At 61.6% G+C, this 52,877-nt stretch carries 63 protein-coding genes and 1 riboswitch (2 of these 64 only partly in view); of the genes, 22 read left to right on the forward strand and 41 right to left on the reverse strand.

Annotated elements, in window-relative coordinates; genetic code table 11:
- Positions 1-635 carry the 5' portion of a cytochrome c oxidase subunit II gene (coxB, locus tag G6K99_RS08265; protein ID WP_371816179.1) on the reverse strand. The gene continues 106 nt to the left of window position 1, outside the view, so 635 of the gene's 741 nt are visible here — the first part of the coding sequence; it begins with the start codon at positions 633-635; the stop codon falls past the left edge of the window.
- On the opposite strand from coxB, the gene G6K99_RS08270 reads away from it, so the two are divergent.
- Positions 624-1,124, forward strand: coding sequence for a DUF2231 domain-containing protein (locus G6K99_RS08270; RefSeq protein WP_174196264.1), 501 nt, complete (start codon positions 624-626; stop codon positions 1,122-1,124). The two genes, coxB and G6K99_RS08270, sit on opposite strands and share 12 nt — an antisense overlap.
- Here G6K99_RS08270 and G6K99_RS08275 read toward each other — a convergent pair.
- Entirely contained in the window at positions 1,102-1,605 is a 504-nt protein-coding gene (locus tag G6K99_RS08275) for a CopD family protein (protein ID WP_180215467.1), read from the reverse strand. The genes G6K99_RS08270 and G6K99_RS08275 overlap by 23 nt on opposite strands.
- Positions 1,606-1,736: 131 nt before the next feature.
- Entirely contained in the window at positions 1,737-2,372 is a 636-nt protein-coding gene (locus G6K99_RS08280) for a hypothetical protein (protein ID WP_174196265.1), read from the reverse strand.
- A gap of 334 nt (positions 2,373-2,706) precedes the next feature.
- Between G6K99_RS08280 and G6K99_RS08285 the strand changes: the two genes are divergently transcribed.
- Complete coding sequence (locus G6K99_RS08285) at positions 2,707-2,883, forward strand: hypothetical protein (RefSeq protein ID WP_174196266.1); 177 nt, start codon at positions 2,707-2,709, stop codon at positions 2,881-2,883.
- A 264-nt stretch (positions 2,884-3,147) separates the two neighbouring features.
- A complete protein-coding gene (locus G6K99_RS08290) occupies positions 3,148-3,945 on the forward strand; it encodes an alpha/beta hydrolase (protein ID WP_244631413.1) in 798 nt (265 codons plus the stop codon).
- A gap of 27 nt (positions 3,946-3,972) precedes the next feature.
- Here G6K99_RS08290 and G6K99_RS08295 read toward each other — a convergent pair whose 3' ends face one another.
- On the reverse strand, positions 3,973-4,350 hold the full coding sequence (locus tag G6K99_RS08295) for a GFA family protein (RefSeq protein ID WP_062457783.1): 378 nt from the start codon (positions 4,348-4,350) through the stop codon (positions 3,973-3,975).
- An 89-nt stretch (positions 4,351-4,439) separates the two neighbouring features.
- On the opposite strand from G6K99_RS08295, the gene G6K99_RS08300 reads away from it, so the two are divergent.
- Positions 4,440-4,856 carry a nuclear transport factor 2 family protein gene (locus G6K99_RS08300; protein ID WP_174196267.1) on the forward strand — a complete coding sequence of 139 codons (417 nt, stop codon included), beginning with the start codon at positions 4,440-4,442 and terminating at the stop codon, positions 4,854-4,856.
- Between the two features lie 50 nt (positions 4,857-4,906).
- On the opposite strand, the gene G6K99_RS08305 is transcribed toward G6K99_RS08300, so the two are convergent.
- The 7 genes from G6K99_RS08305 to G6K99_RS08335 form a co-directional block, all read right to left on the reverse strand.
- Positions 4,907-5,998, reverse strand: a complete 1,092-nt coding sequence (locus G6K99_RS08305; protein WP_244631414.1) for a sensor histidine kinase — start codon at positions 5,996-5,998, stop codon at positions 4,907-4,909.
- 41 nt (positions 5,999-6,039) lie between these two features.
- On the reverse strand, positions 6,040-6,411 hold the full coding sequence (locus G6K99_RS08310) for a response regulator (protein WP_062455024.1): 372 nt from the start codon (positions 6,409-6,411) through the stop codon (positions 6,040-6,042).
- A complete protein-coding gene (locus G6K99_RS08315; RefSeq protein ID WP_174196268.1) occupies positions 6,411-7,784 on the reverse strand; it encodes a PAS domain-containing protein in 1,374 nt (457 codons plus the stop codon). Before G6K99_RS08315 ends, G6K99_RS08310 begins: the two co-directional genes overlap by 1 nt.
- Positions 7,785-8,054: 270 nt before the next feature.
- Entirely contained in the window at positions 8,055-8,456 is a 402-nt protein-coding gene (locus G6K99_RS08320; RefSeq protein WP_092659988.1) for a DUF2177 family protein, read from the reverse strand.
- 111 nt (positions 8,457-8,567) lie between these two features.
- Positions 8,568-9,092 carry a GXWXG domain-containing protein gene (locus G6K99_RS08325; protein WP_174196269.1) on the reverse strand — a complete coding sequence of 175 codons (525 nt, stop codon included), beginning with the start codon at positions 9,090-9,092 and terminating at the stop codon, positions 8,568-8,570.
- A gap of 15 nt (positions 9,093-9,107) precedes the next feature.
- A complete protein-coding gene (locus tag G6K99_RS08330; RefSeq protein WP_062582515.1) occupies positions 9,108-9,290 on the reverse strand; it encodes a hypothetical protein in 183 nt (60 codons plus the stop codon).
- Between the two features lie 117 nt (positions 9,291-9,407).
- Positions 9,408-10,568, reverse strand: a complete 1,161-nt coding sequence (locus tag G6K99_RS08335; protein WP_174196270.1) for an NAD(P)/FAD-dependent oxidoreductase — start codon at positions 10,566-10,568, stop codon at positions 9,408-9,410.
- Positions 10,569-10,710: 142 nt separating this feature from the next.
- Between G6K99_RS08335 and G6K99_RS08340 the strand changes: the two genes are divergently transcribed.
- Positions 10,711-11,751 carry a phosphatidylglycerol lysyltransferase domain-containing protein gene (locus tag G6K99_RS08340; RefSeq protein WP_062582519.1) on the forward strand — a complete coding sequence of 347 codons (1,041 nt, stop codon included), beginning with the start codon at positions 10,711-10,713 and terminating at the stop codon, positions 11,749-11,751.
- Between the two features lie 7 nt (positions 11,752-11,758).
- Here the strand turns inward: G6K99_RS08340 and G6K99_RS08345 are convergent, their stop codons facing one another.
- Positions 11,759-12,568, reverse strand: a complete 810-nt coding sequence (locus G6K99_RS08345; RefSeq protein WP_174196271.1) for a formate/nitrite transporter family protein — start codon at positions 12,566-12,568, stop codon at positions 11,759-11,761.
- A gap of 113 nt (positions 12,569-12,681) precedes the next feature.
- Positions 12,682-13,143 carry a MarR family winged helix-turn-helix transcriptional regulator gene (locus G6K99_RS08350; protein ID WP_092659993.1) on the reverse strand — a complete coding sequence of 154 codons (462 nt, stop codon included), beginning with the start codon at positions 13,141-13,143 and terminating at the stop codon, positions 12,682-12,684.
- A gap of 127 nt (positions 13,144-13,270) precedes the next feature.
- Between G6K99_RS08350 and G6K99_RS08355 the strand changes: the two genes are divergently transcribed.
- The 3 genes from G6K99_RS08355 (at position 13,271) to G6K99_RS08365 (ending at position 15,556) form a co-directional block, all read left to right on the forward strand.
- On the forward strand, positions 13,271-13,702 hold the full coding sequence (locus G6K99_RS08355; protein ID WP_062582523.1) for an organic hydroperoxide resistance protein: 432 nt from the start codon (positions 13,271-13,273) through the stop codon (positions 13,700-13,702).
- A gap of 262 nt (positions 13,703-13,964) precedes the next feature.
- Entirely contained in the window at positions 13,965-15,017 is a 1,053-nt protein-coding gene (locus tag G6K99_RS08360) for an alpha/beta hydrolase (RefSeq protein WP_202048826.1), read from the forward strand.
- An 11-nt stretch (positions 15,018-15,028) separates the two neighbouring features.
- Positions 15,029-15,556 carry a DUF4142 domain-containing protein gene (locus G6K99_RS08365; protein WP_062455045.1) on the forward strand — a complete coding sequence of 176 codons (528 nt, stop codon included), beginning with the start codon at positions 15,029-15,031 and terminating at the stop codon, positions 15,554-15,556.
- Positions 15,557-15,677: 121 nt separating this feature from the next.
- Here G6K99_RS08365 and G6K99_RS08370 read toward each other — a convergent pair whose 3' ends face one another.
- Together G6K99_RS08370 and G6K99_RS08375 are read right to left on the reverse strand one after the other, a co-directional pair.
- A complete protein-coding gene (locus G6K99_RS08370) occupies positions 15,678-17,060 on the reverse strand; it encodes a HAMP domain-containing sensor histidine kinase (protein WP_174196272.1) in 1,383 nt (460 codons plus the stop codon).
- Entirely contained in the window at positions 17,057-17,719 is a 663-nt protein-coding gene (locus G6K99_RS08375) for a response regulator transcription factor (RefSeq protein ID WP_174196273.1), read from the reverse strand. Before G6K99_RS08375 ends, G6K99_RS08370 begins: the two co-directional genes overlap by 4 nt.
- A 136-nt stretch (positions 17,720-17,855) precedes the next feature.
- Between G6K99_RS08375 and G6K99_RS08380 the strand changes: the two genes are divergently transcribed.
- From G6K99_RS08380 to G6K99_RS08390, 3 genes are all read left to right on the forward strand, one after another.
- Entirely contained in the window at positions 17,856-18,434 is a 579-nt protein-coding gene (locus G6K99_RS08380; RefSeq protein WP_174196274.1) for a hypothetical protein, read from the forward strand.
- A 157-nt stretch (positions 18,435-18,591) separates the two neighbouring features.
- Positions 18,592-19,851, forward strand: a complete 1,260-nt coding sequence (locus G6K99_RS08385) for an MFS transporter (protein WP_174196275.1) — start codon at positions 18,592-18,594, stop codon at positions 19,849-19,851.
- 20 nt (positions 19,852-19,871) lie between these two features.
- Entirely contained in the window at positions 19,872-21,128 is a 1,257-nt protein-coding gene (locus tag G6K99_RS08390) for an arsenic transporter (RefSeq protein WP_174196276.1), read from the forward strand.
- Positions 21,129-21,157: 29 nt separating this feature from the next.
- Here the strand turns inward: G6K99_RS08390 and G6K99_RS08395 are convergent, their stop codons facing one another.
- Entirely contained in the window at positions 21,158-22,042 is an 885-nt protein-coding gene (locus G6K99_RS08395; protein ID WP_174196277.1) for an SDR family oxidoreductase, read from the reverse strand.
- A 98-nt stretch (positions 22,043-22,140) separates the two neighbouring features.
- On the opposite strand from G6K99_RS08395, the gene G6K99_RS08400 reads away from it, so the two are divergent.
- Positions 22,141-22,980 (forward strand): helix-turn-helix transcriptional regulator, encoded by an 840-nt coding sequence (locus tag G6K99_RS08400; RefSeq protein ID WP_174196278.1) that lies wholly within the window; start codon positions 22,141-22,143, stop codon positions 22,978-22,980.
- Between the two features lie 10 nt (positions 22,981-22,990).
- Here the strand turns inward: G6K99_RS08400 and G6K99_RS08405 are convergent, their stop codons facing one another.
- Together G6K99_RS08405 and G6K99_RS08410 are read right to left on the reverse strand one after the other, a co-directional pair.
- The gene (locus tag G6K99_RS08405; RefSeq protein WP_244631415.1) at positions 22,991-23,707 is read right to left on the reverse strand and encodes an SDR family oxidoreductase; all 717 of its coding nucleotides are present in this window, start codon (positions 23,705-23,707) and stop codon (positions 22,991-22,993) included.
- A gap of 82 nt (positions 23,708-23,789) precedes the next feature.
- Complete coding sequence (locus tag G6K99_RS08410; RefSeq protein WP_062455061.1) at positions 23,790-24,008, reverse strand: hypothetical protein; 219 nt, start codon at positions 24,006-24,008, stop codon at positions 23,790-23,792.
- 216 nt (positions 24,009-24,224) lie between these two features.
- Here G6K99_RS08410 and G6K99_RS08415 point away from each other — a divergent pair, with 216 nt between their 5' ends.
- Positions 24,225-24,707, forward strand: a complete 483-nt coding sequence (locus tag G6K99_RS08415) for a pyridoxamine 5'-phosphate oxidase family protein (RefSeq protein ID WP_062455064.1) — start codon at positions 24,225-24,227, stop codon at positions 24,705-24,707.
- 63 nt (positions 24,708-24,770) lie between these two features.
- On the opposite strand, the gene G6K99_RS08420 is transcribed toward G6K99_RS08415, so the two are convergent.
- The 5 genes from G6K99_RS08420 to dinB form a co-directional block, all read right to left on the reverse strand.
- Entirely contained in the window at positions 24,771-25,013 is a 243-nt protein-coding gene (locus G6K99_RS08420) for a hypothetical protein (protein ID WP_113109838.1), read from the reverse strand.
- Positions 25,014-25,019: 6 nt separating this feature from the next.
- Positions 25,020-25,601: a 2'-5' RNA ligase family protein gene (locus G6K99_RS08425; protein WP_174196280.1), complete on the reverse strand. Its 582-nt coding sequence runs from the start codon at positions 25,599-25,601 to the stop codon at positions 25,020-25,022.
- Positions 25,602-25,674: 73 nt separating this feature from the next.
- Positions 25,675-25,992: a hypothetical protein gene (locus G6K99_RS08430; protein ID WP_113165524.1), complete on the reverse strand. Its 318-nt coding sequence runs from the start codon at positions 25,990-25,992 to the stop codon at positions 25,675-25,677.
- Positions 25,993-26,020: 28 nt separating this feature from the next.
- Positions 26,021-26,770, reverse strand: coding sequence for a DNA polymerase III subunit epsilon (locus G6K99_RS08435; RefSeq protein ID WP_174196281.1), 750 nt, complete (start codon positions 26,768-26,770; stop codon positions 26,021-26,023).
- A 39-nt stretch (positions 26,771-26,809) separates the two neighbouring features.
- Positions 26,810-27,904: a DNA polymerase IV gene (gene dinB / locus G6K99_RS08440; RefSeq protein WP_174196282.1), complete on the reverse strand. Its 1,095-nt coding sequence runs from the start codon at positions 27,902-27,904 to the stop codon at positions 26,810-26,812.
- 157 nt (positions 27,905-28,061) lie between these two features.
- On the opposite strand from dinB, the gene G6K99_RS08445 reads away from it, so the two are divergent.
- Positions 28,062-28,370 (forward strand): hypothetical protein, encoded by a 309-nt coding sequence (locus tag G6K99_RS08445; protein ID WP_062455075.1) that lies wholly within the window; start codon positions 28,062-28,064, stop codon positions 28,368-28,370.
- 51 nt (positions 28,371-28,421) lie between these two features.
- Here the strand turns inward: G6K99_RS08445 and G6K99_RS08450 are convergent, their stop codons facing one another.
- Positions 28,422-29,834: an FAD/NAD(P)-binding protein gene (locus tag G6K99_RS08450; protein WP_174196283.1), complete on the reverse strand. Its 1,413-nt coding sequence runs from the start codon at positions 29,832-29,834 to the stop codon at positions 28,422-28,424.
- A 54-nt stretch (positions 29,835-29,888) separates the two neighbouring features.
- On the opposite strand from G6K99_RS08450, the gene G6K99_RS08455 reads away from it, so the two are divergent.
- Entirely contained in the window at positions 29,889-30,266 is a 378-nt protein-coding gene (locus G6K99_RS08455) for a hypothetical protein (protein ID WP_174196284.1), read from the forward strand.
- Positions 30,267-30,390: 124 nt separating this feature from the next.
- Here G6K99_RS08455 and G6K99_RS08460 read toward each other — a convergent pair whose 3' ends face one another.
- Positions 30,391-30,867 (reverse strand): DUF3597 domain-containing protein, encoded by a 477-nt coding sequence (locus G6K99_RS08460; RefSeq protein WP_062455081.1) that lies wholly within the window; start codon positions 30,865-30,867, stop codon positions 30,391-30,393.
- Between the two features lie 62 nt (positions 30,868-30,929).
- A complete protein-coding gene (locus tag G6K99_RS08465) occupies positions 30,930-31,334 on the reverse strand; it encodes a hypothetical protein (protein WP_174196285.1) in 405 nt (134 codons plus the stop codon).
- A gap of 174 nt (positions 31,335-31,508) precedes the next feature.
- Here G6K99_RS08465 and G6K99_RS08470 point away from each other — a divergent pair, with 174 nt between their 5' ends.
- Entirely contained in the window at positions 31,509-34,070 is a 2,562-nt protein-coding gene (locus G6K99_RS08470; protein ID WP_174196286.1) for an FAD-dependent oxidoreductase, read from the forward strand.
- Positions 34,071-34,144: 74 nt separating this feature from the next.
- Here G6K99_RS08470 and ftsZ read toward each other — a convergent pair whose 3' ends face one another.
- The gene (gene ftsZ / locus G6K99_RS08475; RefSeq protein WP_062455086.1) at positions 34,145-35,140 is read right to left on the reverse strand and encodes a cell division protein FtsZ; all 996 of its coding nucleotides are present in this window, start codon (positions 35,138-35,140) and stop codon (positions 34,145-34,147) included.
- 293 nt (positions 35,141-35,433) lie between these two features.
- Positions 35,434-35,629, forward strand: a riboswitch (cobalamin riboswitch).
- Between the two features lie 129 nt (positions 35,630-35,758).
- On the opposite strand from ftsZ, the gene G6K99_RS08480 reads away from it, so the two are divergent.
- The 3 genes from G6K99_RS08480 to G6K99_RS08490 all read left to right on the forward strand — a co-directional run bounded on the left by G6K99_RS08480 (position 35,759) and on the right by G6K99_RS08490 (position 38,661).
- Positions 35,759-36,766 (forward strand): ABC transporter substrate-binding protein, encoded by a 1,008-nt coding sequence (locus tag G6K99_RS08480; protein WP_174196287.1) that lies wholly within the window; start codon positions 35,759-35,761, stop codon positions 36,764-36,766.
- An 81-nt stretch (positions 36,767-36,847) separates the two neighbouring features.
- Entirely contained in the window at positions 36,848-37,879 is a 1,032-nt protein-coding gene (locus G6K99_RS08485; RefSeq protein ID WP_174196288.1) for an iron chelate uptake ABC transporter family permease subunit, read from the forward strand.
- Complete coding sequence (locus tag G6K99_RS08490) at positions 37,876-38,661, forward strand: ABC transporter ATP-binding protein (protein WP_174196289.1); 786 nt, start codon at positions 37,876-37,878, stop codon at positions 38,659-38,661. Before G6K99_RS08485 ends, G6K99_RS08490 begins: the two co-directional genes overlap by 4 nt.
- A 6-nt stretch (positions 38,662-38,667) precedes the next feature.
- Here the strand turns inward: G6K99_RS08490 and G6K99_RS08495 are convergent, their stop codons facing one another.
- The 8 genes from G6K99_RS08495 to G6K99_RS08530 are packed head-to-tail and all read right to left on the reverse strand — an operon-like array spanning position 38,668 to position 46,541.
- Positions 38,668-39,528 (reverse strand): tetrahydrofolate dehydrogenase/cyclohydrolase catalytic domain-containing protein, encoded by an 861-nt coding sequence (locus tag G6K99_RS08495; RefSeq protein ID WP_202048827.1) that lies wholly within the window; start codon positions 39,526-39,528, stop codon positions 38,668-38,670.
- A gap of 2 nt (positions 39,529-39,530) precedes the next feature.
- Positions 39,531-40,703, reverse strand: coding sequence for a hypothetical protein (locus tag G6K99_RS08500; protein WP_174196291.1), 1,173 nt, complete (start codon positions 40,701-40,703; stop codon positions 39,531-39,533).
- Positions 40,704-40,750: 47 nt separating this feature from the next.
- Entirely contained in the window at positions 40,751-41,635 is an 885-nt protein-coding gene (locus G6K99_RS08505; RefSeq protein WP_062582561.1) for an ABC transporter permease, read from the reverse strand.
- A 5-nt stretch (positions 41,636-41,640) separates the two neighbouring features.
- Positions 41,641-42,441 (reverse strand): ABC transporter ATP-binding protein, encoded by an 801-nt coding sequence (locus G6K99_RS08510; protein WP_174196292.1) that lies wholly within the window; start codon positions 42,439-42,441, stop codon positions 41,641-41,643.
- Between the two features lie 21 nt (positions 42,442-42,462).
- Positions 42,463-43,044, reverse strand: coding sequence for an NAD(P)H-dependent oxidoreductase (locus G6K99_RS08515; RefSeq protein WP_062582563.1), 582 nt, complete (start codon positions 43,042-43,044; stop codon positions 42,463-42,465).
- 16 nt (positions 43,045-43,060) lie between these two features.
- Positions 43,061-44,452: an FAD-binding oxidoreductase gene (locus G6K99_RS08520; protein ID WP_371816146.1), complete on the reverse strand. Its 1,392-nt coding sequence runs from the start codon at positions 44,450-44,452 to the stop codon at positions 43,061-43,063.
- The gene (locus tag G6K99_RS08525; RefSeq protein ID WP_174196293.1) at positions 44,449-45,744 is read right to left on the reverse strand and encodes an amidohydrolase family protein; all 1,296 of its coding nucleotides are present in this window, start codon (positions 45,742-45,744) and stop codon (positions 44,449-44,451) included. Before G6K99_RS08525 ends, G6K99_RS08520 begins: the two co-directional genes overlap by 4 nt.
- The gene (locus G6K99_RS08530; protein WP_174196294.1) at positions 45,741-46,541 is read right to left on the reverse strand and encodes a creatininase family protein; all 801 of its coding nucleotides are present in this window, start codon (positions 46,539-46,541) and stop codon (positions 45,741-45,743) included. Before G6K99_RS08530 ends, G6K99_RS08525 begins: the two co-directional genes overlap by 4 nt.
- A 131-nt stretch (positions 46,542-46,672) precedes the next feature.
- On the opposite strand from G6K99_RS08530, the gene G6K99_RS08535 reads away from it, so the two are divergent.
- From G6K99_RS08535 to G6K99_RS08545, 3 genes are all read left to right on the forward strand, one after another.
- Positions 46,673-47,437: an IclR family transcriptional regulator gene (locus tag G6K99_RS08535; RefSeq protein ID WP_174196295.1), complete on the forward strand. Its 765-nt coding sequence runs from the start codon at positions 46,673-46,675 to the stop codon at positions 47,435-47,437.
- A gap of 9 nt (positions 47,438-47,446) precedes the next feature.
- A complete protein-coding gene (locus tag G6K99_RS08540) occupies positions 47,447-48,274 on the forward strand; it encodes a bifunctional 5,10-methylenetetrahydrofolate dehydrogenase/5,10-methenyltetrahydrofolate cyclohydrolase (RefSeq protein ID WP_174196296.1) in 828 nt (275 codons plus the stop codon).
- Positions 48,275-48,384: 110 nt separating this feature from the next.
- On the forward strand, positions 48,385-49,011 hold the full coding sequence (locus tag G6K99_RS08545) for a nuclear transport factor 2 family protein (RefSeq protein ID WP_180215468.1): 627 nt from the start codon (positions 48,385-48,387) through the stop codon (positions 49,009-49,011).
- 57 nt (positions 49,012-49,068) lie between these two features.
- Here the strand turns inward: G6K99_RS08545 and G6K99_RS08550 are convergent, their stop codons facing one another.
- The 6 genes from G6K99_RS08550 to G6K99_RS08575 all read right to left on the reverse strand — a co-directional run.
- Positions 49,069-49,836 carry a 2-keto-4-pentenoate hydratase gene (locus G6K99_RS08550; RefSeq protein WP_174196297.1) on the reverse strand — a complete coding sequence of 256 codons (768 nt, stop codon included), beginning with the start codon at positions 49,834-49,836 and terminating at the stop codon, positions 49,069-49,071.
- Between the two features lie 206 nt (positions 49,837-50,042).
- On the reverse strand, positions 50,043-50,372 hold the full coding sequence (locus G6K99_RS08555) for a hypothetical protein (protein ID WP_174196298.1): 330 nt from the start codon (positions 50,370-50,372) through the stop codon (positions 50,043-50,045).
- A gap of 9 nt (positions 50,373-50,381) precedes the next feature.
- Positions 50,382-51,089, reverse strand: a complete 708-nt coding sequence (locus tag G6K99_RS08560; protein WP_062455111.1) for a glycosyltransferase family 2 protein — start codon at positions 51,087-51,089, stop codon at positions 50,382-50,384.
- Positions 51,086-51,745: an HAD family phosphatase gene (locus G6K99_RS08565; RefSeq protein WP_174196299.1), complete on the reverse strand. Its 660-nt coding sequence runs from the start codon at positions 51,743-51,745 to the stop codon at positions 51,086-51,088. The genes G6K99_RS08560 and G6K99_RS08565 overlap by 4 nt, the downstream gene beginning before the upstream one ends.
- 25 nt (positions 51,746-51,770) lie before the next feature.
- Positions 51,771-52,427, reverse strand: coding sequence for a hypothetical protein (locus tag G6K99_RS08570; RefSeq protein ID WP_062455113.1), 657 nt, complete (start codon positions 52,425-52,427; stop codon positions 51,771-51,773).
- A protein-coding gene (locus G6K99_RS08575) for a glycosyltransferase family 2 protein (RefSeq protein ID WP_113165540.1) crosses the window boundary here: on the reverse strand, positions 52,424-52,877 show its 3' portion. The gene runs 308 nt beyond the window's last position; 454 of the gene's 762 nt are visible here — the last part of the coding sequence; the start codon falls outside the window, past its right edge — the gene reads right to left on this strand; its stop codon occupies positions 52,424-52,426. Before G6K99_RS08575 ends, G6K99_RS08570 begins: the two co-directional genes overlap by 4 nt.

Genomic DNA, 52,877 nt, shown 5'->3' on the forward strand with positions numbered 1-52,877 from the left:
ACGCCGCCATATCGTCCGGGTTGGTCGGCGCGGATGCGCAGCCGGTTGGCATGGCCGGGAACGGCATCAATCTTGCCCCCAAGGCGGGGAACCCAGAAACTGTGAATGACGTCCTCGCTTTCGGCGATGATTTCGATGGTTCTGCCCGCCGGGATATGCAGGAGGTCGGTTGCGGTCCGGCTGCCCGGCAGGGACGGGTAGGAGAACTGCCATTGCCACATGCTGCCGAAAGCCCTGACCTCCAGCACGTCCTCGGTCTTGTCGCTGCCGCCATTCAACAGAAATTCGCCTTGAGAAAACGCATAGAAGGTCAGTGCGGTGAGGACGGGCAGCGGAAGAACGAGGCCGCCCCATACAATCCAGCCGCTCTGGGAGAGGCCGCGTCCAAAGCGCGGGTGAAACAGGGTGGCGGCAAAGAGCCCGACGACGAGTGTAAAGAGGACGACAGACCCCCACAGCATCACCCACCACAGCTGGGCAATCGAACCCGCGGATGGTCCGGCGGGGTCGAGCGCCGAGAGGTCGCCGGTGCAACTGCTGAGCGCTGCAGAAACAGCAGCCAGCGCGAGGACGCGGAACCAAGTGCGGACCTGATGGATTTGCCCTGCGAACGGAGGGACGTAATGAAAGACGATACAGAAACGACGAACCCGGTCGTGGCCGATGTCAGGGACAAGGATGCCAGCTCGGCAATTGCCGTCGCCGGGCACCCGCTGCATGCGATGAGCGTGCACTTCCCGATCGCCCTTGCCTTCATAACGCTTGCGGTCGATGCGCTGTTCTGGTGGTCCGCCGATCCGTTCTGGCTGCGGGCCGGTCTCTGGAGTTCCGGTGGCGTCTTCTTCTTCGGTCTCGCAGCCGGTGCTGTCGGCACGATCGAGCTTTTGTCGGTGCCGGGCATTCGCGGCCGCGTCGCCAGCTGGGCACATGCGATCGCCGCGGTGACGCTGATCGCCTGCGCCGGCCTCAACTGGGGTCTGCGGGTCACTGACGCCGGCGACGTGTTGCCGCATGGAATCCTGGTGTCGCTGCTCACCTGCATCATGACGGGCATGGCTGGATGGCATGGCGGCAAGCTGATTTTCGATCATGGTGTCGGCCTCATGGTATCGGCCAAGGACTGATTCGCTCGGCAAGCGTGCGCAGGCCGCCCGGGCGCATGAATTCGCCGGGCAATTCCAGTCCGATAAACGGTTTGGCGAGTGCGACGAAAACGATTGCTCCGACGACCGCGGTGGTGACGATGGTTGCCGCAACAAAGCGCCAGACGGGATACGTCTCCCCCTCCTTGAAAAGCCGGATGATGATCAGGCCGGTCAGGACATGCAAGATGGCAAGCAGGCCAACGAACAGCAGCTTGATCGAAAACCAGCCAGCAAACGTCTGCTGTCCAAAAATCAGAGCCGTGCCGCTGGCCACCGCCACGAAAGCCGCGGGCGAAATGATCGCCACATAGGCGTAGCGTACGATCATCTGAAGACGGTAAAGCGCATCCTTATCCTTCACATGGGCACGTTGCACGTAAAGGCCCGGCAGGCTGATCAACCCGGCTGCCCAGATGGCAATCGTGGTGATGTGAACGAATTTCAGGAATGCGATGATCAATACCGGCCCAATGCATGACGGATGTGGTGCAAGCGTGCGTAAATGGAGCCGTGTACCCGTCTTTCCAGGACACGAATCTGTGAGGACCTCGTAGCGGCCGTCCGTGCGCGGGGAGATCGAAGGCTGTGGGACTATCCGAGCAACCCGTCGCGCCCGAATTCTTCCCAGCCCGACAGGCCCGCGCCCTCGTTGTCATCAGCCGTTTTTCCAGCCGTCGATTGGCGTTTGGCGGCGGTCTTCAGCGAGCGGGTCAGCTTCGTCTTGAGCGCGGCCCGCCGTCTGTTTTCCGCCGCCATCGCCTTGTCGTCCTCCCGCCACTCGTCGACGGTGCCACCGTCGAGCAGCTCTTCGACGAGGCGGGGATCGAAGACATGGAAGGTGATCTTCTTCGCGCGTCCCGCCAGCCGCACGGTGCGAGTTCCGGCGCTCGGCAAGCGGCCATCGGTGAGCCAACGAAGTCGCTCGGTCGGGGAGATCGTCAGGATATCCTGGATTTCGCGCGGTATCACGGCGAGGCTTTCGATGCCGACGAGCGCTTGGCTGACAACGCCCGACACAAAACGAAATTCGGTCTTCGACGTCTCGGGCATGGCAAGCACGAGGCTGCCTCCATCGAGATCCAGCAACTTGCGTGACGCCATCGGCAGGCGCGCGCGGATCTCCAGCAGGATCCCCTTGGCGCGGACCGCCGAACCGAGCGTTGCCTTGGGAGGCAGGGGCCACTGTTTAAACAGTTCCGGCCCCTCAGTCGTCTTTTGTTTTGGCATCAAGGATAAATGGTCCGCGGGGTCACTAGCGTCAATGCCGTTGTTGGCTGAGACTTGGCCGATGCTGTGCGTTGTACGAAACACAGACGAAACGCTCTCATTTGGCTGTGTCGGCAAAGACTGTGCCTCCAACTTTTTAGGAACACATTCTCATGACATGGTCTCTGCATCGGCATTGCTGATGAGCGTCGGGCTATTCGATGTTCGCAACTGCCGCTTTCGCTTCCTACCTTTGACCACGGATGTACTGGCACCGGTGAATGAAGCGACGATGAGGAAGGTCGGTGCAATTTTGCCCGGCCTTTTTTCATTCTAAACATACCGAAAGACAATCATGAAAAAGACCGATGCGGCGCTGCTTCTCAAGAAGGCTGAGCGACAGATTGCAAATACCAGCGGCGGTGGTCATCTCGGTGGCACAAATCACGGCCAAGGCTATGATGCCAAGACGACCGGCGCGCACAGCCAAGGCCGCAAGGCGTCGCCCCGCGGCGGCCCTGCCAAGAAGTAAGCGAGCTACCAAACCATTGATCAGACCCGTCGTTCACCACGGCGGGTTTTGTCGTTTTAGGGGTTGGGTATTCTCCCCCTCTATCGCTTCCCGTCTTGTTTTGACGCCACCTCAGGCGATGCGGGACGCGGTTCGCACCGGCTCTGGCCGAACCGCCGCCGGACTGCACACGAAAGTGTAATCGCCGAGGGGCAATCGTTGCCGCGGGTTTCCGGAACGATTTGGGATGGCTGTGGTTTCGGGGGGGATCAATCAGGAATACCCATGCCGCGCCTGAACTTCGCCGTCCCGTTCACATCTGCTTCCATCTTCTTGATGACGCTTCTGTCCAGCCCGGCTCATGCCGTGGATGCCTCGGGAACGCGCGCTGACCTGCGCGCGCCAAAACCGGTTGCAGGGCCGATCGAGGCGGGCGTCCCTCTTGTCGATCAGGCGAAAGGAGAAGTTGCCATCAAAACCTCTCAAACGAAACCGCGTCGTCTGGTGATTTTCCTGCACGGCATCAGAGGCTCCGGTTCGGTCATGGCGGCCATCGGCAATTCCTGGCAGTCAATCCTGATGGACACACGGTTCGTCGCGCCGGATGCGCCGTTTGCGCATCGATCCGGCGGTCGTCAGTGGTTTGCGGTCGACGATCAGGTGCTGCGGCCGGATCGTATCGAAGGTGCCAGAAAGGCTTTCGACAAGCTGATGGCCGGCATCGTCGAACGCGAAGGTTTCAAAAGTGATCTGGAAAGTGTCGCCTTTGTCGGCGTGTCTCAGGGTGCAATCATGGCGCTGGATGCCGTGTCCTCCGGGCGCTGGAAGGTCGGCGCAGTCGTCAGTATTGCCGGCCTGTTGCCGCTGCCGCCCAAGGCCTCGGCCTCGAAGATACCGGTTCTTCTGATGCATGGCGAGGCGGATCAGACGATCCCGTCCGTGGCATCCGTTGCCGCCGCCGGCCAGCTGCGGGGCGCGGGTTACGACGTTACTTTGAAACTCTATCCCCAGGTCGGGCACACGATCTCGTCCGAAGAGGCGAGGCAAGCCGTGCTTTTTCTGCGCGACCGGTTTGATCGCTAGCAACAAGCGCGGGGCACCGCCCGGGAGCTAAGGTCGGTCCTCGTCAAACTGCTCCGCGTCCGGCAGCGCGGCAAGCCATGGCTCCCGTCGTTTGATCCAGAGTTCGTAGGTCGGCACTATACCCGAAGGCGCGTCGCGCAGGCTTCCGAGCTTGACCTCGGCTTCGTGCTCGTCGCAGGCGAAAAGCCTTGAACCGCACGACGGACAGAAGCGCCGTCCCCCTTGTTCGGCCGTCGTTCCTTCACTCAAGAAAGCATGAGCAGGCCAGATGCCGAAATAGGTGAAAGCCGATCCGCTCTCCTGACGGCAGTCGGTACAGTGACAGAGCCCAACCCGCGTGGGTTCGCCCGCCACACTGAATGTCACCTTGCCGCAGAGGCAACCACCCATTCGCACGACCGTCATGACGACCTCCTCCGGAATGCGCTTCGTCTTTGTCCGGAACATCATCGTCCGGTGCTGGTTCCAATTGCAAGATCCAAGAAGGAACCGATATGACCCAACTGGCCGACAATTTCATCGCTGCCCTTCATCGTCTGGAAAAGTCCAGCGACGTCGATACTATCGCCCGCCTGTTCCGCGACGATGCTGTCCTGTCCAACCCGTTGTCGATCCATGATTCAGCCGAGTCGGGAGCCGCACAGACGTTCTGGACGGCCTATCGCGCCGCGTTTTCAACGATCGAGTCCGAATTCATCAACGTCGTCGAAACCGATGGCGTCGCGATACTCGAATGGCGCAGTGACGCGGTTGTCGAGGGGCAGTCCGTGGCCTATTCAGGCGTCAGCGTTCTCGAAAGCGATGGCGAAAAGATCAAGTCGTTCCGGGCCTATTTCGATCCTCGCGAGCTTGTCGCCAAAGTCGATACCCGTGCGGTGGATGCAACGCCGAGCGACGTTGAGCCCGCCTGACTTTATGTCGAGATCGTCATCGCGGCCAAATCCCGTCTGCCGAAGCCTCGTCAGACCAGGGCGGCAGCGTTCTCCCGGGCGCTGTTCAGGCGCCCGGTCTGGATCTTGCCATGAAGCTCGAACCGCACGCCGTCGAAGTTGTAGAGGGTCTTGCCTTCGCCTTCAAAATACGCGGGCACGATCTTGTTGGTCAGCCGTGATCCAAATCCCGTCCTGGCCGGAGCCATTACGGGTGGGCCCCCGGTTTCCTGCCAGACCAAATGGAACGTCCCATCCGCAGTCACTTCCCACGAAATTCCGATCCGCCCAGTCTCTGTGGATAAGGCGCCGTATTTCACGGCGTTTGTCGCAAGTTCGTAGACCGCGAGCGAGAGTCCGATCGCCTGCTGCGATGCCACGTAGAGGTCCGGCCCGGAGATCACCGCACGATCGGGTCGATCGAGATGCGCTGCGAGGGCTGCCTCGACAATTCCCCGGACGGGGGTGTTGTCGGCAGAATCGTGCAGAAGTTCCTGCGCGCTCCCAAGCGCGGCGATCCGGTCCGAGACGGTGGCCCTTGCCTGGTCGAGGCTGCTTGCCTGACGCAGCGTCGAGGAAACGACCGCGGCTGTTACCGCAAGCGTATTCTTGACGCGGTGTACCAGCTCGCGCTGCAATGCGCGCTGGTTCCTGCGGGCGAGCACTCCCGGCGTTGCGTCGAGGGCGATGTTGATCATGCCCTTGATCTCGCCCTTCTCGTAGAGCGGGCTGTAGGAAAAGGTCCAGAAGGTCTCTTCGTCGTATCCGTTGCGCCGCATCGTCAGAGGAAGTTCCTCGGCCCAGGTTCCATCTCCCGACAGCGCCTGGTTGACGAAAGGCTCGATATCCGGCCAGATTTCCGACCAGACCTGTTTGGCAGGCTGACCGAGGGCGCCGGCTTCCTTTGCGCCCAGAAGCGGTGCGTAGGCATCGTTATAGAGGATGTTGAGTTGCTCCCCCCAGAACACGCAGATCGCATGCTTTTGGCCCAGCATCATTTCGATGACAGAGGTCAGCGCTTCGGACCATGACGAAATCGGTCCCAGCGATGTTGGCGACCAGTCGTATTCAGCCGTCAGCCTCGCCATCCGGCCGTTGCCAATATTGGACAGAGGTCTTGTCATCTCGTGGTTCTTTCGCGGTGGGCGATCTCGATGTACCTCATTCAGATCGTTGAAGATAATCCCAATTCGAAGAGCGCGACGCTGAGCTGGCGTTCCGAGATCGGTTTCGACAGGAAGCGTGCTCCCTGCGGCAAACTACCCTGATCGGGCGAGAAACGTCCAGAGATGACGATGATTCTGCATTCCGGCCACCGCGAAGCCGTCAGGTTTGCGAGTTTGATGCCGTTCATCGATCCCGGCATGTCGATATCCGTCAGCATCGCCTTGACCGGAATGCCGGCCTCCAGAAGCGCAAGCGCCTGATCGGCATTGGCGGCTTCGACCACATCGAAGCCGCTGTCGCTGAGGACGTCCGCCAGATCCATGCGGATCAGACCGTCGTCTTCGACCACGAGGATGGGATGATGTTTCATCAATGTTCCTGCTGGAAACCCTGGAGGTCTGCGTCAATCCGGAAGGTGAGACCTGAAGGCTGGAATGTGAAGGCGACGGTACTGTCTGCGGTCCCGTTAAGCCCGGCATTGATCAGACGCAAACCGGAACCGGGGCTTTCGGGTTGTTGCACCGGCGGCCCGCCTGTCTCGGTCCAGATAAGTTCGAAGCGATCCGATTTCGGGCCGGCGATCTTCCACTGGATATTGACCCGCCCGTCCGGAAGCGAAAGGGCTCCGTATTTGACTGCATTCGTCGCCAGTTCGTGCAGGATCAACGAGAGAGAGAGGGAAGGGCGCGAGCCGACCTTGATATTCGTGCCTGTAACGGTGATGCGGGGATTTGCAGGGTCGTCGTGAAGGGACGTCATCTTGTCGACGAGCTGCGTGACAGTAGAGGCGCCCATACCGCCCAGCAGAATGGTATCGTGGGCGGCGCTGAGGACGGCGATCCGGTCCGAAAGGCGGACGCGGGCGCTGGCGAGGTCTGTCGAATTTCTAAGCGTCTGCGATGCGATCGCCTGCACCATTGCAAGCTGGTTTTTCAGGCGGTGCCCCAGTTCATGCGACAGCTGTGCCTGTTTTTCCTCCTCCGCTCGAAGCTCCGTGACATCGATTGCCTGAACGAGAATGCCGATGACCTTGCCGTCGTCCTCCACCATGGGCTGATAGGCGAGATCGATGACCCGGTCCTGCTTTTCGCCGGCGGTTCCTCTGTTCAATTCGATCCGAAGGTTTTTCGCAACGAAGGGTTCGCCCGTCTGGTAAACTCTGTCGAGGATGTCGATGTAACCCTGGCGGACCACTTCCGACACGGCCTCGGCGACCGTCTTTCCGATGATGTCGCGGCCGCTGCCGATCATCGAATAGTAGACTTCGTTGGCATATTCGAAGACGTGATTGGGTCCGGTCAGCATGGCGATACCGCCGGGGCTGAGCTCGAAGACCTGCTCGAAGCGCTCCCGCAGGGTCCGTTCGGCGTTTCGTGCCGCCACGGTCGATGTCTGCTCGGTGCAGGCGCAGAACATTCCCAGCACCGTTCCCCAGGGGTCTCGGACCGGCGTGTAGGAAAAGGCGAAATGCGTTTCTTCGGGAACGCCGTTGCGATGCATGACGAACTCGATATCGTCCATCGACGTACCTTGTCCGGCATAGGCTGCAGAAATGATCGGCTCCACCTGATCCCAGATGTCGTGCCACAGTTCGCCGAAGGGTTTTCCAAATGCGGCCGGGTGCCGCTTGCCGCACATTTCGGCGTAGCCGTCGTTGTAGAGCGTGGTCTGTGAAGGGCCCCACACGATCAGCATCGGTTGCAGCGACCCGAGCATGACGTTCACCAGAGTCCGCAACTCCACGGCCCAGCGATCCTTCGGGCCGATATCTGAGGATTCCCAGTCATATACGTCGAATAGATTTCGACACTCTGGATTGGTTTCCAGCGTCAATTCCTTACCGTCCTTCATCAGCGCGCGCACAGGAACGCGGTTACCGGTCGTTTGTTCCAGGTGCTAGAAGAGTCTTCTACGGCCGCTCATAAATCATAACTTTCCCCTGCTTCCAATGGCTGGGAAGCAGGGAGCAACGACGGAGCTGCTTCGTACGGGGGCGGACTGAGCGGATCAAGCTCAGCTCATGGAGCGGGCTGCGATGTAACCGCAGGCGCTGGCGATGCCCGTCAGGACTGTTCCCCAGATCATGTCGATGACGACAAGCGAGGCCGGCCAGTTTTTCAGCGTCGAGAGATTGGTGATGTCATAGGTGCCGTAGGCGGCCAGACCGAGCAATGCGCCACATCCGATCGCAACCCACAAGGACCCTCCATCGAGACCTGGTTTTACCGCCAGGATGACGATCGCAACCGCGAAGAAGAGGTAGAAGATCGCAGCGATCCCGAGATTGGGAGAGGGAAGCATGAGGTCGCCGAGTTTTTCCCGGTACATCTTGCCGGCAACAAGGCCGAGCCACACAGCGTCGATTGCGAGAAAGGAAACGAGAGTAGCCACATAGGCAATGGCGAGAGATTTCATGAGGCGTTCCACATCAGGGTTGAAGTGCAGAGATAACCCTGTGTTGTTCACCTTGTTCCGCCCGACCAATGTGGTTGTGATCGCAGGCGGCGAGGACCGTTTGCGCAGCGGTCAATCGGCGACTTTCTCGAGACGGAAATAATACCGGCGTGGGTCGCCTTCGACGATCATCTTGCCCGCGATCTCTGTATCGGAGATCCGCCGGAACATGTCGGTAATCGGTTGCTGGTCGTAGACCATCGCGGCAGTCAACACGTCGCGATCCATCCTGTTTTCCAGGGATGCGGTGGTGGATTTTGCGCGCACGCGCGGGCGTATGTGGGAAAAGAGGTTCACCGCGCTCGAGGTGCGGCCGAACCTTGCAAGCCGGATCGCCCACCGGATGGGAAACACTTTCGGGTCGACTGCAACCAGCCTGCCCGGTGCGCCCTCAAACAGCAGCGCATCAGCCCGCCCGTCCGGATGGAAGCGCTTTCCGAACCAGCGCAGGTTTTCAAGGACGCCATCGAGCGGATGGCCGGACGGGTGGCCGCGGCCTCTCCACAGGCCGACCATGTCCTGAGGCCTGACCGGCTCAAGGGACGCGAACCACTCGGCGCTTTCATCCTGCAATGCCTGCGCTGGGCTTTTTGTCATTATGTTCGCGGGTCCTCAGCCGCCGCCCGGCGAAACGCTCTCGTCATCCGTATCCGGCAACGAGCCCGTACCAGGCGTCTTGCTCTCATCCATCAATTCAGGCTTGGCGTGCGGACCGGCGGCAGGGCTATCCGATGTCGCCGGCGCTTTCTTGCCCGTTTCTTCGACGGCTTCCTGAGCGTTCTTGTTATCGTCCATGATGTCTCCCATTCGGCTGCTACAAGACTGTAGAGGCTCAGTCAGGAATGGGTGGGCACGGCAAAATGTTCCATGGGGGCCGTTGTCCGCCGCATCACCGGTTGGCAAAACTCTGTGTCAACGGCCTGAGCGCGCGTCCGTGTCCAGGCGCGATCGCATCGCGGCGGCCATCTCGACTGCTTCTTCTCTGGCATTGTGAAAATAGCTGATAAGGCCCGGCGTCATACCGATGAACCAGAGGCCTGGAATATCAGGGCCGCTCGGGGATGGGACGTGACCGTTCTCGATGGCCAGCTCGCCAAGAAGCGATTGATGGTGCGCGCCGTAACCGGTCGCGTAGATGATCACATCCGGGGCTGTCACCACGCCGTTCTTGTGCAGAACGGTGCCGGCTTGCGTGAATTCGACAACTTCGCCGACAACCTTGATGCGGCCTTCACGTACGGCCTTGATAGCGCCGTCATCCACCGGGATCGCCACATGATCGCGGGCAAGCCGCGTTGCGGCCTTGTGCGATGATCTGGGAAACCCGAGCTTGGTCAGATCCCCGAAGGCCAAGCGTTCCGTCAGCGAGATCGCGATATCGACCACAGGCGTGGGAAGACGTGCCAGCCATGGCGAGAATTTATGGACGGCCACGCCGAACAAACGCTTGGGAAGAACCGATGAACCGGTGCGAACGGAAAACCAGCAGTCGGCCAGACCGACCTTCGCCAGGTGATTGGCAATGTCGAACCCCGAATTGCCGGCGCCGACGATCAGCACCCGCTTTCCCCGGTACTGCTTCGCATCCCCGAAGTCGCAAGCGTGTATGCTTTGTCCGCCGAAGTTTTCCGCACCCTTGAACAGAGGCTGCCACGGATCGCCATCGCGTCCTGTGGCGACCACGACGTTGCGGCACAAAACCGGACCGGCGGATGTTGCAAGATGGAAGACGCCGTCGCGTCTGCTCAACGCCTCAACCGAAACGCCGTGTTCAATATCAAGGGCGTTGTCACGGGCAAACTGTGCCAGATGAGCGGCAACAACGTCCCGTTTGGGAAAAGCCGAGGTTCCGCTCGGGTATTGCAGCCCCGGCATGTGGGAAATGTCGCGATGTGTGTTGAGAGAGAGCTGCGGATGGCGCTTGCGCCAGGTCGATCCGACCTGCTCTTCACGGGCAATGATTCGGGCGCGGATGCCGCGCCTTCCCAGCTCACAGGCGGCGGTCATTCCAGAAAGCCCGGCACCAATGACCACGACATCTTCGATTTGGAGAGGCTCAGCGGGCAGATTCATGGCCAGACAATGCTGAAAAACATGCGCTGCTGCAACACCCAATCCTGAAACAGCGGGGAGATGCCCTCCCAGTTTAGAATATCTCTATGTACCGTAAGACGCGCGTGCCAAAAGTGCGGACATCGACTTTGAGGAAAATCGTATGGCAGGCCTCCGCGGGTACATCGACTCGGTTCTTGACCGTGGCCTTCCGCATCTCGCGTCCGCTCAGTTGTCAGATGAACGCAGGATGGAGCTTTGCCGGCAACACGGCGACTTCTCGCTGGCGTATTCGACGGCGGTTCAGAAGAACCTCAGCCACTTTGGCGACGACAAGGGATATATCGCCTACGCGACGAAGATGGGGCACATGTTTGCCTTGGGCGATCCTGTCGCCGACAAGGCCGATCGTGCCCGGTACGTGTCCGATTTCGTCGCAGCGGCCGAACGTCCCTGTTTCGTGCAGATCGGCCGGCAGACGGCAGAGACACTGTCTCGGCTCGGCTACCGGATCAATCAGATGGGCGTCGATACCCGTCTCGTGCTCAACGAGCATTCGTTTGCCGGAAAGAAGAACGAGACGGTCCGCTATTCCGAGCGGTGGCTGCTGAAGAACGGTTACCGGATTGTTGAGTGTGACGGCAGTCTGGCCAGGCCCGACCAGATCAAGGCCGTTTCCGAAGAATGGCGCGCTGGCCGCATCGTCCGTCGGCGGGAAATGTGTTTCCTGAACAGGCCGTTCAAAGCCGAGCTGTCGGCGCATATGCGCCGGTTCCTCATCCTCGATCCGCAAGGCGAAACCATCGCCGTGCTCGATTTCGATCCGATTTTCGATGCGGGGCAGGTGACGGGATACACGTCCACGTTCAAGCGGAAGAAGACGGGGACGACTCCGCATGCCGAGATCGGTCTGACGAAGTTCGCGACGGACCGCTTCAGGGAAGAGGGCAGGTCGCTGGTGACGCTTGGGCTTTCGCCCCTTGCGGCGATCACGACAAGCGGGTTTGCGGAAAGCGCGTTCTGGCGCGGCAGGTTCGAATATGCCTACAAGTCGCCGGCCATCAACAAGAGGATCTTCAACCTGCAGGGACAGGCGGCATTCAAGCGCCGGTTCCATGGCGCCGAAGAGCCGACCTACATCGCCTTCAAGCGTCGCAGCCCTCTGGAAATGCTTGCTCTTTTGAGACTGCTCAAGACCCTCTGAGCCGAGGTCACTTCTTAGCCGGCTTTCCGTAAGCCGCAGAATAGGCGAGGGCCACGAAGGCTCCGCCGATCACATTCCCGATCGTTGCCGGCAGCAAGTTGCCGAAGATGTCGCTGATGTCCAACAGCGCCGTCGAGGGTTCAAGCATGCCCTGGACGAGAGTGGCATAGGTCAGCAGATACATGTTGGCGATGGAGTGTTCGAAGCCTGCCGCGACAAATGCTGCGACCGGCAGAAGCAGACCGAAAATCTTCTGCGTGACCGTATGGCCCGCATAGGCCAGCCAGACACCGAGACAGACAAGCTTGTTGGCAAGGATGCCGCTTGCAAGCGTTGTTGCGAACCCCTTGGCAGTCTTCGTTTCAGCAAGCTCGAATGCCGCGCGACCGACCGCTCCGTCGCCGGCCTCATGCAAGCCGGCGAAAACCGCGACGACAGCGAGCGCAATCGAACCGGCGAAGTTGGCCAGATAGACAGTCGTCAACGCCCCCGCCGCCCGGCCAGCGGGGATCCGTCCGGCAACCACCGGACCGATCATCAGTGTGTTGCCGGTGAACAATTCTGCGCCGGCGACCATCACCAGTGCGAGACCGAGCGAAAACACCGTGCCGGCGAGGATCTGCGCGACGCCGAAGGGAAGGCTGTCGGCGCCAGCCAGTGCCACCGTCGCAAACAGTCCACCGAAGCCGATGTAAATGCCGGCAAGCATGCCGAGAATGATCATCTTACTGAGGGGAAGGCCGGCTTTGTCCTCGCAGGCAGAAAAGACCGTCTCGCAAAGGTCGGGCGGTGGCGGCAGTGAATTGGTGTCCGACATGACATCCTCCTGTCGATCGTGTCCGGCGAGGACGTAGATGAGACAGTTGACGGATCCGGGAAGGGCACGATCCCGTGAGCCTGTTTTGAGGAGGGTGTCGTGCGCCTGCGTCCTTAGAGGTCGGACGTGGTTCCACTCAGTTTCGCGCTGAGAGCGTTTATGGTCGCCAAGGTCGCGTTGACTTGAGGCTGATCCATGCCGACGGCATCAACGATGCACTTCGTCACGGCGTCCGACTTCTCCTGCAGGGCGCGGCCTTTTTCCGTCAGGTAGATATCGACGCGGCGCTCGTCGTCGTCCCTGCGCATCTTTGTCACGAGACCCATCAGCGAAAGCCGCTTGATCAATGGCGTGGTCGTGCCGGAATCGACGCCGAGCCTTTGCGAGATCTCGCCCACGGAAAGGCTGCCCTCGCTCCACAGAAGCTTCATCGTGAGAAACTGCGGATAGGTCAGCCCCGTCGGCGCCAGCGCAGTCCGGTAGACCCGGTTGAAGGCCTGTTCGGCTCTATAGACGGCGAAGCACAGCATTTGGTCGAGTTCAACCGATGCCGGTTTTTCAGGGATATCTGTCATTCGCGCAATCTATATTGTGCGCAAGGTAATTGCAAGCAATTGACAGGCGCTGCAGAGCGCGATATCAATGGCGTGCAATTGAGTTGCGAATTAAGAAAATTCATCCGCCCCAACCCAGGAGAAGACTATGTCTGTCGACGCGAAGTACAAGACCAGCGCAACTGCATCCGGCGGTGGCCGTGACGGCAAGACGGCGCTTTCCGACGGGACGCTGGAACTGCAGCTGGTCGTGCCGAAGGAACTCGGTGGCCCCGGCGGTGATGGCGCCAATCCGGAGAAGCTGTTTGCGCTTGGATATTCGGCCTGCTTCCTCGGCGCCCTGCGCGTCGGCGCTACGCAGCTGAAGACCAAGGTTCCGGATGGTTCGACCGTTGATGCAACCGTCGGCATTGGCCCGCGCTCGGAAGGCGGCTTTGGCATCACCGCTGCCCTGGATGTTTATCTGCCGGGTATGTCGGAAGCCGACGCACAGAAGCTCGTCGAAGTCACCCACGACATCTGCCCGTATTCCAACGCGATCAAGGCAAGCGTCGACGTCGATTTTACGATCCGCACCTGATCGAAAACGGAAGTCGTTCGATTGGGAACATCCGATGGATGGCTCTGGAATAACGCCGCCCACCAGTAATTCTATCTGACAACTATCGCAGGCGGCCGGCAACGGTCGCCTGTCGGTTTTGGCCGCTACTCGCCGTCGCTGCACCCGGCAAGCGGTGTCCGCCGAAAATCAGCATCTGTAGATTAGCATCTGAAAAAACAGCATTATCTGGAACATAAGGCCCTCGTCCCGGTTAGCTAGCCATCTAAACCGGAGACCCAACATGAAGTCCTCAATGTTTGCGAAAGCACTTCCTCTCGCACTGGTAATGGCCGCCCCGCTTGCCGCCCCGTCGTTTGCGCAGGAGATGGCAAAACCCACCACAGATATGCAGGCGGTGCTCGACAAGCTTGGTGCGCTAGACGCCAAGCCGTTCTCGAGCTTGAGCGTTCCGGAAGCCCGCACACAGGCAAGCCCTGCCGATGCTGCGAAGGCTGTCCAGTGGGAAAAGCGCCTGTCGTCCAATCCCGAAGCGCAGGCGACCACCAAGGACATCACCATTCCGACGGCTGAAGGCGGAATCGCCGCGCGCGTCTACATGCCGGCCGGCAAGGGTCCGTTCCCCGTCGTCGTCTACTATCACGGCGGTGGCTGGGTGGTTGCCGACATCAACGTCTATGACGGCGCACCGCGTGCCCTTTCGCTCGGCGCAAAAGCCATCGTGGTATCGGTTGAGTACCGTCATGCGCCGGAGCACAAGTTCCCGGCTGCTCATAACGATGCCTGGACGGCGTATAAGTGGGTTGTCGAGAACATTCACGACATGAACGGCAACTCCGACAAGATCGCGGTTGCGGGCGAAAGCGCCGGAGGCAACCTCGCGGCCAACGTCGCCCTGATGGCCAAGGAGATGAAGGCGAAGCAGCCGGTTCACCAGCTTCTCGTCTATCCGGTCGCCGGCAACGACATGGAAACGTCGTCCTACAAGGAAAATGCCAATGCCAAGCCGCTCGGCAAGGCCGATATGGAATGGTTCGTCAAGAACACGGTCACGTCCATGGATGAGACCAAGGACCCGCGCATTAACCTCAACGGTCGCTCGGACCTTGCAGGCGTTGCTCCGGCAACCGTGATCCTCGCCCAGATCGATCCGCTGCGGTCCGACGGTGAAACCTATGCGTCCAAGCTCAAGGACGCCGGCGTTCCGGTGAATACCAAGACCTATAACGGCGTGACACACGAGTTCTTCGGCATGGGCAAGGTCGTTCCGGAAGCCAAGCAGGCACTGGATCTCGCGGTCGCCGATCTCACCGCAGCCTTCGACAAAGCCAAGTAAGGAGAGCCCCTATGAACAAGATGATTTCAGCCTCGCTCGTATCGCTCTCGCTTTTGATGTCCTCGGCAAGCTTTGCGGCACAGCCCGCCAGCGCCGACAAAGCCGCTGCCGCGTTCAACGTCGACAAGGCTTCCTTCGTCAAAGCCGTCACCAGCTCCAACGCCTTCGAGATCGAGTCGAGCAAGCTCGCCGAACAAAAGGCCAAGGATGCCGACGTGAAGAAGTTCGCGTCAGAGATGATCAAGGATCATACGATGGCGGGCGAAGAACTCAAAAAGGCGGCCAAGCTCGGAGACGAGGCACCGGTTATGTCGCCAAAGCACGCGGCCATGCTTGAAATGCTGAAGGGTGCTTCTGACCAGGACTTCGAGCCGCTGTATATCGACATGCAGGCAACAGCGCATATGGAAGCGGTCAGCTTGTTTGCGACCTATGCCAAGGGCGGTGACGATGCAGCGGTCAAGGAGTTCGCGGCCAAGACTCTGCCGAAGCTTGAAATGCATAAGATGCACGTGACGAAGCTCGTCGCGGCTCACTGAGGCGGGCAGCATCTGGAGCCTGCGTCTCAGCAGGCCGGGTGAATGTCGAGACGTTTAAAACAATGGCCGCTCCGGAAACGGGGCGGCCATTGTTGTTCCAGGGGTCGGGGGAGAGGACGATTCAGGCTGGAACGGTTGACGTCCCGACAGCCGCTTTCGGCAATGTGATGGTTTGGCGCAATCCCTTACCGCCTTGATTGCGAAGCGCAATTTTTCCGCCATAGAGCCGTGCGAGTTCGTTGGCGATCGTCAGGCCGAACCCATCTCCAGCGACCGTCTCATCCATCCGCACACCCGGCAGAAATGCCTTCTCGATCGTATCGTCGGAGATGCCGGGGCCATCGTCTTCGAGCGTGATGACGATCGAGCGTCCGTCCGTGCGGGCATCGATCGCGACAAGGCTGCCAGCCCATTTGAACGCGTTGTCTAGGAGATTGCCGACGATCTCGTCGAAATCCTCGGCCGCACAGGCAACCGAAATTTGCGGCTCGATCGTGCATTGCACCGAGATGCCCCGGTCAGCGTGGATGCGCGACATGACGAGCACAAGATCGTCTATGCGGGGGTTCACTTGCGTTGCCGAAACGGTGCCGCTGGAGGCAGTCTTGCGGGCACGGGCGAGATGGTGGCGGATGCGCTGGTCGATCCTGTCGACCAGATCGCGCATCTCGTTGGTCGGATCGTTGGCGTCATCGAGGGCCAGTTGCAGGCTTGCGACTGGAGTCTTCAGGCCGTGCGCGAGGTTTGCGAAATGCAGGCGCGTTTCGGCGAGCCTCTCGGCATTCTTGTCCACGAGGCGGTTGATCTCGCGGGATGCGGGCTGCAACTCCTCGACGTCCTGATCCGGCAACCGCGGCAGCCCGCCAGCGGAAATGGATGCGATGTCTGACGTCAGTTGTCTCAGCGGTCGAAGCCCGTAGCGGACTTGCAGCAGGATGCCGCCGACGAGAACGCCACCCAAAAGAAGCATCGCAGGAACCAGCCAAAGCAATGCCCGTCGGGCGGGTGCGCTCAGGGCGGATTGCGGCGCCGATGCAATGATTTCGACCGTCCGATCTCCGACCATTGTTTCCAGCGTGCGCAGATACAGTGTCTCGTCGCGGAAGGCGACACGATCGGCCGGAAGTGGCTTGGGCTTCGCCGCGTGGCGCCAGTCGAAAGGGCGAGGCGGGCTTTCCAGGGTTTCCTCGGCCAGCGAGCGGGAGGTTATGCGGGTCCGATCGTCGAACACCTGCCAGTACCAACCGGAGCGCGGACGATCGAATGGCGGGCCGTCGAGGTCTGCAGAGAGGACGACGTCGCCGGCACTGTCGGTGGTCAGTGCATTTCGCAATCCCTCGATCTGGGTGTCGAGCCGCTGATCGATCTGCTCCCTCACCACGCCCGCCACGATCAGGTAGAGAATGACGGATGCGACGATCACCGTCGCCGTCACGAAGATGATGGAAAAGCCGGCGAGCCGCCGGGCGATCGACGCCTGGCCGGATAGGTTGAGCCCGCTCATGGCGCTGCCGTCAGCATGTAGCCGCGGCCGCGAACGGTTTCGATCAGTTCCGCGCCGATCTTGCGGCGCAGGCGCGCGACGATCACCTCTATCGAATTGGAATCGACCTCGGCATCGCCTTCGTAGACGCGCTCGATCAGCTCGCGCCGATCGACGATGACGTCCTTGCGCAGGATCAGGCAAGAGAGCACGCGCCATTCCAGCGCGGTCAGCTTCAGCGATAGGCCATTGAACTGGAAGGTGCCGAGCTGGGCGTCGAACTCCAGGGGACCGCAGAGGATTTTGGAGGATGCATGGCCCGTGGCGCGGCGGACGAGGGCGCGCATGCGCAGCACCAGTTCCTCGATCTTGAACGGCTTGGTGAGGAAATCGTCGGCGCCCGCCTTGAAGCTCTCGACCTTGTCCGGCCATCCGTCGCGCGCGGTCAGGATCAGGACGGGGAGGGTGCGGCCCGCGGCCCGCCACGATTTCAGAACCGACACGCCATCGATCTTCGGTAGGCCCAGATCGAGAATGGCAACGTCGTAGAGTTCGATCAGGCCTGCGTGCTCGGCATCCTCGCCGTTCTTTGCAATGTCCACGACAAAACTTTCGGCCCGCAGGCTGGCTGCGATGCGTTTGGAAAGATCGGTGTCGTCTTCGACCAGAAGTACGCGCATGTGCAACCCGTTTGCCGTGGTGGAGAGACGCTGTCCTATGGCGGCAAGGCTTAACTCAAACTGAACCACAAGGTTCAGGCTGTTATCGGTCGTCGGCTGATAAATCTCTCCTGGCATACCAAAACAGGAGAAGACCATGTCAATTTCGGACAACAACACGACCGTCGATCAGAAGGATGGTTCGGCCGACAAGCCGCATGCACCCAAGCCCCCGCACAAGACCGGCAACCGGCGTATGGCAACCTTCGGCGTCACGGCCTTGGCGATCCTTGCCATCGGGGCCGCGGCCGGAGCCGGCGCAATGAAGCTGACCGGGCCGAGCGTCGAGCTTGCGCCCATGAACCCGGTCGCCATCTCCGCCGTCAAGGAGGACAGCCTGGTGACGGTTAAGGGGACGGTAGCCGAGGTATTCGGCAACAAGTTCGTCGTTCAGGACGACAGCGGACGGGCACTGGTTGAAACCGGGCCATCGGGTGACGACGGCAAGCTTGTCGATCTCAACGAAGACGTCAGTGTCCAGGGTCGCTTCGACAACGGCTTCCTGCACGCGACCTATATCGTTCGCCAGGACGGCAGCATGGAAGCGCTCGGCCCGGCCGGCGGCCCTCCGCGTCACGGACCGGCGGGCGGCCCTCCGCCTCATGGCCCGGCCGGCGACCCTCCGCATGACGGCCCGCGCGGTGATATGCCGACACCCCCTGCGCCAAAAGGGTAAAGCCCTGGTTGCAAAACCTGGTGGCGGAGCCCTGACGGCAGGGTTGTAACGGGAAAGCGTTGCCCGATCTTCTTTCGGGCACGCTGGAACCCCGCGTCCGCCACCGGCGTTGGACGCCACAATTTTCAAGCATGTAGCATGATGAAGCGAGGCTGGCATGCGATCCACCCTACAGACAGGCCCGACTGATCGATCCCTGGTGGCACTTGCCGTCCTCAACTTCTTTCTCGCCGACGCCCGCGACGGGCTTGGACCGTTTCTCGACGGGTTTCTCGCCACCCACGGGTGGTCGCCGATGACGCTCGGCTTCATCGCCACGCTTGGCGGTGTACTCGGAATGATCGCCACGCCGCTGTTCGGCGCATGGGTGGACGCCTCCAAGCGTAAACGCACGCTCATCATCATCCCGGTGATCCTGGTGACGGCGGCAGCCTTGTGGACGCTTGCCAGCCCCGGAAACGCATCGGTGTTCGGCGGTCAGTCGGCAACCGCCATCGTTGGCGCCGTCGTCGGTCCGGCGCTGATGGGGCTGACGCTTGGCCTCGTCGGCGAAAAGGCGTTTTCCCGTCAGGTGTCGCGAAACGAATTCTGGAACCATCTCGGCAACGTCGTCTCGCTCGCTGGCATCTATTTAGCGACGGTCTACTTCGGCGTCAGCGGTGTTATCGGATTGATGATCGTCACGGCGGTCGCCGCCATTCTGGCAGCGCTTGCGATCGACCCGGAGCGTATCAATCACAACGCGGCGCGCGGTCTGGCGCATGACGATGGAGCGCCGGGTCCCTCCGGCTATTCCGTCCTAGTGGGCAGCAAGGGGCTGATCCTGCTTGCCGTGACGCTGATGATCTTCCACTTCGGCAACGCGCCGATCAGCCGCCTCATTGCCCAGGACTTCTCGATCCATCTCGGGACGCCGTTTCAGACGACGGCGGTGACGACCGGCGTGTCGCAGCTGTCGATGATCGTCATGGCTTTAGCGGCGCCTTTCCTGATCCGGCGGTTCGGGCTGGCGACGGTCTTCCTCATCGCGCTGCTTGCACTGCCGATCCGCGGTGCGATCGCAGGCTCCTTCAGCAATTTCGCTGTGATCTATCCGGTGCAGATCCTCGATGGAGTTGGCGCAGGCCTGATCGGTATCGCAACCCCGATTGCTGCGGAACGGATCCTTACGGGAACCGGTCGTTTCAATGTCGGATTGGCTGCGGTCATGACCGTTCAGGGCATCGGCGCATCGCTGAGCAACGTGGTGGCGGGCTGGCTGACGGATGTCGGCGGCTATGCGCTTGCCTACTGGGTGCATGGCGGCGTTGCAGCGCTTGCCGTTGCCGCCTTTCTCGCCGGGCGCAAGAGCATTGCCCCTTCCCAAAAAGGTGCGAACAAGGCAGGAGACGATCGCGAGATCCCTGTCGCACCATAATCGTTTCGGTTGGACCATCCATGAACGCATTGACCATGACCTGGAGCATCGCCGGCCTGACAGCGCTCGGCGTCATTACCCGGCCGTTTGCCTGGCCGGAAGCGATATGGGCCGTGCTTGGCGCATCGCTGCTTCTGGCGTTGGGCCTGATCGCCCCCTGGGATGCCTGGGCCGGCGTCGCCAAGGGTCTCGACGTCTACTTGTTCCTGATCGGCATGATGCTCTTATCGGAACTTGCCAGACGGGAAGGGCTGTTCGACTGGCTGGCATCGATTGCGACCGCCTATGCAAAAGGCTCGCCGAAGCGATTGTTCGTCCTGATCTATGGGGTCGGCATCGTCGTCACCGCGTTCCTTTCGAACGATGCGACCGCGGTCGTGCTGACGCCTGCCGTTTATGCGGCGTGCCGCACGGCAAAGGTGAAGGATCCGATGCCCTATCTTCTCATCTGCGCCTTCATCGCCAATGCCGCAAGCTTCGTGCTGCCCATCTCCAACCCGGCCAATCTGGTGATCTTCGGCGGCGGAACGATGCCGCCTCTGTCGCGCTGGCTCGCCACGTTCGGTCTTCCCTCAATCGTCTCAATCGTCGTGACGTTTATCGCGCTTTATTGGACGCAGCGCTCGACCATCGCGGCCGACAGCGTGTCCCCCGTGGTTGAAAGCGTGCCGCTGTCGCATAGCGCAAGGCTGACGGGGATTGCCTTGTGCGCGACGGCGGTCCTGCTGCTCGGAGCATCGGCGCTGCATTTCGATCTCGGGTTGCCCACCTTTGTGGCCGGCTGCATCGCGACGGCGGCTGTTCTCGCGATCACCCGGCAGGGCCCTGTCGAAACGCTGAAGGGCGTGTCCTGGAGCGTGCTGCCGTTGGTGGCCGGCCTGTTCGTCGTGGTCGAGGCCCTGAACCGGACGGGCCTGATCGATGCATTGGCGCATCAGCTGACCCAGAATGCCTCGCTTTATCCCGCCCAGACGGCAGCGATCGCCGGTACGGTCGTGGCGCTCGGCTCCAACCTCGTCAACAACCTGCCGGCCGGCCTCGTTGCGGGAAGCGCCGTGGAACTGGCGCATGTGTCCGACAAGATTGCCGGCGCCGTTCTGATTGGCGTCGATCTCGGCCCCAACCTCTCGGTCACCGGGTCGCTCGCGACCATTCTGTGGCTGACGGCGCTAAAGCGCGAAGGGTTGCACATCGGCGCCCTGAGCTTTCTCAAGCTGGGCGCCGTCGTCATGCTTCCGGCGCTCGCCCTGTCGCTTGCGGTCCTCCTCATCCAGTGAGGCGCCGGCGCGCATTGCTCGCTAGCCCATCAATAGACCATCGCATCGAGGTCGGAGATCAGCGTCGGGCCGGTCGGGTGCCAGTCGAGCTTTGCTTGTGTCTTCGCGCTCGACGCCCTCATGTCCAGACCGACGAACCGTGCCATCGCGCCAAAATGCTCCGAAGCCTCGTCGGCTGAGATGGAAACAACAGGGGCATTCAAGCCGCGACCCAGCGCTTCGGCGATGAGGCGCATCTCCACGCCTTCATCTCCGACCGCGTGATAGCGCGCACCTGGTTCCGCTTTCTCGATGGCAAGGCGGTAGAGGCGCGCAACATCGCCAAGGTGACCGGCCGACCAGCGGTTCGTTCCGTCCCCCACGTAAGCTGAAACGCCTTTTGCTCTGGCAATGTCGAGGAGCGGCGAGATGAGGCCCTGCTTGAACGTGTTGTGCACCTGCGGCAGACGGAGCACGGAGACGTTGATCCCTCCGTCCAGAAGCCGGTTTCCAGCGCGCTCAGAAGCAATGCGCGGGTTTGGGTGATCCGTATCGAAGACGTCTTCGACAGCGAGCTCGCCTTTGCCGCGCGCGCCCATCGCGATGCTCGAGGTGATCAGCAGCGGGCGTTCGGAACCGGCAAGGGCTGATCCCAGCGCTTCGATGACCCGCCGGTCCTTTTCGCAATTCTCGGCGAACCGTTCGAAATTGTGGTCGAACGCCGTATGGATGACGGCATCCGCATTCCGGGCGCCGCGTTCTATGCTTTCGAGGTCTTCGAGCGTCGCCAGATGTGGCTCGACCCCTGATGCGATCAGCTTTTCGACGCCTGCCTGCGAGCGGGTCATGCCGATGACTTCGTGGCCCGCGTCGAGAAGTTCAGGAACCAGTGCCGAGCCGATGAAGCCCGTGGCTCCGGTGAGAAACACACGCATTGTCATTCTCCAGTTGCTTTCACACCGGGACTATCTGCGCTCTTGTTATTCCGTTAAAGTAGTGACCGTATCAGGGTATAATTGCTAACAGGGTATCGATGCCGGACATCACGCCGAATTCATTGGCAGCGTTTCTGAAAGATCGCCGCACGAGGCTCGACCCTGCTGCCTTCGGGTTTTCGGGAAGACGGCGGACGCCGGGTCTGCGCCGCGAAGAGGTCGCTCAACGCGCCAATATCAGTCCCACCTGGTACACGTGGCTCGAGCAGGGCCGCGGCGGCGCGCCCTCGGCGGACGTCCTGAACCGGATCGCTTCTGGGTTGATGCTGACGGAGCCGGAACGCGAACACCTTTTCATGCTCGGTCTCGGACGGCCGCCGGAGGTTCGCTACAAGTCTACGGACGGGATTACGCCACGGCTCCAGCGTTTGCTCGATACGCTCGATGCGAGCCCCGCTTTCGTCAAGACCGCGACATGGGACGTGGTGGCGTGGAATGCGGCGGCGGCCGTGGTTCTGACCGACTACGGGAAACTGCCCGAAGGCCAGCGAAACCTCCTGCGACAGATTTTCTCGAGCCCGTCGCTCCGCGCCAAGCAACATGACTGGGAAGGGCTCGCCCGGTTTGTCGTCGGCGCCTTTCGCGCCGATGCCGCGCGGGCCGGCGCAATGTCGGAGGTTTCGGATCTCGTCGACGAGCTCTCGAAGTCCAGTCCGGAATTTGCGGCATTCTGGGGTGAAAACGACGTGAGGCTTCAAAGCGATGGCCTGAAGCGGATCGAACATCCGGATCTCGGCACGGTCGAGCTGGAATATTCCGCATTCTCCGTCGACGGTCGGCCGGATCTCGGCATGATGGTCTACAACCCGGTCGATCCGGCGATGGCCGCGAGAATCCGGCAGCGCGTCGCGGAGCGCGCGGCATCAGCTAAACCCTGACCGCTCTATCTTACCAGGGAATACTGCTTCCATCATAGGCGACGAAGGAGCCGGAATTTTCCGGGGCGAGACTGTTGAGCGTTGAGAGGATCGACGCTGCCGCCTGTTCCGGGTTGACCGTGTTGTGACCGCGTGAATAGGGGTCTGAGAGACCCGTGCGGACCGTGCCCGGATGGATCGCGGTGATGACCGCTGCCGGGTGGGTGCGGCTGTACTCGATCGCGACGGTGCGGACGATCTGGTTGAGCGCCGCCTTGGCGGATCTGTAGGACACCCAGCCGCCGAGGCGGTTGTCGCCGATCGATCCGACACGGGCCGACAGGAATGCCGCGATCGAGCGGGTTTCGCGATCAAACAGTGGCAGAAAGTGTTTCGCGACAAGGGCGGGGCCGACGGCGTTGGTGCGGAACTGGGCCATCATCGTTTCGGGATCGAGCTGCCGCAGAGACTTTTCCGGGCCGCGGCCATCGGTCGTCAGGATGCCGGTGGCGCAAATGAGGAGGTGGATCGGCTTTGCCGAGATCGAGCCTGCAGCGTCCGCCACGCTCGTCTCGTCGGCGAAGTCCAGACCGTCGCGGCTGCGGGAAAAGGCGATCAGTTCGCCGAGATGCGGCTCGTTTTGCAGACACTCGCAGATCGCGGAACCGATACCGCCGCTTGCCCCGATCACTGCCGCACGGAACCCGTTCGGCAGCGATGCGAGAAGACTGGTTTCAGTGCCTGCCATGTCTGACATATCCGAGATACGCGCGTGTAGGTCGCTTCTTCATCGCACTATGCCCGAACTCCACGGTATTGGGTAGGCGTCGTCAGTCGGAGTTGATGGTCGGCAGATGGGTTTCAACTTCTCGAAGGCGCGCGGCTTCGAGCGGTTCGATCTGCGTCTTCCAGAACTCGTCTGCCTCGGCCGGTTCGTCATCCCACTTGCGGACGTCGGCGATGTTGTCATCGAGCTTCGCGCGGCGTGTGCCGCCGAGTTCGAGATACTTCATCGCGAGTTTCTTGGTCGAGGTTTCCTGATCGGTCATGAACCGGTTCCTTCCCGTTTCGTCAGTGTCTGCCAAGTCGCCTCAACCTCGTTCAAGCGCCGTTGCAGGCGCTCACGAGATCGGACCTTGAGTTAGATTAACGGCGCCCCGGTCATCCTGTTCCTGCCGCTGCACGTTTCCGGTGCAAGATATCGGCGGGTCTGGAACAGAAGCCAAGCTCGCCAGTTGACCCGCGTCATCAAAAGGAGAAATCGCATGGCTCACATCGAAGACGAACACGAGAAGGTCTGGGACCTTGCGGAGAAGATCGGATTTTGCATGCTCACGACCCAGTCGGGTACGGATCTGCGGGCACGGCCGATGGCCGCCTATGCTGAGCGTCTTGAGAATGCGTTCTACTTTCTGACGGATGTGGCAAGCCACAAGGACGAGGAAATCGCGCGCTACCCGAACGTTTGCCTGGCGTTTGCCGATTCCAAGGGCCAGAAATATGTGTCCATTTCGGCGACGGCGGAAGTGCAGAACGATCGCGAGAAGATCCGCGACCTCTGGGCGACACCGGCAAAGGCCTGGTGGGACAGCCCCGAGGATCCTTCGATCCGCGTCCTGAAGATCACGCCGTCAGCAGCGGAATACTGGGATAGCCCTGGCACAGTCATCAGCTACATCAAGATGGCAGCAGCCGCCGTTTCCAGTTCGAAGCCCGACATGGGCGACAATGCCAAGGTTCAGATGTAACCATCATGGCGGACGGGCAACCGTCCGCCATTCTTCCGCGGCCCGCGAAGACGGGCTGGCGTCTCAGTTGAAATCGCCGATCGTTCCGGTTTGAAAGATAATTACCGGTTCGCCTTCCTCCCCGACAGCTGGCGATGCCTCGCGCTTCCAGACGACGGCTCCGGCATGTCGATCGCCGAGTTTGCGGGCCTCATCGATCGCAGTTGTCTCGTCTTGTGCTTCCCTTACCGCGAACGCCGGAACGGTCTGCCCTCTCTCATCGAGATCGAAGGCGAGGACGAAGATAGATTTGAACGCTCCGGGCATTAGTTTTCATTCCTTGATATGGCTTTGGACGCCGGCACGCTCTCTTTGATCGCGACCGGAAACAACGGCGTCTCGATCTTCCGCAAATATCGCGGAGGTTTCATGCTGCCAGGGTCCATCGAGGTATTTCCACAGATCAACACCTGTAATCTCGATTGTGTATGGCTGAAACTCCGCACGAAGCTCCTGATACAGCCGGTCGGCCCGGTCCTTCGATACCTTGTTCTGGATCGTGATATGCGGCTGCCATTTCTGCATATCCTGCGGACCGAGCCATGGTAGGAAGACCTCCTTCAACCGGGCTCGCACATCCTGAAGCGCGGCACTGCCGATCGTGAAGGCGACGCCCGCACCGAGATGGCGGACGCCGCTGACCTCGGCTTTGATCGATGACCCAGCCTCGGCGACCCGTTTGAGGTGCTCGACGATCCGCTCCGTATATTCGCCCGGCAGCCGGTGAAACATCGTCAGATGCGCACCGAGAAAATTCCGGTCCGGCGGGAAATGGGTTTTCCGCAAGAGATCGAACGGCGCCTTGTCGCCTTCCTCGATACGGGCTGTCAGAATCAGCGGCTGAAGCGTCTTCACAGGGATTGAACCTTCCGGGTCAGGTTTCGAACGGGTCTTTGAAAGCCGAGATCTGGGATGCGGGCTTGCGATATCAATCTTTCAGTTGCGCGAACCAATCCGCATAGGGCGTGTTCTTGGCCATATGCCGGTTGAGGTCGGGCTCGCCGTCATCCCACCAGACGGGGCCGCGTTCGCCAAGCTGAACCTTCGCATCGTCCACGCGGCAGCGCGCTTCGGCCATCGCGTCGGGTTTGCCTTTGGCATCGCGGACGGCCCGGCGTGCAGACATCAGGTCCGAGACCAGCCGCTGACGCGTCTCGGCGTCCAGTGCCGGGTTGCTTCGACGCCAGAGCCTGCCGCGGACGACGAAGTATTTGCCGTCGGGTGTGTCAGGATACGTCTCGCTCATCGTCCAACCCCGGTTTTCGCCATACCGATTACAGGAGCGTTCCCTGCGGCGAGTCAACGACGGGCGGCTGTGGTTGTTCACCGCGGCGCGTCAATTCGGTGCGGGCGGTGAAGCGGATATCGATATCCCGGTCTTCCGCGAGGTCCCGAAGCGCATCTTCGCTGATCCGGTCCCAGGGCTTGCCGCGATCCGCGCCTGATGGCACGCGCGGCAGCAGACCCGGCTCGCTGCTCCAGGCCAGGAGGTCTCCGAGTGATGCCTCGTTGAGGAGGTCGCGCAGGTGGTGCGCCGTGACATAGGCATCAGGCATGGCGCGATGCGCCGGCAGGCCGATCTCGTGGACCAGACCTTCGGGCATGCGCAGGTAGCGCAGCATCTGGTTGGAGAAGCGCGGCAGTTCGGGCCAGACCCGCAGGCTGCATTTCCAGGTGCAGATCCAGGGCAGGCCACCCGTCAGCCGCGGTGTACAGTATCGCTGTTCGAAGGCGGCGCGATGGGCGGCAAGCGCTTCGATCCGGTGCGGGGGACGCAGGACAGTCGGTGCGATATCTTTCCAGAATGGCGCGTCGGCGACATGGCTGTCAAGGATGTGATGGATCGCGATCGTGTCGGGCGACATCGGACGGCCGGGATTGACCAGAAGCGCACCGCGGTCCTCGTTGACCTGCCATCTTCCGTCTGCCCCTTGGGTTACATCCTGCCAGCCGATCTCGCAGACGTCGTTCGGTCCGTTGCCGCCGGTCTCGAGGTCGATGACGCGGATGGTGGGATTGCTCATGTCGAAGTCCTTACCCGGCGCTCTTGATGTGCTTGTCGATTATAAATCGAGACCGAGCTGCGGTTGTTCCACATCATCCGGCCCGGCGCCGACCAGCGAAGAGAGGGATACGCCCAGCAGCCTTACCGAACGCCGGAAAGGGTAGACGGTAGCCAGGAGCCCGGATGCCGCCGCCAGCACTTCCGCGACGCTTGCATAGGGGAGGGACGCCGTGCGGCTGCGTGTCGCCTGGGTGAAGTCGGAATATTTGATCTTCACGGTGACCGTCTTGCCCGAAATGCGATGCGCTTCGCAGTGGCGCCAGACCTTTTCGGCAAGTGGCCTCAGTTCGGCGGTCGCAAGGTCGAGGGCGTCGATATCCTCGACGAACGTATCCTCGGCACCGACGGATTTACGGATCCGGTCGGGACGTACCTGGCGCTCGTCGATGCCGCGGGCGATGCCGTAGAAATAGGGTCCGGATTTGCCGAAGCTCTCGGCGAGAAACTGCAGCGACTTTGATTTCAGGTCGGCACCCGTCTCGATGCCGTATTTCTTCATCCGCTCGGCAGTCGCCGGCCCGACGCCGTGGAATTTCTTGACCGGAAGCGATTCCACGAAGCCCGGGCCGTTCTTTGGCGTGATCACGGCCTGGCCGTTCGGCTTGTTGAGGTCGCTTGCCATCTTGGCGAGGAACTTGTTGTAGGAGATGCCGGCCGATGCGTTGAGGCCCGTCACCTGCTTGATCTTGGCACGGATCTCCAGCGCGATCTCGGTGGCGATCTCCATGCCCTTCAGGTTCTCGGTAACGTCGAGATAGGCTTCGTCGAGCGACAGGGGTTCGATCAGCGGCGTGTATTCCGCAAAGATCTCGCGGATTTGCCGGGACACCGACTTGTAGACCTCGAAGCGCGGCGGCACGAAGATCAGATCCGGGCATTTGCGCTTGGCCGTGACGGAGGGCATGGCGGAGTGAACGCCGAAGGCGCGTGCTTCGTAGCTTGCGGCCGCCACAACGCCGCGCGCCGCGGATCCGCCGACAGCCAAAGGCTTGCCGCGCAGGTCAGGATTGTCGCGCTGCTCGACGGAGGCATAGAACGCATCCATGTCGACATGGATGATCTTGCGGGTGGATATGGAGGCCGTGACATTCATGCGGGCGTGCGGTTTGCTGGATCGTATGGAAACAAAAAGAGAACATAGCAGTCTTCCGACAAATATCCAAGCTCTCTGCCCAGCTTCCTGTGCATGAGGGAAACAAGCGGGCTTTGAAGGCGTTTGCTTCTGGTGATCATCAACAGGAGACAGTTTCATGGCTGACGACAGCACGACAACCATTCGAGCGACTTTCGACACCCGTGCGGCCGCAGACCTTGCGGTCGAACATCTGGTGCAGCAGCACGGTATCTCGCGTCCGGATATCTTCATCCAGTCCGTCGGTGCCGACAACACGGTCGGATCCGCTCCGTCGGGTGGCGATGCGTCGCATGATGGCGGAGAGCGCACCGATGGCCCGCTGGAGGGCGAGATCGAGGTTTCCGCCGATATCACTGAGAGCAAGATGGCGGCGGTGCAGAAGAGTTTTGGCGAAGCAGGCGCGATACGCGTGACCGGCCGCTGACTTAAGTGAACCGAGGGGCCGGCTCTCAGCCGGCTCCATATGGCGGTGAGCTCAGAGGTTTGCTGCAATCGAATCGGCGACGAGCAGCGCATGTTCCGCAACCTGCGGAAAGCCCATCAACTCGCCAAAATGTCCGCGTGCCAGCGGTCCGGCGATGAAAAGCTTCGGTTCGGACTTGCCATCCGCGTCTATCGCGTTGGACTGTTCGTTGCAGGAAAGACCAAGCCCCGTCGGATCGAGGTGCAGAAAGCCTTGATCGCCGAGTTGCCGCAGCCATTGCTGGCTCTGCAGCACGTTGCCGTGGGCGGGGCCGGTCGTGACCGCGACGGCATCGAACTGGTGGACTTCGACACCATCCTGCCCGCGCCGCTTGATGGTGACATCGATGATGTCTCCGTCGGTGCTGACGTCGACGATGCCTGCGGCGAGGATGTCGAGCCTGCCGGCTGCCGCCTCCGCGTCGAGCACGTCTTCCACCTGCGGCGCAATCCGGAAGCGGTGGACGTCCCAATAGGGACGCAGGTGTCGCACGATCCGGCGGCGTGCCTCGAGCGGCAGATGCTTCCAGATGCCGCCGCCTTGCGAGCGCAACTGGTCGAGAACCGCATGCCAGGTCTGACCCTCTGCCTGCGCTTCCCTGATCGCGGCCCGCACGCGGTGCAGGATCTCGGATGCGCTTGTGGCGGGATGGTCGAGAAAGTCGCCGAATGGTTCCTGCGCGACGGTGGCGTGTCCGCGCGAGCGCAGGCCACGGCGCGAAAGGGCGGTAATGCTGCCGCTATGCCCGCAACGCTTCAACGAGGCGATGACATCCGCGGAGGTCAGCCCGTTGCCGACGACGAGGACCCGATCGTCGGCCCGGATCGGCGTCAATGCGTTCGGCGCTGTCGGGTCCGCGACATAGCGCGGATGCTCGGCCAGTCGTCGCAAGGAGCGTGGGGCAACCGGAGCAGGGTGGGTGGCAGCGATCACCAGGATATCCGCAACCAGCGTCTGCCCGGCGGTATCGGTGACATGCCATTGGTCGTGCCGCTTTTCGACGCCGGTCACCGCGGCGCAGATATGGCGGACGGCTCCTGATGCCAAAAGAGGTTGAAGGTTGGACAGGACATAGTTTCCGAAGATGCCCCGGCGCGGAAACACGTTGCCATCGGCGCGAAATGCCGCCTCATCGTCCGCAACGGAGCCGGTCGTTTCCATCCATCTCGAAAAATGCTCGGGATCGCCAGGAAGTATGCTCATTCGCGTTGCCGGGACGTTGATCCGGTGCACCGGGTCCCGCGTATCGTACGCGAGGCCCCTGCCGATTTCGGCACGCGGCTCGAAAATGGTGATGTCGACGGCGTCCGCCTTGTGGCCCGTCGCGAGATGGAAAGCGACCGCTGCCCCGGTCACGCCGCCGCCGATAATGGCGATTGAAGATCGTGTTGGTTCAGGCCGTTCAGACGTCTTCGATGCTGTCACTGTCAGTCACTTCGGTTAGACGCGGCCGCTCTCTTAAACTCGCACGGCACGTCGTTGAATCAAAAATCGATAGGCGCTGCGCTTGCAAAAACGGGCTTTTTCCTAGGCATCGGAAACGGAGCACGTTTATCCCTTCGCGCGGCAAAATTTAGTCCGGGGTTCTCGCAGGCAATATTGTTCACGACTCCCTCTGACGCGACATTACACATCAAAGATCGGGAAGGAATGGAGAGCGTGATGATTGGTGGCGGCTTTTCGATATTTGGGATCGATCTGTTCGGATCGACAAGGCAGTTGGCCGGTGACCGAAAAGAAGAAGCTGAGGCATTGCCACGGCTCGAGACGCAGAAGGTCGAGGAGACTGATGCCGATCGACTGACGAATACCGACCAGCAGGACATTTTTCTCTGGAGTACGTCTCTCGCCTACTGAGACATGACGCGGAAGCCGGTCTCAGCCGGGCCTTCGTCATGTCTCAACCGTCCGGATGACGGGAATCGCAAGCAGTTTTCATGAGATAGAAGTTCGGGCGCCCGCAGTGGAGCGCCCGAAACCATTAGTCGAGAAGTTCGGCAGGCACCTTGCCGCCGTTTTCGGACAGCTTCTTCAGCAGCGCCTTGTGCAGCCACATGTTCATCGTGGCGGAATCGCTCTGGTCGCCGGTGTAGCCGAGTTCGTCGGCCAGTTCCTTGCGCTCCGAAAGGCTTGCGTCCATGCCGAGGGCCTTCATCAGGTCGACGATCGAATGCTTCCAGTCGAGCTTCTGGCCGCTCTTCTTGACGGCTGCGTCGAGGACCGGTGCGATATCGACGGTCTGCATCGTGGCAGAGGTCGAGCCTGGAGTTGCGACTGGCGGTGCGCCTGCAGTCTTCGGAGCAGCCTGGGCTGTTCCGCCGACCGGCGGGGCCGTCGTCGCAGCAGGTTCTGGCGTTGCCATGGACGTCGGTGTCGGCTCGGCGCCTGTTGGCGAAGCCGGTGCTGCTGCTGCAGGATGGCCGAAGATGGCGTCCTTGATCTTGCTGAATATGCTCATGGATAGTTCCTCCGTTGGTTTATGCCATACATGGTACGAGATCACGTCGATGACGGATCACTTTAGTTCTGCGGGACGACGACGCGATCGCCGCGTGAGCCGCGGTCTGAACGGTCCGGTCCGCCACGACCGCTGGAACGGTCACGGCCATCGCGACCACCCCGATCATTGCGGCCGTCGCGGTCGTTGCGGATGTAGCCGGGGCGCTCCGGGCGGTCGCCACGGTTCCAGTCCCGATGCGGGCGATCGTTGTCACGGTCGGGCCGGCGGCCGTCGTGACGGCCGTGGTGGCGATCGCGGTCGCGGTGATGACGGTAACGGTAGTTCGGACCGTCGTAACGGTTGAACCGGTCGTAGCGATCGGACGAACGGTACTCGGTGTAGGTGCCGCCTTCGCTGACGCAGCCCGCCAGCATCAGGCAGGCAAGACCGACAGCGGTCACCGCCTTCAATGCTCTGAATTTCATGTGATTGCCCCTGTTACCATTTTATCGAGTGCTAAACAGGAGAAGGGGCCAAGAAGTTCCTCATATACCTCTTCGGGCGTGCGTGGCGCTGCAACAGTTTTTGATGTCGTAATCTGAGGTGACCTGTCGCGTCTGTCCCTCTAGTATCGCGGCTTCACTCGGTTGGGGCATGCAATGGCAGAATTTCCGCAAAAGGCTAAGGTCGTCATCATCGGGCTCGGTGGCATCGTCGGTGCGTCGATCGCGCATCACCTTGTCGAGCGCGGCTGGGACGATATCGTCGGCATCGACAAGTCTGGGGTCCCGACCGATATCGGGTCGACCGCGCATGCCTCGGACTTCTGCTACACGACCAGCCATGACTACCTGTCGGTCTGGACCACCCAGTATTCGGTGGATTTCTACGAGAAGATGGGGCACTACGCCCGCATCGGCGGTCTCGAAGTCGCGCGCACCGGCGACGATGCCTGGATGGAAGAGATCAAGCGCAAGCTGACCTCTGCCAAGGCCTTCGGCACCCGGGCGCATTACGTCTCGCCGTCCGAGATCAAGGCGATGTTCCCGCTGATCGAGGAAGATCAGGTGCAGGGCGGTCTGTTTGATCCAGATGCCGGTCTCGTCATTCCGCGCTCGCAGACAGTCGCCGGCAAGCTGGTGGACGCCGCCGAAAAAGCCGGAAAGCTCAAGGTATTCGGCAATACGGCGGCGCAGTCTCTGATTATCGAGGGCGGCCGCATCAAGGGCGTCGTCACCCACCGCGGCACGATCATGGCCGACCATGTCGTCGTCTGCGCCGGCATCTGGGGCCGGCTGATTGCCGAAATGGCGGGCGAGGATCTGCCGGTCATGCCGGTCGATCATCCGCTGACCTTTTTCGGGCCCTATAACGAGTTCGAAGGCACCGGCAAGGAAATCGGCTATCCGCTTTTGCGCGACCAGGGCAATTCGGCCTATATGCGCGACACCGGCGATCCGAAGACGACCGAGGGTGGTCAGATCGAGTGGGGTTACTACGAGACCACCCATCCGCGCCTCTGTCATCCCCGCGACATTCTTGAAAAGCACGAAGCGCGGCTGTCGCCGTCGCAGCGCGATCTCGACATGGAACAGATCATCGAGCCGCTGGAAAAGGCGATCGAGCTGACGCCGATCCTCGGCGAACTCGGCTATAACGAAGGGCATTCGTTCAACGGCCTCTTGCAGGTGTCGGCCGGCGGCGGTGCCTCCTGCGGCGAAAGCCAGAAGGTGCGCGGGCTCTGGTACTGCGTTGCCATCTGGGTCAAGGACGGCCCGGCCTATGGCAAGCTGATCGCCGACTGGATGACCGACGGCCGCACCGAGATCGACCACAACTCCATTGATTACGCGCGCTTCTATCCGCATCAGCTGACGGAAGAGTTCATCGAGGGGCGCACCTTTGAGGCGGCCCAGAAGATCTATTTCCCGGCCGTTCATCCGCGCGAACCCTATGCGACGGGCCGCGGCGCCAAGCGTTCGCCGTTCCACGACCGCGAACAGGAACTCGGCGGTTACTTCATGGAACTCGGCGGCTGGGAGCGTGCCCACGGTTACGCCGCCAACGAGCATCTGCTGGAGAAATACGGCGACCGGGTTCCGACGCGCGAAAACGAGTGGGACAGCCGCCACTTCTGGCGCGTGTCGAATGCCGAGCATCTGGCGATGAGCGAGGATTGCGGCATCGTCAACCTCTCGCATTTCCACATGGTCGATATCGAGGGGCCCGACCATGTCGAGCTGCTCGAATGGCTGTGTGCGGCCAAGATCGGTGGCGACGGCAATATCGGCAAGGGTATCTACACCCACTTCCTCGACGACGAGGGCATGGTGCGGGCAGATTTCACCGTCTTCCGTCTGGCTGACCGCGGCCGTCTCGTCAACGGCGCCGATGCCGGCCCGCGGGACCTGCTCTACATGAAGCGTGTCGCGCAGGATCGTGGCCTCGACGTCACCATCACCGATGTCTCGGAACAGTTCATCACCATCGGCATCTGGGGCCCGAACGCGCGCGAGACGCTGAAGAAGGTCGTGGCCGACCCCGATGGTCTTAATGTCGAGAACTTCGCCTTCGCCGCGATCAAGCCTATCGAGATCGCCGGCAAGCATGTCACGGCATTCCGCATCTCCTATGTGGGCGAGCAGGGCTGGGAACTGCATATGAAATACGAAGACGGCGTTGCCGTCTGGGACGCGCTGCGCGCCACCGGCGTGATGGCCTTCGGCGTCGAGACCTATGCCAACTCACGCCGCATGGAAAAGAGCCTGCGCCTGCAGAACGGCGATCTCCTGACCCAGTACAACCTGATCGAAGCGGATCTTGCCCGTCCAAAGGTCAAGGAAGCCCATTTTTGCGGCAAGGCGAAGCATCTCGAATACAAGGCCCGCGACCATCAGCCGGCGATGCTCTGCACGCTCTTGATGACCGACAATGTCGATGCGTCCGGTGTCGCCCGCTATCCGGTCGGCTCGCTGCCGGTGATGGATCCTGACACGGGCGAGGTTCTAATCGACGACCTTGGACGGCGTTCCTATACGACCTCGATCGCCTACGGCCCGACCATCGGCAAGAATATCGCGCTCGCCTATCTGCCTTGGTCGCATTGCCAGGTCGGCCGGAAACTGACGGTGGATTATTTCAACGAGGCGTTCCCGGTGGAAGTCGCAGCGGTTGGTTACAAGCCGCTCTACGATCCTGAGAACCTCAAGCCGAGAAGCTGATTTCTTCGGATCCGACAAACAAAAAACGCTCCGCGGATGTCCACGGAGCGTTTTTTTATTGGCTGAGACTGGTCTTAGTACTGCGCAGTCGGGGATGAAGACCCCTGCTGGTTGCCGTTGAGGCCAGTTGCGACGACCGACACGCGGAACTTGCCGTCGAGGTTCTTGTCGAAGATCGCGCCGACGACGATGTCGGCCTCGGCTTCGACTTCGTCACGGATGCGGCTCGCAGCTTCATCGACTTCGAACAGTGTCATGTCGGTACCGCCTGAGATCGAGATGAGCACGCCCTTGGCGCCCTTCATCGAGATGTCGTCGAGCAGCGGATTGGCGATTGCAGCTTCGGCGGCGATCAGCGCGCGGCCATCGCCGGATGCTTCGCCGGTTCCCATCATCGCACGACCCATGCCCTTCATCACCGATTTCACGTCGGCGAAGTCGAGGTTGATCAGGCCTTCCTTGACAATCAGGTCGGTGATGCAGCTGACGCCCGAAAACAGCACGCGGTCCGCGATCATGAACGCGTCGGCAAAGCTGGTCTTGGCGTCGGCAATGCGAAACAGGTTCTGGTTCGGAATGACGATGACCGTATCGGCGGCTTCACGCAGGGCTTCGATACCCTCGTTGGCCGTCTTCATGCGGCGGTGTCCTTCGAACGAGAAGGGTTTTGTGACAACCGCGACCGTCAGGATGCCGGCAGAGCGTGCCGCGCGTGCAATCGCTGGCGCAGCGCCGGTTCCGGTTCCGCCGCCCATGCCGGCCGTGACGAAGCACATATGCGATCCGGCGAGATGATCCATGATTTCGTCGATCGATTCTTCGGCGGCCGCGCGGCCGATATCCGGCAGCGAGCCAGCACCGAGACCTTCGGTCACCTGAGCACCCAGCTGGATGCGGCGCGACGCCTTGGATGTCGCCAGAACCTGGGCATCCGTATTGGCGGCGATGAATTCCACGCCGTGGAGATTTTCCGTGATCATGTTGTTGATCGCGTTACCGCCACCGCCTCCGACACCGATCACGGTTATCTGCGGTTTCAATTCGGTCAAGCCGCTCTTAATATCCGTCATCTTCGTCTCCTTCAGCTCCTTCCGGTCGTCCCATACCAGAAGGACGGCGAATCGCCCCGCAGGCTATCTGTCCGCAAGGTCATAGACCAGAGCGCTGTCAGGCCAAAGAGGCAGGAGTAGGGTGAGGGCGATGTCATCGCAATTTAATGTACAGCATCCCTGAATTGAGCGCCTCACGAAGGTCGTGACCAATCCAAAATAGACCGTTGCGTAAATTGGTATGTTATACTATTACACTCGGCAACGGCAGAGATCGCGCGGGGATCGCTCTGGACAAGCACCGGCGTGTTCCCTATCAGTTGGGGCGCTACGGTTCTGCAATCGCAGATGAAAAGGGAATGCGGTGAGGCTTTCGGGCCAAGTCCGCGACTGCCCTCGCAACTGTAAGCGGCGAGCCAGCCATCGATACCACTGATCATCCGATCGGGAAGGCGATGGAAGGCGTTCGAGCCGCAAGTCAGGAGACCTGCCGTGGCATGGACAACCAACACCGGACGAGGGGTTCCGGCAGGGAGATGATTATGACGCAAGCAATGCGCTCGTGCGCCATTTTGACGTCGAGCCGCGATGCGGCTTCAGGTCGTCCTGCCCTTTTTTCCGATCATTAAAGGACAGGACATGAAATCAGGGCTTATCGCCGCCTTAGTTGCGGCACTTCCCACATTCGCCTTTGCCGCACCGACCAGCTACCCGCTGACGATCGAGAATTGCGGTCGCTCCGTCACGTTCGAGAACGCGCCCCAGAAGATCGTTTCGATCGGTCAGGGCATGACCGAAGTGCTTTATTCGCTCGGGTTGGCCGACAAGGTGGCGGGCACCGCGGTCTGGGTCGGGCCGGTGCTTTCGCCCTATGCCGGGGTGGATGCGAAGATCAAACGGCTTGCCGACAACGACCCAAGCTTTGAATCGGTCGTTAGTCTCGAACCGGATCTGGTCGCTGCCGAGTTCGAGTGGCATGTCGGGCCGATGGGATCCGTCGGCAAGCGTGAGCAGTTTTCCGATCTCGGCATCAACACCTACGTCTCGCCCGCCGATTGCGTCGCCAAGACCAATGTCGATGGCGGGGACGGCGTTCGCAACGAACTGTTCAAGATGGACCTGATCTACCGCGAGATTACCGAGCTTTCGAAGATCTTCGATGTCGAGGACAAGGGTGCCGCCCTCATCGCAGACCTGAAACAGCGCGAAGCCGCAGCCGTCGCATCGATCAAGGGCGTTGAGCTAAAGAACCTGCCGATCGTCTTCTGGTATTCCAGCAAGGAAACCAAGGGCGATGCCTTTATAGCCGGCAAGAACAGCGCACCGGCTTATATCCTTGAGACGATCGGCGCCCGCAATGTGGTGACGACGGAAGAAGAATGGCCGCTGGTCGGCTGGGAAACGATTGCTGAGGCCAACCCCTCCGTCATCGTCGTCGCCACCATGGACCGTCGCCGCTATGCCGCGGATGATCCTGCCGTGAAGATCAAGTTTCTCGAGACTGATCCCGTCGTCCGCCAGCTGGATGCGGTGAGAAAGAAGCGTTTCGTGATGATGGACGCCCAGTCGATGAACCCGACGATCCGCACGATCGAGGGCATCGAGACGCTCGCCCGGGGCATCCAGTCCTTCGGCCTTGCGAATTAGGGTGCGGCGGGAGATGATATCTTTCCCTGTTTCCGCCATCGTCGATGAGCCGAATTTGCCCGACCTGCCCAGGCGCCCCAAGTGACGCGATCCCGTATCGGACGCTGGGCGCTGGGTGCCGCAGGCGTGTTCCTGGTGCTCTCAGCGCTTCTCGTCGCCATCGTTGCCGGGGTGGCGATCGGTGAGATGACCATTCCCATGGAGACGACGATTGCGGCGGTGACGAACCGGCTCGGCTTTACGGCCGTGGCCTTGCCGCGCATTCAGGAAGCGGTGATCTGGGATTATCGCCTGTCGCGCTCACTTGTCGCGGCATTTTGCGGCGCCGGGCTGGCGCTGTCGGGGGCGATCCTGCAGTCGCTGCTGCGGAACTCGCTGGCCGAACCCTATGTTCTCGGCATTTCGGCTGGAGCATCGACCGGTGCGGTCAGCGTCATGCTGCTCGGGTTTGGCGCGGGCGCGATCTCGCTTTCCGCCGGAGCCTTTGTCGGCGCGCTGATCGCCTTTGTCTTCGTGGTGATGCTGTCGAGCGGACGCCAGACGGCGGACCGGACCATTCTGGCCGGCGTTGCCGCCTCGCAATTGTTCAATGCGCTGACCTCCTACATCGTCTCGACGTCTGCCAATGCCGAACAGGCGCGCAGCGTGATGTTCTGGCTGCTCGGCAGCCTTGCCGGCGTCCGCTGGCCGGAGGTGACGCTCGCCGCATCGGTGGTGACCGTCGGGCTCATCGTCTGCATCTGGCATGCGCGGGCGCTCGACGCGTTTACCTTCGGCGAGGATGCGGCGCGGTCGCTCGGCATCGCGGTCCGACGGGTCCGCGTGGTGCTGCTGCTCGTCACGGCGCTGATGACAGCGACGATCGTCAGCATGGTGGGGGCGATCGGCTTTGTCGGGCTGGTCATTCCGCATGCGGCCCGGTTTATCGTCGGTCCCGGCCATATCCGGCTTCTGCCTGCCTGTGCGCTGATCGGTGCGTTGTTCATGGTGCTCGCCGATATCGTCTCGCGCATCGTCATCGCACCGCAGATCCTGCCGATCGGGGTGGTGACGGCGCTGGTCGGCGTTCCCTTTTTCTGCCTCATTCTCTACCGGGCAAGGAGGGTCGCATGACATCCGACCCCGTCTCCGCCCCGGTCTTGGCCGCCAGTGCGGTCCGCTGGCTTGCCGGGCGCAAGGTGATCGTCGATGGCGTCACGGTTTCGGTTGACCAAGGCCGGACGCTCGGGCTGATCGGACCCAACGGTTCCGGCAAGTCGTCGCTGATCCGGCTGCTTGCGGGTCTCAGGCCACCCGCCGCCGGCAATGTCACGCTGGATGGAAAGCCGATGAGCGGTTTCGCACGGCGCGAGCTTGCGCGCCGGGTTTCGGTGGTCGAACAGCATTCGGCAACCGAGGCGAATGTCACGGTCATCGATGTCGTCCGGCTTGGACGCACGCCATACCGGTCGGCTCTGTCGCCGTGGACGCAGGAGGACGACCGGATCGTGACCGAGGCTCTGGTGCGGGTCGGGCTGGATGATCGGCGCGAGCAGTTCTGGCATACGCTGTCGGGGGGAGAGCGTCAGCGCGTGCAGCTGGCCCGGGCGCTGGCACAGTCGCCGTCGGTGCTGATCCTCGACGAACCGACCAACCATCTCGACATTCAGCACCAGATCGACATCCTGCGGCTGGTCTCCGAGCTGCCGCTAACGACAGTCGTCGCGATCCACGATCTCAACCTCGCCGCCCGGTTCTGCGATGTGATCGCAGTGCTTTCGGAGGGACGGCTGGTCGCCTGCGGTTCGCCTACCGACATTCTGACCGAGCAGATGATCGCCGACGTGTTCGGCGTTGAAGCCCATATCTCGACATCGCCGCATCACGGGCGGCTGCATATCCAGTTCCTGATGTGAGCCAGTCTAGGCGGCGGCGATCTGCAGCAGGTTGCGCAAGAGCATCGCACGGGTGAGCGCGCCGACCGAACCCTGCGGCGGCGTTACCCAACCTGCGACCTCAGCGACATCGGCGGCCACGTCCGAGACCATCGAACCTTCTGCGCCGTAGCTGATGCCGACGCCGACGACGGCGGCACCGGGCTTGACCATGTCTGCAGTGACGAAACCGGGCTGGCCGAGGGCGGCGATGACGATGTCGGCGCGCCTGATGTCCTCGGCGATATCCCGAGAGCCGCTATGTAGAAGCGTCACCGTCGCATCGATTCCCTTGGCCGACAAAAGCACGGTAAGCGGTCGCCCGACGAGCTGGCCGCGGCCGATGATGGCGACCCCCCGGCCGGCGAGCGGAACGGCATTGTCCTGCAAAAGCGCAAGGATCGCGGCCGGGGTGCAGGGCAGGAGGCCCGGCTTTCCCGCCAGGAGCAACCCGAGATTTTGCGGATGCAGGCCATCGATATCCTTGGCCGGCGACACGGCGGTCATCACCTTCGTCTCGTCGATGTCAGCCGGCAGCGGCAGTTGCACCATCTGGCCGTGGATGGCGGGGTCGGCATTGACGGCGGCAATCTGCTCGAGCAGGGCTTCGGTGGTCGTGTCGGAGGGCAGGCGCAGGTCGATCGCCTCGATGCCCACCTCGACGCAGTCGGCATGCTTGCGGCCGATATAGGTGGCGCTGGCCGGATCGTCTCCCACCAGCACCGTCACCATCTTCGGCGCAATGCCGCGCGCGCGAAGACCGGCAACCTCTGCTGCCATCTCGCGCCTCAGCCGGGCGGCGAGGGCTTCGCCGTCCAGCAGTGTTGCGGGCGTTCTTGGCGTGGTCACGCTCATTTCAGCCCGATCGAGGGATCGATGAAGCGGTTGGTGACGACCTGATCCGGCTTCACATCCGGGTCGGCGCGCTCGTCGAAACGCGGCTTGACCAGTTTGAGCATCTCGGCGACGCGGTCCATGTCGAAATCGCCGATCGTCGCGTTGGGGCCGTTGCCGATAATGCCGGTGTCGACCATCGTCTTTGCGGCATAGGCCATCAGTTCGGGCGCCGTCTTCCACCAGCTGGCGGCATGACCGGCAGTGTTGAAGTCGACGATCACCTTGTTTGCCTCGGCCGGATCCTTGGCGTAGTCGGCGGTCGCCTGCTGCAGAAGCGGCACGAGCTTTGCCAGGCACGGCGCCAGCTCCTCCATCCTCGCTGTCGCGACGGACAGCATGCCGGTGTAGTTGCGATAGCCGAGGTCGTTCATGTTGAGGTAGCCGATCGGCTTGCCCCAGTTGTTGCCGTGCTCGAACTTGTAGACTTCGCTGGTGACAAAACCCTGGTTCAGCCATGTGCCGTTGTTGGTGACGAAATTCTCGCCGTCGCCGCGATATCCCTCGACGAACACATCTGAGGGAATACCCTGCTCGACGAGGTAGAGACCGAAGGTGCGCTTGATCGTCGAGACGTAGATCTTGCCCTTGCCGCTCTCCGCGAAGGTCTTGAGATCGACGATCGACTTGAAACCGTCAGGATAGGTAGCCTTGTCCCACAGGAGAACCGTCGGCGCGATATCGAGCGGCGCCATGACGCCGACCACGGGGAAGCGCTTAGAGAAGATGAAGGCGTTGTCCAGTTCCTGATAGCCGAGATGCGGTGTGACGCCGGCCTTGGAATTGCCCATGTAGAGCGCCGAATAGGCGGTCTCGCCATCGCCCATGCCAAGCCCGCCGCCACCTTCGAGGATGGTGAGCTCGATGCCGGTCGAGCCGAGCGGGCCGGTATATTGTCCCGACGTCATCTCTCCGCCCGAGCCGATCAGCTGATAGAGGGGACCTTGCTCGGCCTGGGCCAGCCAGTCCTTCTGGATGATGAACGGGCTGGGGCAGACATCGGCGAGCGGCGTCGTGTAGCGGGTCTTGGCGAACTCGCCGGCAGTCGCACTGTTTGCTGTAGACAGAGCCGTTGCGAACGTGGCGATCGCCACGGCGGTGGTCAGTCTGGCAGTCAGCTTTTTTGTCATTTTCGTTCCCCTGATTGCTTTTTTTCTAGGTCATTTCAGCGGCGGTGTCAGCGTTGCCTGTCGCTCGATTCGTGCCAATGCGCAAACAGCCGGTTCCCGAGCCAGTTGAAGGTCAGGTAGACGGTGATCGACAGGGCGGAGGCGACGATCAGTGCGGCATACATCTGCTCGTATTTGAAATCGATCTTGGCGTTCATCAGCAGCTGACCGAGACCTCCCTTGCCGGACAGGAAGAACAGTTCCGAGACGATCGCGGCGATGACGGCGAGACTTCCGGAAATCCGCAGGCCCGCAAACAGGGTCGGCGCGGCAGATGGCAGCGCCGCCTTGCGCAGCATCACCCACCAGGAGGCATTCTGCAGCTTGAAAAGTTCGAGAATGTTGCGGTCGACGCTTTTGAGGCCGAGCAGCAGCGTCGTTGGAATGGCGAAGAAGGTGAAGAGCGCGACGATTAGCACCTTGGGCAGAAAGCCGAAGCCGAGGGCGCTCTGGATCAGCGGAATGATCGCCATGATCGGGATCGACTGCAGCGCCACGAGATAGGGGAAGACGGCTTTTTCCAGCGCATAGACGCGGAACATGACGATGCCGAGCATGATGCCGACGGGAATCGAGACGGCAAGTCCCGTGATGGCGATGGAGATCGTGGTCAGCGCCCGCATCAGCAGCTCAGAGCGGAAGGCTGCAATGCCGAATGCCTGGCTCCACAGGCCCTCCGCACTCGGCATCAGGAACTGGCGATGCGCTGGAAGGTCGGCCCGGATCAGGGCGTAGGCTGCGACGATCAGGATGCCGAGGATGAGAGGCGGTGCGAAGCTTAAGACGAGGCGGCGGCCGACGCTTGGTGCCGGTGCAAGCGGGACGGGGCTGTAGCGCTCGACCTGCGCCTTCAGCGGCGTCGATTTGTAAGCGGCGACAATAGGATCCGACATGGCGCTCAGGCCTCTATGGCATGGCGAAGGGCACGCGATACCGCTCCGCACAGTTTCGAGAATTCCGGCTCGTAACGCAGGTCCGGCTGGCGCGGGAAGGGAAAGCCGATGTCGAACGTATCGATGATGCGGCCGGGCCGGCGCGACATCACCACGACCTTGCTCGACATGTAGACGGCCTCGGGAATGGAGTGGGTGACGAAGATGCCGGTGAAACCTTCGCGGCAGTGGAGGTCGATTACCTCGTCGTTCAGGCGTTCGCGGGTGATCTCGTCGAGCGCGCCGAACGGTTCGTCGAACATGAAGACGTTGGGATTGAGCGCGAGCGACCGTGCCAGCGAGGCGCGCATCCGCATGCCGCCGGAAAGCCTGCGCGGATAATGGGCCTCGAAACCGGAAAGGCCGACAAGCTCGATCTTTTCCTTCGCGATTTCGCGGCGCTTCGCGGCCGGGTAACCGCGCAGCTCCATCAGCAGTTCGACATTCCCCTGCACACGGCGCCAGGGCAGCAGGGTCGCATCCTGGAACGTGTAGCCGAGCTGTTGGCGATCGACCCAGACATCGCCGGAACTGTGGCTCGACAGGCCGCTCGCGATCCGCAGCAGCGTCGATTTTCCGCAGCCGGACGGGCCGACGATCGACACGAACTCCCCATGGCCGATAGCAAGGTCGACATCGGAGAGCGCTTCCGTTCCATCCGGGAAGGTCATCGAGACCTTTTCGAACACCACGGCATTGCCGCCGGGCAGGGGCGGGTGGGATAGTGCTCCTTCGGAGGTCGCGGTGACTGTCGGCGATCCCGTCATGACAAATCCCCTTTTCTCATCTCAAAACCGCAGCATGGACGTGCGGACCTGCTCGATGAAGGCCTCCGTGCGCTCATTGGTGACGTTGTTGATATCGTAGAGCGCGTGATATTTCACCTTGACCCGCGGATTGCAGACGACGCGCAGGAAGCGGGTGGCGTTGCGGCGTGGCGGATCGCCGAGAACCATCGCACGCCAGCGTTTCGAGCCGTAGGTGGTGACGGTTGCGAGCTTGCGGATATTGGTGAGGCCCGGCGAAAGCTGCCCGTCCTGCAGCTTGAACGACACGTCGGGCAGGAAGACCCGGTCGAAATAGCCCTTGAGGATCGCCGGCCAGCCGAAATTCCAGACCGGATGGCAAAGAACCAGCGCATCGCAGGACATCAGCCGGTCGACATAGGGCGCGACGCGGCTGCGGTTGATGGAAAGGTCGTGATAGTCGCGCCGATCCTCGGCCGACAGAACCGGATCGAACCCTTCGGCGTAAAGATCCAGATCATCCACCGTATGCCCGGCCTCGAGCAGGCTTGCCACGACCGTATCGTGCAGACGCGAGGCGAGGCTTTCCTTCAGCGGGTGGGCGTAAATGACATGTACCTTCATCGGTCCATAATTCTCGTTATCGGTTGAAAAGGAAGATGCGGCCTGGAGCGGGGACCCAGTCAGGATGCGTCCAGGCGATCATCTTGCCGGGGTTGAGCAGGCCCTTGGGATCCGTCTGGCGCTTGAATTCGAGCTGGGCCGGATCTGTGCGTTTCATGCCGCCTTCTTCGAGCGTTACCCGGTGCGGGTTGAACACCGTGACGCCCAGCCGTGTTTCCAGGATCTCGACCACCTCTTCGAGCCGCTCGGCGCTCTCGTATCGCAGCAGCGGCATGGCGACGGCGGCGACCTTGCCGGAAAACCGGGTGAATTCGAAATGCAGGATCAGCTCGTCGCCGAATGTCTCGGCGATGCGGTCGATCGCGCCATAGAGATCGTCCTGCGGCAGCATCATCTGCAGGTAGGTGATCGACGGATCGATCTTGATCGCCCGAAGCGTCGTGTGGTTCCAGGCGAGCTCATAGGCTGGCGGCAGGCGCATGCCGGCACCATCCCGGTCGGCGCGGAAGCGGATGACGGCGCCGGCGGTATCGTCGACTGCGGTCACTAGCGTATCGAGATCCTGCCTTGCAACCATGACCGCAATCAGGGCCTCGCCGGATTGCAAAAAAGGCGCGTGCCGGGTGAAATACCGATCGGGAATGGCGCTTTCGAAGGTAGAGAGCATACGCAGGCTGATCGCGTCATCCTCACCGAGACGAAAGGCAAGACGGTTCGCGGAGGCAAAATCGGGTGCGCCGATCAGCACGTCGACCCAGTCTCCGGCCGGGTCGACCGGGATCTCGATCTCGGTGATGACGCCGTTGACGCCGTAGGCGTGTGCCGCCTTGGCAATGTCGTCGCCGACAAGGTCGATGACGCGGGGCTCTGCCTCCATCGTCACGAGACGCAGGCGGCGGATATTGGCGGGATTGCGCAGGCCGCCCCAGCGGATGGAGCCGACACCGCTCGATCCGCCGGCGATGAAACCGCCGAGCGTCGCAGTTGCCGTGGTGGACGGAAACAGGCGGATTTCCAGGCCCTTTTCACGCGCCGCCTGTTCAAGATCAGCCATGACGGCGCCGGCTTGGGCAACGAGATGATCGTTGCCGATGCGAACGACCCCGTTCATGTGTTTCATATGGAGGACGACGCCGCCCTGTAGCGGCATGGACTGGCCGTAGTTGCCGGTGCCGGCGCCTCTCACGGTAACCGGCACGTTGCAGCGGTGGCAGATCGAAAGGATCTCGATCACCTCGGCTTCGCTGCGGGGAGCAACCACCAGATCGCCGCAGACGTCTTGCAAAAGATCCTTCAGGACCGGGCTGTACCAGTAGAAATCCCGGCTTTTCTGCTGCACCGTGCGCGGATTGTCGTCGATGTCGAACCGGGCGAGAGCTGCCCGGCAGGCTTCCAGATCTGCAGTCACGCGCGCCTCCGTTCGATACCTGCCGCTTCGGCAGTCTCGATGCCCAAGGGTTTGCCGTTGCGCAAAACAGTGCGGGCGGTGTTCGTGCGGGAGAAGAGGTCGGTCCAGCCGGTCGCTTCGAAAATGATGGCATCCGCCGGTCCGCCGGCGCGGATCATGCCGGCGTTCTCGAGACCCACGGCGGCCGCCGGTCCAGAATGGCAGGCGGTGGCCCAGCCGGCGGGATCGCCTTCGAGCTGGCCGAGGAACTGCGCCTGGCGCATCACATCCAGCATGTCGAAATCGCCGTAGGGGTAGAATGCGTCCTGCACATTGTCCGACGCGAAGGCGACGTTGACGCCGGCGGCGCGCAGTTCGGTGACCGGGGCAAGGCCGCGCAGACGCGGCGTGCGGCCGGGTTTGCGGTCCTGCAGGAAGCCGTTGGTGAGCGGCAGCGCGACGACATGGATGCCGGCTTCGGCAATGCCGGCGATCAGGGCCTGCGCTTCGGGTTCGTGCTTTTGGGCAAGCGCGCAACAATGTCCGGCGACGATGCGCCCGGCAAACTTGTGCCGCAGGGCCGTTTCGACGACGAGCGAAAGGCCGTCAGCGGATGCGTCCGTCGTTTCGTCCACGTGAAGATCGAGGTCGAGCCCGTGTCTTGCTGCTGCCAGAAACAGCCTGTCGATCCGCTCCGGCGTGGCGCTGCCCGGTCCGATAAAGGCGCCGAGCACGCCGTCGCGCTTCGCGATTTGCGCGCAGCGTCGATCGAAACCGTCCTGCTCCACCCGAAACAATGCCATCAGGGCGACCGCCTGCAGGGTCAGACGGTGCTTCCAGGCGGACTGGATTTTGCCAAAGGCGATCCAGGCGGGGCTGGCATCCGGTTCCTCAAACGTATCGAGATGGGTGCGCAGCGCGACCGTGCCATGCTGTTCGGCCCTAGTGAGTGCGCGGTCCATACGCTGCACGATATCCTCGACGGTCCGGTTGGGCGCATCGGCCATCGCCAGTTCGACAGCTCCGGCAAGGCCGTTGTCGGAAAACCCGGTTCGCTCTGAAGTGAAAGCCTTGTCGAGATGGACGTGCATGTCGATGAAGCCGGGCAAAGCGAGGCGTCCCTGCGCATCCCACTCGCGCTCGCTTGAGCTTGGCGCATGAAAACGACCGTCGCGGATCGTGACGTCGAAGGTGACGAGGCCGCTTCTGCTGTCTGCTGCGTGGTGGGGAAGGCCATCGACCAGCGGCGCGGGTGCGCGAAGATTGCGGATGGTAAGTGGGGCTTCGCCGAAGGGCAGCATAACGGCGCTCATAGTGGTTGTGTCCCGATGGCTGCCATGCCCGGATGCGCTGCGACCTCGTCCAGAAGTTTAGCGTAACGGGCTGCCGCATGGGCAACGATGGCGGCGCCGATCTCAGGCGTTGCGGATGCGGCATCGCCGGCGACTCCTGCCGGGTGCAGATCCTCCGCGACCCAGCCGACGCTGATCGGGCCGAGCAGGCGAAGGACGTCGTTGTTCTCGGCGACGGCTGCCGAGGCCGGCACGAAATTGCGGGCTTCGTTCATGTCGACCAGATCCGGCCGGAAATGCAGCATGGCCGCGGTTTCGACCAGTCCGCCATGGATGCCGTCGCGCTGTTCGAGCGCCGAGACGAGGCCCGGCGGAAAGCCCATCGAGATCCATCCTGCCGACACCACGAACAGCTCCGTTTCCAGCCGCAGGCTACGCGCGGCGATCTGCAGGACTGGCACGTTGCCGCCATGGGCATTCAGAAACACCAGCTTGCGGAAGCCGGCGCGGGCAACGCTGTGGCCGATCTGGGTGAGGGTTGCCAGAAGCGTTGCGGCATCGAGCGTCAGCGTTCCGGGAAAGGACAGATGCTCGTCGGATTTGGCGTAAGCGATGGTCGGGAGGATGTAGACGTCGGCATCTTCGACACGCTGGGCCGCCTCGATCGCCATACGTTCGGCAAGGATGCTGTCGGTGGCAAGCGGCAGGTGCGGGCCGTGTTGTTCCGTCGCGCCAACGGGCAGGACCGCGACAGCGCGACCTGTGTCGATCGCTGCGAAATCGGTGGTCTTGAGGTCTTGCCAAAACTGAAACGACATGGTTTGTTCGCTTATCGAGCAATTGTTCGCTAAATCGTAACTTATGTCGCCGGTTCGTCAAGGTGAAAAATGTTGCGGTGCGGAAAAGATAGGCAGATCGGGGCTGAAGCTCTGATCTGGAAGGAGCGCCGGTGCTGGATGAAAACGACAAGGAAGTCTCGCTGACCTTCGCCAAGGGGCTTGCGGTCCTGCTTGCTTTCGATGCGAAGGATCGCGCCATCACGATCACCGAGATCGCCGACAAGGTCCAGCTCAACCGCGCCGTTGCACGGCGGCTGGTGCGGACGCTGGAACAGCTCGGCTATCTCGCCTGCGATCGCGGCCGCTACGAGCTGACCCCGCATGTGCTGCGGCTGAGCCAGGGTTTCATCGAGGGCCGGGGCATTCCGCAGATCATCCAGCCGGTGCTGCGCAATGCGGCGCAGGAGGTCGGCGAATCCGTCTCCTATGCGATGCTGGACGAGACGGATGCCGTTTATGTCGCCCATGCTTTCCTACCGTCGAAATTCACGCTCAACCGGGTCACGACAGGCACGCGGGTGCCGTTGCTGCCGACAGCTTCGGGGCGTGCGATCCTCGCATTCCTCGATACCGTCCGGCTCGATGCGATCCTCGATAGTGCCGCCTTCTCAGCCCATACCGACCAGACCGAGACCCACCGGGATCGTCTGGAGGAGGCGCTAAAACAGATCCGCAAGCGCGGCTACGCGCTGACCGACAGCGAATATGTGAGCGGTGTCGCGTCGCTCGCGGCGCCCGTGTTTCACCCCGGCATCGGCGAGGTCGTCGGTGCCGTGTCGATCATCTTCGAGCATGGACAGTATGACGAGGCGGCGCTGGCCGATATGGCGGCACGGCTGAAGGTCTGCGCCGGGCAGATCGCCTCCACACTCTAGGGAAATCACATGCTTGAGATCGTCACCGGGTTCGAAATTGCAGCCGGGATCAATGCCGAAACGCGCCGGCGCATTTCGGCAAGCGGCCGCTCGGTTCGCTGCGTCGTGCTGCTCGATGACAGCAATCCAGGCATGGCCGCGTATACCCGTCGGCAGCAGGCCTCCGCGGAGGAAGTCGGCATAGATCTGCAGCTCGAAGCCTATCCGTCGGATGTCGGCGCGCTGACGGCGCGGCTGGAAACGCTGGCAGCGCTGGATGAGATCGATGCAGTCGCGACGCTCTATCCGTTGCCGGCGGGCATGGATGCGCGCACTGCTGCGCTTCTGATTGGGTCGGACAAGGACGTGGACGGGCTGCATCCGCTCAACGCGGGTGATCTCGCGCTCGGTGCTATGACGCGCCCGTCGGCGACGGCGAAGGCTTGTCTCTTGATGGCGCAGGCGCTGGACGGTTCGCTCAGGGGACGCGAGATCGTGCTGGTCGGAGCATCGCGCATCGTCGCTCGTCCACTCGCCAATATGCTGCTGGATGCGGAGGCGACCGTGACGATCGCGCATGCGGCGACCCGGGATCTGGCGGCTCATACGCGCCGCGCCGATATCGTCGTGACGGCTGCGGGCGTTGCCGGGCTGATCGGTTCCGACCATCTGAGCGATGGCGCGATCGTGCTTGACGTCTCGATCAATCGCGGCCCTAACGGACTTGTCGGGGATGTCGATCTCGACGCGGTTGCTGGGCGCAACGTCACGGTGACGCATGTGCCGGATGGCGTCGGTCCGGTCACCACGGCCTGCCTGATGCGCAATGTCGCAGATGCGGCGCTCGGATCGTCTTGATGGAAATCAGCAAGATCTCGACACGGTGATATTGCACTGCACCAGAATTTACGCTTTTCTACTCATATCCGAACACAAGTTCGATAAACGAACAAACCGGGGAACTCGTAATGACCTTCCATCTGCGCACTTTCGTGCTCAAAACTCTCTCCGCCGCTCTCCTTGTCGCCTCCGTCGGCTCGGCTCAAGCCGCGGACATCCGTCCCGGTGTGACCTACGCGGGCACGCCGTCCACTGATCCCGCGCGTGCCGCCATGGAGAACCTGGTCTTCGACCTCGCCTCCGCCTGGGCGTCCTGCAATCGCGAGCTGATGACGAATGCCGTTACGGAGGACGTGGCGTTCTCCTACCCGACCAGCAGCATCACCGGTCGCGACAAGATGCTGGCCGACCTCGATACGTTCTGCAAGGCGGCGAAGGATACCAGCATCTACCTTCCGGAAGACGCGTTCTTCATCGATACGACGACCGGCCGGATCGCGGTCGAGCTGCAGTTCCGCACGTTTCAGCGCGGCAACCGCCAGGTCGTCAATGATGTCTGGATCGCCCACGTGAAGGACGGCAAGATTTCGGTGATCAAGGAATATCTCGACGGAAGGGTGAAGGATCTGCAGGCGCTCGGCGTGCTGCAGCTCGAGGAAAGCCCGAAGACGCTGACGCCATGGCCGGCGCGCACCGAACAGTGGAAGGGTTGCTTCCCGATCGTGAAGGCAGCACCGGTCAACACCTGCCCGTAGTCCTCACGTCGTGAAGGCAGCACGCGAGCCTTGGGGTCGCGTGCTGCAGATTTCCGGTTATGCCGAGAGCAGGACGCTCATCTGATAACCGCCTTCGAGTTCCACGACCACGCGTCCGGCGCCGGGCAGCGGCATCGCGCCCGAGAGCGCACCTGTTGTCACTGCCATGCCTGCGGTGAGGGATGTCGCCGGGCGTGTGGCGTCATTGGCATAGGCGACCAGCCAGGCGAGCACGTCTCCGACTGGATGGGCCACTGGTCCGTCATAGACCGGGCTGCTGTCGTGGGTGACCTTGAGGACAAGCCCACCAACCGTGTCGATCAGCGTCTTCGGAACCTTCGGGCCGAGCGCATAGCCGCCATTGCCGATGCGATCGGCGAGGTAGAGCGGGAAGGAAACGCTGCCACCTTCCTCGACTGCGGTGACAAGCAGTTCCGAGCCGAGATAGGCATCCGCCACCGCGTCCAGCACTTCCGCCCTCGTATAGGCTTCGGATCTCACCGGCAGATCCGCGCCGAGCTTGACGGCGATCTCGACCTCGAACCGTGTGCCGGGGGAATAGGGAAGCTTCGCTTCGCTGGTCGTTTCCACGTAAGGGAACAGCGGCGCGATCACCGGCTGCTTGTCCGTCGACATCGCGACTTTGATCATCTTCGCGCTGGCGCCGATCCTCTGTGCCACGGCGTTCTGTGCCGCCATGCCGGCGCTCAGATCCTGGGGCAGGGCAAAGCTTGCGGACGGCGCCTTGCGGCCTTCGTTACGCAGCGTGATCAGGCTCTCGGCCAGCGTTTCTGGATTGAACGCCTGGGTTGAGAGTTCGGCCATGAATGTCTCCGATCGAATGATTTGCGGCTGAGCTTTTTTGGGCTCTCGCCAGCGTTTCGCTGTGGTTCAGCGGGGTGGAGATCGTCGCGAACGCAGAGCCGTCCGTCAAGGCTTTGCGGGCAATATCCCGGCCCGGCGCGCAGGTATCCGTTCAGCAGGCCGACTTAACCTGCTGATATCGTTCGTTGAGAGGACAGGATTCTTGGTCAGTCGACGAGATACTTGTCGTTCTTCGCGCTCGGTATCTTCACCACTGTCAGCGTCGCGTCCGTCAGCGCTTCGAACGCGTTGACCGTGCCGGGCTCGATGACGATCAGGCTGCCTTCGCCCCATTCCCTGTCCAGCATGCGGACACGGCCGGAGACGACGAGCGTGATTTCCCGGGCGATCTTGTGGTAGTGGCGGGCATCGCGATCGCCCGCCTTGTAGCTCTTGACGCCCACTTCGAACGCGTCGGTCTTGACGACGCTCGGATCGAAATCGCCGACGAACCAGCCGCCGATCATGTTGTCGAGATTATAGGACGGTTCGCACATCTTAACCTCTCAGATCGACAGTTCGCTCAGCTGGCGGTCCGATTTGATCGGATGATAGTCCTTCGCGTCGATCGGGTAGACGCCGATCTTCTTGTCCTCGAGAACGAGCTCGTTATAGACCGGGCAGACATAGAACATGTCGTTGTGCCGGGCATCCTTGCGGATCGCGGCCTTGGCTGCCTTGACGAAATCGGACCCTTTGCGGAAGTAGTAAAAGCCCGCCGTCGCGTTGTCGCTGATCGGGTGCTTTTCGGCTGCCTCGACCACCATCTGGCGCTCGTCGAGCCGGACGAACGAGTAGCGCGGGTGGACCGACCGGAAGGTGACGGTGCCGCCATCGAGCTGGCGCCGGCTGAAATCGGCGATGATGGTTTCCATCGGAACGGTCAGGAATTCGTCGCCGTTGAGGATCAGAAGCGGTGTGTCGTTGTCGATGCTGCCGGCGGCCAGCAGCGCGGTGCAGGCAGCACCCTGGGTCTTGTCCTTGACGGCAACGATCTCGGCGGTCGGATCGATCAGCCGGACGACGTCGTCGAGATGATAGCGGCGCAGTTCCTTTTCCTGCATCGCGATGATCACCCGGTGGCCGGTGATCCGCGCGCATTGTTCTAGCAGGCGCTGCACCAGCGGCATGCCGTCCACCTCGACCAGCGGGGTCGGGAAGCTGTCTGCGGAAAGGATGCGGGGCTCGCCCGCCATGAGGATCAGGATGTTCATGCGACCACCTGCAATGCCGGAAGCTCGAACGATGCCTGCAGCTTGTCGATAGACTTGCAGATCGACTGGTAGTTCACCTCGGACACGTCGTTGACGACCATGACATGGGCACCGGAGGCACGGGCTGCCCGGATTCCGTGGTCGTTGTCTTCAACGATCAGGCATTCTTCAGGTGAGAGGCCAAGGATGCCGATGGCCTTCAGGTAGATTTCCGGGCTGGGTTTGCCGACGCTCACGTCTTCGTTGCTGAGCTGGAATTCCAGGTAGTCCTCAAGGCCCGCCTTCGCCATCATCAGGTTAACGGTGCTGCGGATGGAGTTCGAGGCCACGCCGAGACGGTAGCCTTCGCCGCGCAGGCGAGCTAGGGCATACTGCTGGCGAAACACCGGCTTGCACTTGGTATGGATCAGCTCGGTCGTGTAGCGCTGCTTCATCTCGTTGACGAAGCCGTGCAGGGATTCCGGAAGGCCGCGGGTGGCGGTCAGCATTTGCAGCTTGGTGCGCGTGGGCAGGCCGTCGAACGTGGTCAGGTGCTCGTGCAGCGGAATGGTGAAGCCGAACAGTTCCAGCGCGCGGTTCAGCGCTTCGTAATGCCATTCGCGGGCATCGATCAGCACGCCATCCATGTCGAAAATTACAGCCTTAATCATCGTCATCAAACCTCGTGCGCCAGACCTTGCGCTATACGCGCAGCAGTTCCTTGGCTTTCTCGGGAAAATCGGTGCAGATCATGAGCCCTTCGCGATCGCGCAGGCCGGACGAGACCAGCCAGTGCAGGAAAGGTTCGTATTCGTCGTGGCGGCGATGCAGGTCTGGCGCGACCAGCGCGACCAGCTTGCCGTCATCCAGCAGCTTTTCAACCAGCGGCGCTTCATACCAGCGGCCGGGCAGGAAATTGTCCAGCCAGACGCCGGTGATGCCGGGCTCGCTGTATAGCGAAGGCACGCGCTCGTATTCGCTCAGTCGGGTAAACGAGGTCATGCCGCGCTTCACGCCCTGGATCAGGTCTGGAACCGAGCTGTCGAACAGGAAATAGTTGTCGTAGCCTTCGGCGGTCAGCACCTCGGCCAGCATATCATGCAGCCCGTCGGCCTTGATATTAAGTGCAAGCGTCGGAGACCCGTGCTGTCTGGCGAGGCTCAGAAGATAAGCGAAGGAGATTTCGGTGCCGTTTGGAATGTCGTGCGAGATGACCAGCCGCGGCTTGCCGCCAACGAGGCAGTCGCGCACATCGGTCTCGGTGCCGTAGCCGAGCGAGAACGACCGGACGAAGGCCTCGACCGTGTTCTTTTCCTCGGGGGATTTCCAGTATCCCCGATGGCTGAGGATCTGGATCATGCCGGTTCCTTAATAGACTGAGTCACGCTCAGAGACAGCGGCAGATTGCGGAAGCTCTCAAGATCTTCGGGAACGCCGAGGCCGTGCATGCCCTTGTCGACGGAGCCGATCGAGTAGGCGCCGATCTTCATGCCGTCCTCGATCATGAAATTGTAGACGGGAGCCACGTAGAACTCACCGTTGACGCGGAAGTCGCGCTCGATCATCCGGTCGGCATGGGCGACGAAATCCGATCCCTTGCCGAAATTGTAGATGCCGACGGTGGCATGGTTGGAGATCACCTGTTTTTCGACGACGTTGTCGATAAAGCCGTTGTCGCCGAAGGAGACAAAGCTCCACTTCGGATCGTCCGCCGACATGGTCATGATCAGGCCATCGAGACCGTCTGCGGCGGCAAGGTAGGCGTTGATGTCGACATCGACATACTGATCGCAGTTGGCGATCATCATC

Origin of the sequence: Neorhizobium sp. AL 9.2.2 (assembly GCF_013317225.1) — a bacterium.
GTDB classification, from domain to species: domain Bacteria; phylum Pseudomonadota; class Alphaproteobacteria; order Rhizobiales; family Rhizobiaceae; genus Neorhizobium; species Neorhizobium soli.

What these genes read in the sequence shown, in the direction of transcription:
- G6K99_RS08300 (WP_174196267.1), top strand. Translation starts at nt 4,440, where the DNA reads ATGACCCAACTGGCCGACAATTTCATCGCTGCCCTTCATCGTCTGGAA.
- G6K99_RS08545 (WP_180215468.1), top strand. Translation starts at nt 48,385, where the DNA reads ATGACCTTCCATCTGCGCACTTTCGTGCTCAAAACTCTCTCCGCCGCT.
- G6K99_RS08385 (WP_174196275.1), top strand. Translation starts at nt 18,592, where the DNA reads ATGCGATCCACCCTACAGACAGGCCCGACTGATCGATCCCTGGTGGCA.
- G6K99_RS08375 (WP_174196273.1), bottom strand. Translation starts at nt 17,719, where the DNA reads ATGCGCGTACTTCTGGTCGAAGACGACACCGATCTTTCCAAACGCATC.
- G6K99_RS08380 (WP_174196274.1), top strand. Translation starts at nt 17,856, where the DNA reads ATGTCAATTTCGGACAACAACACGACCGTCGATCAGAAGGATGGTTCG.
- G6K99_RS08420 (WP_113109838.1), bottom strand. Translation starts at nt 25,013, where the DNA reads ATGCCCGGAGCGTTCAAATCTATCTTCGTCCTCGCCTTCGATCTCGAT.
- G6K99_RS08550 (WP_174196297.1), bottom strand. Translation starts at nt 49,836, where the DNA reads ATGGCCGAACTCTCAACCCAGGCGTTCAATCCAGAAACGCTGGCCGAG.
- G6K99_RS08525 (WP_174196293.1), bottom strand. Translation starts at nt 45,744, where the DNA reads ATGAGCGCCGTTATGCTGCCCTTCGGCGAAGCCCCACTTACCATCCGC.
- G6K99_RS08500 (WP_174196291.1), bottom strand. Translation starts at nt 40,703, where the DNA reads ATGACAAAAAAGCTGACTGCCAGACTGACCACCGCCGTGGCGATCGCC.
- G6K99_RS08470 (WP_174196286.1), top strand. Translation starts at nt 31,509, where the DNA reads ATGGCAGAATTTCCGCAAAAGGCTAAGGTCGTCATCATCGGGCTCGGT.
- G6K99_RS08305 (WP_244631414.1), bottom strand. Translation starts at nt 5,998, where the DNA reads ATGACAAGACCTCTGTCCAATATTGGCAACGGCCGGATGGCGAGGCTG.
- G6K99_RS08330 (WP_062582515.1), bottom strand. Translation starts at nt 9,290, where the DNA reads ATGGACGATAACAAGAACGCTCAGGAAGCCGTCGAAGAAACGGGCAAG.
- G6K99_RS08280 (WP_174196265.1), bottom strand. Translation starts at nt 2,372, where the DNA reads ATGCCAAAACAAAAGACGACTGAGGGGCCGGAACTGTTTAAACAGTGG.
- G6K99_RS08540 (WP_174196296.1), top strand. Translation starts at nt 47,447, where the DNA reads ATGCTTGAGATCGTCACCGGGTTCGAAATTGCAGCCGGGATCAATGCC.
- G6K99_RS08285 (WP_174196266.1), top strand. Translation starts at nt 2,707, where the DNA reads ATGAAAAAGACCGATGCGGCGCTGCTTCTCAAGAAGGCTGAGCGACAG.
- G6K99_RS08430 (WP_113165524.1), bottom strand. Translation starts at nt 25,992, where the DNA reads ATGAGCGAGACGTATCCTGACACACCCGACGGCAAATACTTCGTCGTC.
- G6K99_RS08480 (WP_174196287.1), top strand. Translation starts at nt 35,759, where the DNA reads ATGAAATCAGGGCTTATCGCCGCCTTAGTTGCGGCACTTCCCACATTC.
- G6K99_RS08350 (WP_092659993.1), bottom strand. Translation starts at nt 13,143, where the DNA reads ATGACAGATATCCCTGAAAAACCGGCATCGGTTGAACTCGACCAAATG.
- G6K99_RS08530 (WP_174196294.1), bottom strand. Translation starts at nt 46,541, where the DNA reads ATGTCGTTTCAGTTTTGGCAAGACCTCAAGACCACCGATTTCGCAGCG.
- G6K99_RS08400 (WP_174196278.1), top strand. Translation starts at nt 22,141, where the DNA reads ATGCCGGACATCACGCCGAATTCATTGGCAGCGTTTCTGAAAGATCGC.
- G6K99_RS08345 (WP_174196271.1), bottom strand. Translation starts at nt 12,568, where the DNA reads ATGTCGGACACCAATTCACTGCCGCCACCGCCCGACCTTTGCGAGACG.
- G6K99_RS08410 (WP_062455061.1), bottom strand. Translation starts at nt 24,008, where the DNA reads ATGACCGATCAGGAAACCTCGACCAAGAAACTCGCGATGAAGTATCTC.
- G6K99_RS08340 (WP_062582519.1), top strand. Translation starts at nt 10,711, where the DNA reads ATGGCAGGCCTCCGCGGGTACATCGACTCGGTTCTTGACCGTGGCCTT.
- dinB (WP_174196282.1), bottom strand. Translation starts at nt 27,904, where the DNA reads ATGAATGTCACGGCCTCCATATCCACCCGCAAGATCATCCATGTCGAC.
- G6K99_RS08390 (WP_174196276.1), top strand. Translation starts at nt 19,872, where the DNA reads ATGAACGCATTGACCATGACCTGGAGCATCGCCGGCCTGACAGCGCTC.
- G6K99_RS08465 (WP_174196285.1), bottom strand. Translation starts at nt 31,334, where the DNA reads ATGAAATTCAGAGCATTGAAGGCGGTGACCGCTGTCGGTCTTGCCTGC.
- G6K99_RS08515 (WP_062582563.1), bottom strand. Translation starts at nt 43,044, where the DNA reads ATGAAGGTACATGTCATTTACGCCCACCCGCTGAAGGAAAGCCTCGCC.
- G6K99_RS08310 (WP_062455024.1), bottom strand. Translation starts at nt 6,411, where the DNA reads ATGAAACATCATCCCATCCTCGTGGTCGAAGACGACGGTCTGATCCGC.
- G6K99_RS08505 (WP_062582561.1), bottom strand. Translation starts at nt 41,635, where the DNA reads ATGTCGGATCCTATTGTCGCCGCTTACAAATCGACGCCGCTGAAGGCG.
- G6K99_RS08295 (WP_062457783.1), bottom strand. Translation starts at nt 4,350, where the DNA reads ATGACGGTCGTGCGAATGGGTGGTTGCCTCTGCGGCAAGGTGACATTC.
- G6K99_RS08370 (WP_174196272.1), bottom strand. Translation starts at nt 17,060, where the DNA reads ATGAGCGGGCTCAACCTATCCGGCCAGGCGTCGATCGCCCGGCGGCTC.
- G6K99_RS08460 (WP_062455081.1), bottom strand. Translation starts at nt 30,867, where the DNA reads ATGAGCATATTCAGCAAGATCAAGGACGCCATCTTCGGCCATCCTGCA.
- G6K99_RS08360 (WP_202048826.1), top strand. Translation starts at nt 13,965, where the DNA reads ATGAAGTCCTCAATGTTTGCGAAAGCACTTCCTCTCGCACTGGTAATG.
- G6K99_RS08325 (WP_174196269.1), bottom strand. Translation starts at nt 9,092, where the DNA reads ATGACAAAAAGCCCAGCGCAGGCATTGCAGGATGAAAGCGCCGAGTGG.
- G6K99_RS08570 (WP_062455113.1), bottom strand. Translation starts at nt 52,427, where the DNA reads ATGATCCAGATCCTCAGCCATCGGGGATACTGGAAATCCCCCGAGGAA.
- G6K99_RS08555 (WP_174196298.1), bottom strand. Translation starts at nt 50,372, where the DNA reads ATGTGCGAACCGTCCTATAATCTCGACAACATGATCGGCGGCTGGTTC.
- ftsZ (WP_062455086.1), bottom strand. Translation starts at nt 35,140, where the DNA reads ATGACGGATATTAAGAGCGGCTTGACCGAATTGAAACCGCAGATAACC.
- G6K99_RS08270 (WP_174196264.1), top strand. Translation starts at nt 624, where the DNA reads ATGAAAGACGATACAGAAACGACGAACCCGGTCGTGGCCGATGTCAGG.
- G6K99_RS08415 (WP_062455064.1), top strand. Translation starts at nt 24,225, where the DNA reads ATGGCTCACATCGAAGACGAACACGAGAAGGTCTGGGACCTTGCGGAG.
- G6K99_RS08560 (WP_062455111.1), bottom strand. Translation starts at nt 51,089, where the DNA reads ATGAACATCCTGATCCTCATGGCGGGCGAGCCCCGCATCCTTTCCGCA.
- G6K99_RS08405 (WP_244631415.1), bottom strand. Translation starts at nt 23,707, where the DNA reads ATGGCAGGCACTGAAACCAGTCTTCTCGCATCGCTGCCGAACGGGTTC.
- G6K99_RS08365 (WP_062455045.1), top strand. Translation starts at nt 15,029, where the DNA reads ATGAACAAGATGATTTCAGCCTCGCTCGTATCGCTCTCGCTTTTGATG.
- G6K99_RS08395 (WP_174196277.1), bottom strand. Translation starts at nt 22,042, where the DNA reads ATGCGTGTGTTTCTCACCGGAGCCACGGGCTTCATCGGCTCGGCACTG.
- G6K99_RS08335 (WP_174196270.1), bottom strand. Translation starts at nt 10,568, where the DNA reads ATGAATCTGCCCGCTGAGCCTCTCCAAATCGAAGATGTCGTGGTCATT.
- G6K99_RS08445 (WP_062455075.1), top strand. Translation starts at nt 28,062, where the DNA reads ATGGCTGACGACAGCACGACAACCATTCGAGCGACTTTCGACACCCGT.
- G6K99_RS08320 (WP_092659988.1), bottom strand. Translation starts at nt 8,456, where the DNA reads ATGAAATCTCTCGCCATTGCCTATGTGGCTACTCTCGTTTCCTTTCTC.
- G6K99_RS08510 (WP_174196292.1), bottom strand. Translation starts at nt 42,441, where the DNA reads ATGACGGGATCGCCGACAGTCACCGCGACCTCCGAAGGAGCACTATCC.
- G6K99_RS08435 (WP_174196281.1), bottom strand. Translation starts at nt 26,770, where the DNA reads ATGAGCAATCCCACCATCCGCGTCATCGACCTCGAGACCGGCGGCAAC.
- G6K99_RS08355 (WP_062582523.1), top strand. Translation starts at nt 13,271, where the DNA reads ATGTCTGTCGACGCGAAGTACAAGACCAGCGCAACTGCATCCGGCGGT.
- G6K99_RS08290 (WP_244631413.1), top strand. Translation starts at nt 3,148, where the DNA reads ATGCCGCGCCTGAACTTCGCCGTCCCGTTCACATCTGCTTCCATCTTC.
- G6K99_RS08565 (WP_174196299.1), bottom strand. Translation starts at nt 51,745, where the DNA reads ATGACGATGATTAAGGCTGTAATTTTCGACATGGATGGCGTGCTGATC.
- G6K99_RS08490 (WP_174196289.1), top strand. Translation starts at nt 37,876, where the DNA reads ATGACATCCGACCCCGTCTCCGCCCCGGTCTTGGCCGCCAGTGCGGTC.